Raw genomic sequence first — 57,671 nt, forward strand, 5'->3', positions numbered from 1 at the left:
GTGGTAACAGAAAAAGATCCATATAGTATCTAAACTAATACTATACGGATCTTCAATTCAAGCTCATATCAACCCTTATCAACAGGATTTGACAAAGAGCCACAATTAGGACAAGTTTCCATAATAATCCCTACCCTTTAAGTATTTTGTGTTACATGCTTTAATTATACCATTTATCACAAAAAGACCGCTCTAGCCGAAGCTGAGCGGTCCAATTTAGCAAAAGTTTAAACTTTATGCTGTTTCTGCACTATGTTTTGGTTTTGATTTGCGCCAAAAGTCAAAATTCAACCCTTCGTAGGTAAGTTTTACCAAGGCTGGCAAGGTAATTGGCAAGAGGAACATCAAAATCAACAAACCGATAATAACGGTGGTTGCGACCTCAATCAAGGTTGGAATGCCAGATGGAATCAAGGCAGCAAAGGTACCGCCCAAGATGATAATCGCAGAAATAACCACGGTCCCAATAATTCCCGCAGCATGCAGAATCGTGCTGCTTGGTGAAGCCTGCGGATCAGCCTTTTGCAATTCACGATATCTCGTCATCAAGAAGATACTGTAGTCAACCCCTAAGGCAATGATCATGATAAAGCTGAAGAATGGTACATTCCAAGCTAACTTGTCATGACCCAGCATTGGTTTAACCAGCCATTGGTTAATTGACAGTGAGCTGATGTAGGCAATGAGCAAAGTCAGCATGATGTAAATTGGCTGCAGCAATGATCTGGTTACAAACATCAAGGCAATCCCGATCCCAATAATCATGATGGCTGCCGTTCTGGTAAAGTCACCGCTAGCCGTTTGCCGAGTGTCTTGGATATGTGAGCTTTGACCGCCGGCTGCCACTTGAGCATTGGCCAGTTTGGTACCCTTGAAGCTCTTCTTGGCAATCTGCGTCAAGTTTTGTGCTTGATTAGTTGCCTTATTGCCAGATGGATCTGACTTAAAGACGACCATGATGTAGGCACTCTTCTTGTCTGGACTCAGGTAGGTCTTAATTGACTGCTTAATTTGCTTGTCCTTCAAGGCTGACTTCGGAATGTAGAAGGTCTCAGCAGCGGCTGACTTTTGCAAGCCCTTCAAGTAACTGCCACCCTGCTTTAAACCAGTTGAAGCAGTTCCTAGACCCTTGGTAATCTTCTTGTTGCCGCTAGCAAGCTTGCCAGCTCCAGATGATAACTTGTCTGATCCACTGGTTAGCTGCTTAGCGCCGCTGGTTAATTGGCTTTCACCTGATTGCAGGCTGCCGATTCCTGAATTCAAGCTGCCTAAACCGCTGTACAAGGAGTTAGCACCAGTGTACAGTTGGCCGGCACCAGAAGCACCTTCTTTAGCAGCAGATTGCACTTGTTCCAAACCAGAATCCAGCTTGTTCAAGGCAGTAACGGCTCCTGGCAAGGCCACGTTTGAAGCACTGGCTAATTCTTGAACCGAACTCTTGAGCGTCTTAACTTGACTTAACAAGCCACTCAAAGTGCTTGCCTGACCGCTGATTCCTTTTAGCGAAGTGCCTAAAGACTTGTCGGCATCGCCAGCTGCTTCAATGTTTTGACCGATGCTTTGCAAACTTGAAGTCAAGCTACTAGTCAAGCTTGCAGTTTGACTAGTAACTTTGCTTTCAACTGATGATAAGACTGAATTCAAAGCAGCATCCATCGCTGCAATTTGGGCATCGTTCAGGCCAGCTTTTTTAGCAGCAGCATTATATTCTGCTAACATGGCTGCTTTATCGCTATCGGACAGAGAAGTTGAACCCGCGCTGGACAAGCTGGACTTAAGCGTCTCTAAAGTATTCCCAGCAGCAGATAATTGCGTGCCAATGGTTTGGGCTTGGCTAGCAACATTGCTCAAATTAGTCGTTAATTGACTGACATCAACTGAACTGTTGCTGCCCAAAGCTGAATTCAATTCCTGAATGCCGGAATTGATTTTTGGCAAGGCTGCCTGTAATTGTTGAATTTGGCTTTGACTTGAACTGGATAGTTGCGCTGACAATTGCTGACTCAAGCTGTTTAACCCAGCATAGAGAGTGTAAGTGCCCGCTCTTAAGCTGCCAGCCCCGCTGTAAAGTCGGCTAGAGCCAGAAGCTAGGCGGTCAGTCCCAGAAGCCAATTCTTCCGAGCCGCTTTCCAATTGACTTGAGCCAGAGGATAGCGTTTGCGCCCCGGTCTTCAGACGAACCGCACCGGCAGTAATCTTGTTGGAACCAGCTTCTAGCTTGTCCAAACCGCTTACTACTTGGTTAACGCCGCTATTAACCGTCTTCATTTGGTTATTCACATAAAGTTGATTGATCTTTTCACCATATGGACGAGTTACGCCGGCAGCAAAGTCGACGTTCTGCAGCTTGCTATATTTGCCAATTAATTCATCCAGCAGCTTCATGTAGGTTTCATTATCCATCTTGTGCTTAGACTGGATGTAAATATAGGTTGGTTCGGCCATCCCCTTCGAGAAGTGCTTTTGAATCAGCAGCAAACCTTTTTTAGAAGGAGTAGAATCAGAAATTTCGGCAGCGTCGTCGTAATTTAGCTTATTTTGGTACATCATGGTAAACGGAACTGCGATAACTGCCGTTAAGACCAAGGCTAAAAAGGCATGCTTTAAGCTTCCACGGGCAATGCCATGCCACAATTTGCTTTCCGTTTCACCCGAGAATTCTTTTACCGGCCAGAACATCTTGCGTCCCAAAACTGCCATAAAGAATGGGTTTAAGGTTAATAAGACAATTAACAAGACCGCAACCCCAACGGCAACTCCCGTTGCTGATTGGTAAATTGAGAACTTAGCCAAACCTAAGGCACTAAACCCAATCAAAATTGAGGAGCCGGAATAAAGAATGGTCTTACCGGCGACACGGAGGGCGTTTCGTTCAGCCTCTTTGACGGTCATCCCTTTACCCAAGTTTTCTTTAAACTTGTCATAAAGCAGAATGTTGTAGTCCGTCCCGATCCCAAACAAGACGATAATCATAAAGACTTGCGTAAAGTTAGAGAATGGGAAGTTAGCCGTTTGCACCAGGTTGGTCACAATTGAGAAGGAAACGAGGAATGAAACCCCCACCGTCAATAGCGAGATCAAAGGCACAATTGGTGAACGGAAGACGATTACCAATACGATAAAGATAAAGACTACCGTAATCAATTCGGTCTTCTTTATTCCTTCTTGGATTGAACTGGAGAAGTCGTCGGTTAAGATATCCGCACCCGTGACATAGGTCCGCACGCCACTGGTCTTGGCTGCTTTAGATAGCTGTTTATTAATGTGCTCAATCGTCCCATGGTTCTTGGACACATTTAATTGCACGAGCCAAGTAGTACCATCATCTGACTTTAACAGCTTTTTGGAGGCAGCATTATCATTAGGAGCTTGCATGCTCTTGATGCCATACTTGGACTTATTTGCCTTCAACTCAGCGACGGTGTTGTCAATTGCTTCCTTGTCTGCGGCAGTTAGTTTGCCATGTTCTTTATTAAAAACAATCCCAATTTCATGGGTGTTTTTCTTGGTCTTAGTCCATCTAGCTTCTAGGTGGTTAGCCACTTCAGACTGGACTGAGCTAGGCAAGCTAATTGTTGAGTGTGCCCGCGTTAAGGCTGAAACGTTGGGCAACGCAACAACAGAGATCACCAAGATCACGATCCAAGCCAAAAGCGAGAATACGTGATTCTTTAAGAACTTCTGCACTTTTCTTTTCCTCCCTTATGCTTCCGATAAATCTGGCCGTACCAGGCGCAAGATCATTTGGTGGTAGTCATGCCTTGCTTTTTGAGCATCTTGATCAGTGAAAAAAGCTGATCGGTCTAAAAAGACATATCCTAAAACCGCCCCGATGACAACATGAATCGAGATCGCTTGACCTTGACGCAAATTAAGTTTTTCAGCTAAATCTAGGATACTTTGGATGCCCTGACTGATTTCATCACTGGTTGAATACTCATTCAAGTGGAATAAAATCGCCGACAAAGCATTATCTGCCAACAAAAAATCTCGCGTCAGATCCGCAAATTTTAGCAATGCCTCTTCTCCTGACATTCCTACCAATTCGCCGGTCAATTGCTGGCGCAGCCGTTTTATTTCCCGTGCTGCTACCAAAGACAACATCTCTTTTCGCCCGCGCACGTAGTGGTAGAGCGATTGTGAACGGATATCCAACTTTTTTGCCAAACTTGGCAAAGTCGTGTCTTCTAATCCTTTTTCATTGATGAGTTCAACAGCAGCATCAAGAATCTTATCTAAATCCAGGGTTCGTTTCTTTACCATTTCTTTGCCCCTTTTCTAGTACAGAGGATAATATACCACTACAATTTGAAGAAAACAATCTACAAAATGTAGAAAAATACAGTTTAATGTAAATAAAAGCCTTTTCATACGCTGAAAAGGCTTTTATTTTATATCTATATGTATATAGAATATTAAGTTCTATTGAAAGAGCTTATTGACACTAGCTCCTAGACTGCTTCCAGGGTTGCCATTTTCAGTCCAAAAGCTAACCACATAAGTTTGTTTGCTGCCGCGCACCAGGGCACAGGCAGCTTGACTATCACCCATGGCATAAACCGTCCCCTTCAAATGCTTACGCAAACTAGGTTTGTTTTTAGCCGTCGCCATCGCCGTTAAGACTTGCTGGGCTTGAGTCGTCCCGATCCCTTTGCCATGGTAGAAACTAGCCATGGTATTGGCCAAATCTTGGGCAGTTGACTTGCCGGCGTAGCCACTAGTCAAGACGGTATGCTTGGCTCCAAGCTTTTTGGCAATGCGTTCGACATTCTTTTTGCCCATTTTTCTTAATAGCGCATTAGCTGCTGATTTGCTGCCTTTTAGCATCGCCTGGCGCAAATATTGCACCCCATACATAATCCCGGTCTGTACTAATTTGTCACCCTTGACCTTGTCGCTGGCCGTAATCTTGATGGCGGTCTGAGAACTCAATTTGCCAGTCTTCTCTTGTTCATACAAAGTAGCCAATAAATAGATCTGCACGACCCGACCAACATTGTGACTTATGCTGCTGGTATAGACGTTAGCAAACTTATTGCCGCCACCATTAACTACATAAACTTGGTAGCTTTCATTATCTCCCATGGCCGTCTTAAGTGCTTTGGCATACTTTTGATCGCTTCCACTAGCTACTTTAACCTGGATTTTAGTGCTTTTAGGCGTTTGGGGCTCACTGCTTGAAGATGCTGAGTTCTTGCTGGTTTTACTGGAAGTCGATGGTTTGACTAACTTAGTCGTTTGACCACTAACATTGATGGGTGATGTATCGATTCTTTTTAAATTAGCTGAATAGAGAACAAAAGCAAAAAAAGTCGCTATCGCAGCTCCTAAAAAGATATGGTTTTTCATAGTTGCTACCTACCCTAGAAAAAATGATTCTTTTTCATCAAAAATACTAGCCATACCATCAAGACAACCATCAAGATAATGATGACGACCCAGTCAAGCGAATTATTGGCAATGGGAAGCTTGACGTTCATGCCGTAAAAGCCGGTCAAAATTGTTGGAATGGTCAACACCAAAGACCACACGGTTAAGAACTTCATCGTGTCGTTCAGGTTATTGTTCATCATGTTATTAGAAGTGGTGGACAAGGTTTGGGTCACCTGGCGCGAAATCTGCACCATTTCAGATGACTGGTTGGATTCAATCAGCGCATCATCCAGGCGTTCAGTTGCCGACTTGGAAAACTCTAGTTTAGAATGCTTTAATCCATTAAGCATCATCAAGTCAGTCTGAATAGAACTGGACAAATAAACTAAACTTTTTTCAATGTTGGATAGTTCAGCCAAATCCTTGTTATCAATATCATCTGATAATTTGGTGTCTAAAATATTGCGTTCAACATCTAGCTGCGTAACGGCCCGCTGAAAGTATTGCGAAGCATATAACAAAAAGGACATCACCAAAGTAGTTACATCCTCTGCTTCACTCAGGCGATCCCGCATCTTTTCATCGTTAAACTCATCAAAAACGTAACTAGTTGATTCGGTATGAAAAGTAAAAACGTCGTTGCCGATTACTAAGAAAGTAATTGGGTGAGCCGTAAAGTGCTTGATCGAACTGGTGGGCCAGATGGGGACATCATAAACCAGCAAATGACTGTGAGTATGCTGGTCATAATCGTAGTGGGGACGCTCGTGCCGGTCACTTACATAGGAGATGATGTCTGGCGTAAAGTTGAATTCGTCTTGCAGGCGATTGCTGTCTTCTTCACTTAAATTACTGACATCAAACCACCGGTAACTAGTTTCAACTGGAAAATGCTGTTGTCTGATCAAGTTCCTCTCACCTCAATTTCGTTTGCAAAATACCAAACTATTCAATTTCATACTTAATTATCGTAACATTTTTTAGCCTGCATTTGCGCCTAAAAACGGCGATCTTGCAACTTTCTTTGCTTATTTGCAGCTTGCCTTATTAAGCCAAGAAAAAAAGACCCACAAGTGGGTCTTCTTACTAATAAATTTATTGCTTCCAAGCAGCATCAAATTTAGTCTTGCCATTAGTAATTTGTGTATTTACATTTTGCTTCTTTTGCGCAGCCGTCAAAATGTTTTGCATAATGGTGCTCAATTGTGAGTAAGTTGCGTTAGCATTCTTGGTTACTGGCAAAGTGTACATGTTCTTGGTTGCGTCCTTCAAAATCTTTGGCGTCTTCATATCTGAATTGTCAGTGTAGGCCTTAGAGTTCAAAACGCTAGTGTTTACTGGAACATAACCAGTTGCATTAGCCCAAGTTAATTGGCTCTTCTTTGAAGTCAAGAACTTGATGTACTTGAAGGCAGCAGCTCTTTGCATGCTTGAGGCTTGCTTAAACATGTAAATGTCAGTACCTTGACTCATGGTGTACTTGCCAGGACGGGCAGCTACGCCGTAAGTGAACTTCTTGCCAACGCCTTGCTTAACGAAGCCTTCACCAGCTGAAGTGCCGATAAACATTGCAACCTTTTGGTTAGCAAATGGACCTGAAAGGTAGTTGTCTGAACCAGCAATTCTGAAGTAGCCAGCCTTCATGCCATCAGCGTAGTAGTTGATAACTTTCTTAGAAGTTGCACCACTAAAGTTGATGTTCTTAGTGAAGTTAACGCCTTCGTTCTTCATGCCTAAAACGTAGTAGTTTGATAATGAGTCAAAACCAGCACCAACAACCTTGCCCTTGCTCTTCTTGTAGATCGTTTCAGCGGCAGTCTTAAGTTCGGCCATGGTCTTTGGAACCTTAACTCCGTACTTATCAAGCAAAGTCTTGTTGTAAGTCAAAGTTTCAATTGACTTGTTAAACGGAATACCATATTGGGTTCCCTTGATCTTAGCACCATCAAGCAAAGTTGAGCTGATGCCAGAAGCTGAAGCTGAGCCCCAACCAACATTCTTGTTGTTGATGTATGGCTTCAAGTCAACTAACAGGTTGTTTTCAGCTGCGTTGTAAAGCCAACCTGGGTAGGCTTGGGTAATTGTTGGCAGGTTCTTTGGTGATTGCAAAGTTGAGTTAATCTTTGATTGCAAGTCAGGGTATGAACCTTGGTTTTCCAACTTAACCGTAACCTTTGGATTGGCCTTTTCAAATTCAGCCGTCAACTTCTTCAAAGTGCTTTGTTGCACGCCAGTCATTCCGTGCCAGAAAACAATCGTGGTCTTCTTGGTAATCTTCGATGGAATCTTGGCATCTGAAGATGAACTTGATGAATTTGAGTTAGAGCAGGCCCCTAAAATTAAGGCCGCACCAGCAATAGCGATGGTGGCTAACTTTTTTCCGAACTTCATGTAATTGAGTCCTCCAAAAAATACACAATAAAATAAACACAAACTTTTGATATTTAGCTAAGCGTGATTGTCTGACCGCGTTTAGGTAATATCCGCTCTCCATAGGGGTTCGTTTCCAGCTCCGGATGCAATGTGTGCACCGGACATAAAATTGCTGGTTGAACTCGGGCAATAATTTTGGCCAAATCCGCTTCATCTGCGTGCCCAGAGCAGCGAAGCAGCTTCACTTCAATCCGGCGTGCTTCAACGGCCTCAATAAATGGCCGATAAGCCGGATCAAAGTCGCCTAAAGGTTCGGCATTGGAATGAATGTAGAGCCCACCAGGCAGCAATTGGTCAAAATTGTTATTAACTTCCCACAAATATTGGTGATCATCTGCCAAAAGGCTTTGGTAGTCAACTGCCAAACTCGGATCAAGGTCTGGTTTAGCCGCCTCATCCGGAAGATAGTAGTATGGCAAATCTTTCCCTAAAGCTGCCTTTAGCAAGTGGGCGCGGCCGGCATTTAAGACTACCTTACGCGGAGATTGTTTGATAATCTCCAATAACCGTTCAACATTAGTTGGGTAAGTATTAAAAGTCAGCTGGCGCTTGGGATTTTCCTTTTGCAGGGCAACAATTTGGGCCGTTAAGTCGACCTCTGACTTAGGACCAGTGAATTCTTCACTGCTTTCAGCCTTAGCCTGCTTCTCCTCAGGCCAAGAAACCCCAGTCCCTTCAATAATGAACAAATCGCACCCCTTAACTCGGTCAAGGTAAGCTTCAACCCAGTCAGGATGGTAGCCATGCAGCCGAATATCGCCGGTAAAGGCAATGGTCTTATCAGGGGTTTTAACCACCAATCCTGTAGCACCATAGGCATCATGGTCGCTAGGCCAAACTTCAATTTGCAAATCGCCAACTTGAATCGGCTTTTTATACTCCGCCGCGATTATCGGACGCGTATAGTTCTTGGCCTTACCCGCTGCTGGCAGCAAAAAGTCGCCATTTTCATTCAAAACCGGCAGCAATTTTGCAGTTAAGGGACCAGCATACAACGGAATTTCTGGTGCGAGCAAATTCATTGCCTTGCTGTGGTCCAGATGCAAGTGCGACATGTAAGCCGCCGCATGTTCCCAGCGATCATGATCAATAGCTTCGCCTGTGATCAGCGGATCGTAGAAATTGGGCACATCCCCAATCAGTTCATATTTAATCAGGGTTTTATAGCTTTCATCCGGCAAGGATAATTCTGGACGATAAACTTCGCCCAGATCAAACAAGACATGCGATTTGGCATAAGCCACTTCAATCATTGGCCCGCCAATGGTCGTCAAACCATTATAGAAAGTAACAGTGGTCTTATCCTTTAAGGTCATTTCTTACAACCCCCTGAATAATCTGCTTTCTAAAGATGAAGTACAGAATTAAGATCGGCAAAACAGTTAAAGTAGCTGCGGCCAATTGCAATTCCGTCTCCGCCCCGGCGTCGGAAGCAAACGATGACAATCCGTTGTTAAGCAGCCGCATCGTATCTTCATTGGTTACCAATAATGGCCAGAGGAAGGAATTCCAGCTGGAAATAAAGCTCAGCAAACCGACCGTAAAGAGGCCGCCCTTACTCATTGGAACCAGAATTTTCCAAATATAATTCCAGTCGCTTGCCCCATCAATCATTGAGGCCTTGTAGATGGTCTTAGAAATTGAGCCAAAATATGACTGCAAATAATACATGTAGAAAATTGACGTCAAGAATGGCAAAACCAAACCTAAGTAGGTATTCAATAAGCCCAGTCTAGCAATGGTGTTGTAGTTGGTGAAGATAATTGCTTCGCCAGGAACCATCAAGAGACTTAGCATCACCATTTGCAAAATTTTCTTGCCCTTAAATTCCAAGTTGACCATGGCAAAAGCGCCCAAGAGTGAATTCAAGAGACTCACAATTGTCGTCACGCTGGCAACAATGAAGGTGTTTAAAAAGTAACGAGCAAATGGCGCTTGTTTGAACACTTTAGCATAGTTGCCCCATTGGAAGTGCTTGGGAATTATGGTTGGCGGGATGGCAGTAGTTTCTTGGAAGGACATCAAGCCGCCTAAAATCATATAAATGAAAGGGAAAATCGTGATGATGGCAAAAATGGTCAAAATGATATAGGCAACTAAAGTGCCAACATGCAGTTTTTTCATTTAGTTCTCCCCGATCTTCTTCATTAACTTACGTTGCAGGAAAGTAGTCAGCAGGATTAACAGGAACAAGATAACCGTTGCGGCCATCGCTACTCCAGGCGTACCGACCATTTGGAACTTGTTGTAGATGTAGAACACGGCTACTGAGGCAGAGTTTCCGACCCCGGCTTGACCGTTGAACAAGGCGTAAATTGAGGTATATACCTTGAAAGCGGAAATTACATCCATCGTCAGCAAGAAAGCCAAAGTTGGCACCAATTGCGGCATGGTAATCCGCCAGAATTTTTCGTTGGAGCTGGCACCATACATTTCTGCAATCGTGTAAAAATTAGGATCGATATTCCGCAAAGCCCCCATCAAAATAACAATGTTGAAGGCTAACGAAGTCCAAATTCCGAAAATGATAACGGTAATCATGGACATTGACGGATCATCAAGCCAGTTAGCAGTTGGCAAGTGGAAAAATTTCAAAACAAAGTTTAAAATCCCATAGTCCCCATTGAAGATGTAGCGGAAAACAATTCCGATGGCAATCGTAGAGGTAACGTAGGGCATAAAGAAGGTCGTTTCCCAGAACGACTTATGCTTTACCTTGCTGAAAATCATCCAGGCAAGCATCACTGAGATGGCAAGCCCGATAGGCACGGTCACAACAGCATACAAAATTGTATGACTCATCGATGACCAGAATTCGGGATCGCTGAAAATATATTTATAGTTGCTAAAGCCGGTCCAAGATAAATTAATCAATGAGCCGCTTTGAAAACTCATCACAAAGGCTCTCAGGATCGGCCAAATTAGGAACAAGGTTGACAGGATAACCGTCGGCGCTAAAAAGAGCCAAGCCTTAGTTTGATTCTTCTTCATTAGTAAACACGTGTCCCTTCCTTAGTAAAGAGGAAGATGCGGTCCAGCCGCATACTCAGCTGTACCTGGTCGCCGCGTTGAATAGTAGTTTCCAGGTTAACCAGTGAGCGAGCTTGGATGCCGTCATGATCAAATTTGAGGATCCGTTCACGGCCAATTAATTCCACATCGCTGATTTTGGCCGTAAAATGTCCTTGTTCAGACGGCAAAATATTTTCTGGACGAACCGATAAAGTATATTCGCCAGGAGTTAACTCGCCCTTGATCCGATCTTGGTCTAAGGCAGCAAGGGGAATTTCAAAGTCGCTGCCGCTAATTTTGCCATCGGCAATTTTAACCGCAAAATTGTCAATTACTGGATTGCCAACAAAGTTAGCTACAAAGTAATTATTGGGTTCCAGGTAGAAGTTTTGACCGACGTCATCTTGCTGGATTACCCCATTATTGAAGAGAATAATTTTATCGCCAATCGATAAAGCTTCTTCTTGGTCGTGCGTAACAAATAAAGTCGTAATGCCCACCCGCTTTACCAATGAGCGGATTTCTTCACGAATTTTCAGACGCAGCCGGGCATCAAGGTTACTTAAAGGTTCATCCATCAGCAAAATTTGCGGCTCTTGCACTAAAGCCCGCGCAATCGCCACCCGCTGCTGCTGACCACCAGACAAGTTGCCCGGTTTTTGGTTGGCTAATTCCGTAATTTGCGTGATTTCCATGTACTTCTTGGCAACTTTTTCCGCTTCGGCCTTGCTGCGCTTATTCTTCCCTACCGTGAGCGGGAACATTACGTTTTGCAGCACCGTCATATGCGGATATAGCGCATAATTCTGGAAAACATAGCCGATTTGCCGGTCTTTTGGCGCCACCTTAACGACCGATTTGCCGTTAAAGAGAATGTCGCCGCTGGTTGGATCAAGCAAACCAGCCAGCATGTTCAGCATAGTTGTCTTCCCGCAGCCAGAAGGCCCCAATAAACAAACCAGGTCCCCCTTTTTTACGGAAAAACTCACGTCCTTCAAAGCTTCATGACCGTTGTCATAAACCTTGCGGAGATTCTTTACTTGGACAAATTGTTCATCAATCATAAATATACACACCACAATATATAGTCTCTTGCTAGCAATTTCTTCTTAATTTTAAGCTATTAGAGCATAAATTACAATTATAAATATTCGGCTTTAAGCTACTCACAAGCTAACTGGGTGATTTTATTTCTGCTTTGTATGGATTTTTTGCATATTTTTTCACAAAAGCAAAACTAAAATTCGGCTTTTCAATATCTTGTGTTTTGCCTAACAAAAAAGCGCTCGTAACAGCGCCTTTTTTTACAGATTATTGCCTAAATCAAATTTGAATTGCGAACTTTCCAAAGCTTGCCGGGTCAAATCACTAGTTAACGTTTGTGTTTTCTTGGTAATTGTGGCTGCCGTTTTGGCATTCTCTGCCGTCAAAAACTCGCTTAAGGCAGCTTTTTCTTGGTCACTAGCCGCCGCATCAATCGCATCAATTCGGCCTACTGCATAGCTTTGGCATTGATCGCGATATTCATTAACTTGATTAATAAATTGGTGGTAGCGCGGCTCGATCAGCACTTGGAGGTTTTTATACAGCCAGTAGGCACTGGTCAAATCGACTTCATGATCAGCCTTTTGGTAGTTGGCTGGCGTGTCATTAATATTGGTGTAAAACGGCACATATGGCGAATAAGCATAAAAGCCTAAATTTAACCACTGAATAGCAGCATACTCGGGGGCTACGCCACTTCTAATTTGCAAAATACTTGATTCTTGATTGCGATCCAAAGCGATCGACCGGAACAGCTTGCCCTTTTCCTGATCGCTGGCAAAAGTCCCCATAGGATCAAATTCTGTGCCATTATAGTGACTAGACAAGAAAAATTCGACGTCTTCGATACTAATCTTGCGTTCAGGCTTACGAGTAAAGGGCAGGTTTTGGCTGCGCGGATCTTGGCTAATGCTTGGGTTAAACAACTTCTGCCCATACCAGGTCCGAGGCGTGTTGTAGTAACTGTCAGCTTCGTTTTGCGTCCCAAAGATATTGCGGAAATTAAAACCGTGACTGGCTGGATTCAGGTGATGTTTTTCGACAAACTCCCGAATGGTGCTGGCATACATAAAATTGTCGGGGTCGTCAAAGTCAATTTCTTCAATGACTTGAATATTAGGACAAATTGCGTAGGAATCATCTGGAATTCGAGCTGCCACCCATTGGTGGCCGGCGCCGGTTTCAAAGTACCAAACCTCGTCTTGGTCGGAAAAAGCAATCCCATTCGATTCGCCGGTACCATATTTTTCAATCAGCTGCCCCAGTCGCTTGACGCCTTCCCGCGCTGTCTTGACAAAAGGCAAAACGATGGCCAGCATCGAATCCTCATTTATGCCATTTTCTACCAAGGGATCATGGCCCAAGCAGCGGGCGTTGGTAAATTCAGTTTCAGTCGCTGACATAGCCACGTTGTATTCGTTTATTCCCTGCTCATCCCATGCCCCAGCACTTTGATCGCTGTTGGGCGTGCAAGTGTAGCGGGCACCTTGACCCGACAAATGCATCTTAAAACCGTTATAAGTCGAAACGTAATCTTCGTCGTAGTTTTTGGCTGGACGCACCACAAAAGTCTTTTCATTAATGGCGCCGTGGGCGTCTTCATCCCGGGCAATGATGGTTGAATTGTCCAAACTTGCCTTTTTACCAACTAAAATTGCTGTACAATTATCTTTTTGCATTATTAATTTTCACTTTCACTTACTTTTACACTAGCATCCCGCTTGGCCCGACCATTGGCATAGTTAAAGCTATATCCAGGCTGGACGTTATAAAGATAAACATTGAAATCCAGTTTGCCGTCGGTCGAAACTGCCTGCAGGTTGATTCCGCGTGCCATTAATTCTGACCCGCGAAAAATTGGCGTTGCCTGATAAATTACCTTTTTCCCTTGACGCAGCGCCGTTCTAACCTTGGCTTCAAAAATGGTTTGGATCTTCTGATTAGAATAAGCCGATTGGGTAAACAAATTCTTGGGATTGTTCTGGTCGCCGCTTTGGTTATTCGGGTTATACTGCCCATCTTGGTCAATCCCAGCTGAAACTGAATATGCGATCAAATGTCCCCGATTGTAAATCTGATTGCGCCCATGATTGCTGTGCCAACCAGTCGGTTCAACATATTGACGCACGCGCAGGCTGTCATTGGCGACGTTTCTTTTTTCCAAAAAGGCCGTATTGGAACTACTGGTCCGATTCAGCTTATCCAGATTGGCATAGATGACCTTGTTAACCTTCCAAGCATGTTTGATCAAGGTACTGTGATTGTTATTGACATAAACAAAGGCCTGGCTGCCTGATTTAAAATTCAGCTTGGCCAGCTTTTGATAATCACTCGCTGATAAGCCGCCATATGACTTGGTGGCCGTTTTAGCTGAATTAAGCGTGCTGGAAGCTGAACTAGCAGATTGGTCGCTTTGGCCAATTAAATCAGTAAAATGACTGGTTTGAAAGCTGCTTTGTCCGCCACTAGTGCCAACACCCCAAATTACGGCTATGGCTACTATCAGGATTGACAGGAGGGAATTGGTTTGCCGCTTGCGTCTTCGTCTTCGTGCCATGCTTTCCTCCTTACCTCCGTGCCCAATCATCAAATACTGCTAAGAAGAAGCTTTCCGTCCAGCATTTGATCGGGTTGTGTTCTGCTTGCAGCGATCTAGCCGCTTTAATTGCGGGCAGGTCGCCCTTGAAAAATTCTCGGTCCCCGGCAATAACATAGTCCGTGAGCGGATTAACTTCTTCTCGCAAGTCAGCCCCTAAATTGCTGAGGGCTTGACCTAGTTCGCTGCGTCCACTGGCTAAATCTCCCGCTAAGACAATCCGTTTATGATCAAATTGACTAAAGCGCACCAAATCACGCGAGGTCGGGAGCGGCTGGGACAGGTCGACCGTCTTCAATTGCTGGGTTAGTTCTTCTTCCAGGTTTGCCGGTGCTAATTTTTGCAACTCGTTGTAGACGCGAATCGTATCCATCGAATCTTGCAGCCCGCGGTGTTCTTCAGTTTGCGCAATATTAAGTCGCTGCAGCAAATCGACCAAGCGATTGTGACGCTGACGAGGATAAAGTCCCCGCGCCAAGCGCAGCACATCGATATAATCGTTATCTAAACGCGGTGCCTTAAATTTTTCACAGGCATCATAAACAAAATTCAAATCGAAATTAACATTGTAACCCGCGATCAGATCGGAACCGATAAAATCACGAAATTCAGCTATTGCCTGTTTAACGGGCTTGCCTTCGTCTTCCAAAAGCTGCTGGGTAATCCCGTTAAGCTTGGTGATAAAGGCGGGCACCCGATTATTCCCCGGGTACTTAACCAGCGTAGAATAGGTATCTACTACCTGCCCTTGGCGGACTTTAACCGCACCTAAATCAGTAATTCGATCGCGGTATGGGGCAAGACCGGTAGTTTCAATATCAATCATCGTGTAATCATCATAAAACCCCGGGTGTTCTCGCCCCTTTTGCCGCAACTTGTCTTGTGCTCCAGGAATCTGCAAGATTCCGTGATCAATTGTTATTGCCATTGCTCCTTCTATCCTTTTCTTTGTGCTTCTCTGCTTTTTTGCTCTTTTTTCTGCTTAATTTACCAGTTCGTGAAGCCAGTCCGCATCCCCTTTGACTAAATGCCAATTAGCAAATTGCCGGCTTAAGTGAACCAGCGGATCAGCTAATTGGGGAGTGGTTTCATCTACCCCGAGCTGCACCAACAAGACCTGATCATCTTCGGCACCAGTCAAAAACCACCGAAAGCGCGTGTTGGCATCAGTATCTGGATAAAAATGCTGACTTAAGGGCACATGCAGTTCCATTTCACGGCCGCATTTAGCACATTTGGGAACTGATCCTTGACCGGCCAGGTAAGCTTTGACCGTTGCTAAGTCTGACAATTGCCCATGGTTAATGCCACTTGAACATTGCATGACGGTCCAATCGCCATTTAAGTTAAAAATTCGCTGCTCATTAAAGCCGGCTGCTTCAAAGTAATGCTCAAATGAACTGGTAGCAATAAAATATTCTTTTCCAGCAAGCAGTTTGCGCACATCGCTAAAAGCGGCTGGCTCTTGAAAATTCAAGGTCTTTTGGCCAATCAACTCGCTCCATTTGGCCCACCGTTCAGGCCAAGCAAGTTGCTGGGCTTTTTCTAATTCAGCAAAATCATCCAAGGGCAAAAATTGGTTGCCACAGGCTAAAACGATTTTGTCGGCATCATGCCAAAGTTTATTTGGTAAATTCATAAAATCCTCTCTACCGTGAAAGTGGGGTCTCGTCCCGCTGATTATTCAGCAATAAATGCTGGCGGACAATTTCCACCAAAGTCTTGCTCAACAGTACCATTTGCTCAGTGGTGGCATATTCATATGGGCCATGGAAATTAGCTCCGCCATTAAACAAGTTAGGCGTTGGGATCCCTTTTTCCGTAATAAAGTCACCATCAGTGCCGCCTCTAAAGGGAATGTGGTGAATTGGCAAGCCCAAAGCCTGATAAGCATGGTGAACCAAATTTACCACATAAGGGTGCTGTTTGATAACGTCGCCGGGAGAATGATATTGATCTTCTAGGTCAATGGTTACTCTGCCCGTACCGTACTTTTGGTTAAGCTGACCAACTAAATCCAGCAATAATTGCTTGGAATGATTAAATTCAGCAGTATCAAAACTGCGGACAATCAAGTCGATCGCAGCATGGTCAACATTCCCTTGGTTATTCAAGACCATGATGTAGCCTTGATAATCCTTGCTGTTTTCGGGAGTAAAACCGGCCGGCAAGCCTTGAATAAATTCACTGGCCATCAAAGCCGCGTTAACCATCAAGCCATAAGCTTCTCCCGGATGGACCACTGTGCCCTTGAATTCGACGTGGGCACTAGCAGCATTAAAGGTTTCATAAGCAATATCGCCCGGATTGCCGTTATCAAGCGTGTAGGCAAACTCTACTGGAAAACGAGAGACGTCAAAGCGGGCTGCTCCGCGGCCAATTTCTTCATCAGGTCCAAAGGCCAGCCAAATTTCGCCATGCTTGACGCTCGGATTTTCCTGCAAATATTTAGCCATGCCCAATAAACCAGCAATCCCCGCTTTATCATCGGCTCCTAAAAGCGTATCGCCGCTAGCCGTAATCAGCGTTTGACCAATGACCTTTTTTAATGATGGAAATTCCTTGGCTGATAAAATGCGACCATTTCCTAATACCAAGTCGCGGCCATCATAGTGTTCGTGAACCTGGGGTTGAACGTGCTCACTATTGAAATCAGCCGTATCAACATGGGCTACAAAGCCGATTGGGGAAGCTGCTTGCGCAGTGTTAGCGGGAATGCAGCCAACAACATAAGCATCTTGCTCGCTATATGAAACATCCTGCAAACCTAAGCCCGTTAATTCCTTGGCAATTTTATGCAGCAGAACGGTTTGCCCCGGAGTCGTCGGGACTTCTCCCGTCCCGTCAACCGAACGAGTATTTAACTTGCAATAATCAATAAACTTTTGTTGGATGTAAGTACGATCAAATGGCATCAAATCACGCCTTTCTAATTAATCCATCAGCATGGGTCTATTATAACAAGAAAGCAGCCGCTTTACGCGACTGCTTGTTGCTGAGTAGAAGATTATCTTTATTTTTTGGCTTTTTTATTCAAAATCACGCCATCCTAAGGCATGCCGAGCTGACAAGTTTACCAAGTTCCATTGCTTGTCATAGCTTGGTGAGAAGAAGAAGTCTTGGTCAACTAGGTCTTCCAAAGTCAGCTTTTGTCCGATAGCCAAGCTGAAGACATTAGCAATCCCAGTTACATCATGACTTGAAACGATATTGGCACCAAGCAGTTGATGACTGAATTCATTGTAGGTCAGACTCACCTTAACGATTGGATTGTCTGCTTCAGGAATAAACTTCGGCCGCAAGTGGTCCTCATAGTAGCTGCTCGTGGCCTTAATGCCGGCAAAACCAGCTCCCCGAACAGTTAAACCAGTAGAAACAGCATGCTGGTCAAACAATTCCAGAACTTGGCCACCTACCAGCCCTTTGAAAGGAGCAGACGGTTTGTCTTCAAAAAGATGATCAACCACTGACTTAGCTTCATGCCGCACAGCAGCTGCTGAAGGAATTGGCATTCTGGTATTAGCTGGAATTGAGAATGGCAAAGTAGCATCCCCAATGGCATAAACATCCTTGGCGCTTGTCCGGAAGTTGTTGTCAATTACGATGTGGCCCTTCTTGTCCAAATCCAGCGTACCTTTGAGCCAATCAGTGTTAGGAACAATGCCCACCGTTTCAATAACCAAATCAGCTGCAACATCGCCATTGCTGGTTTTGACCGTGGTTACCTTGCCATCCTGGCCTTCAAAGCCTTGAACCAAGGTATCCATCATCACATGAACGCCGTGCTTCTTCATTTCATCTTCAAAAGTAGGGATAATTTCTGGGTTAAAGAAGTTTTGCATTGGCACCTTGGTCGTATCAATCAAGGTTACATCCTTGCCAGCTAAAGTTAAAGCTTCAACTGCAGCTACTCCGTTGCCGGCACCAATGACTACCACCTTTTTAATTGCAGGGTTCTTAGCGGCCTGATCAATCTTGCCGGCCCAGTCATAGCCCCGCATTAGCAGCAAGTTGTCTAATTCCTTGCCCGGGACATCCAAGCTGACAGCATTAACTCCGACACTTAGGATTAATTTATCATAGCTGACTGTCTCGCGCTTGCCAGCATTTTCCACTTCCAAGGTTTTGGCAGCTGGGTTTAAACGAACGGCAGCCGTGTTGTTAATTACCTTGCCGCCCACTTTTTCCAAATCAGCAGGGGCAAAATTGCGCACGTTGTCGCGACCAGTGGTTTTGCCTTCAAGGAAGAGTTTCATCCCACAGGACATGAAGGAAACAAAGTCGCCTGCTTCATAAACGGTTACATCAACATCTTCATACCGATCCAACAATTCAAGTGCTGCTTCATGACCACCATGCGAGGCACCCACGATTACAACTTTTTTCTTTGCCATAAAAAATCCTCCTAACTGCTATTGCTGAAATCGCGTCCATTATAGAACCCAACTTTGTTAGGAGGCAAAGATTTTGCTCATGGTTAAGTAAGCGATAGATTATGGCTGGTCCAAGTGAATAATTTGATCAAACATGGTTTTTTCTTGTTCAGAAATCTTATGCGCCACTTCCAAAACAGCTATCTTGGGATTTCTTAACAAGGTTTGGTGAATTTCTAAAGATAGCTGCGGATCCAAAGCACTGGTAGCCTCATCCGCCAATAAAATTGGCCGTCCCGTCAAAAGCGCCCGGGCAATTTCCACCCGTTGAATTTGTCCACCTGACAAGGCCGCCCCATTTTCGCCCACCGGCTTTTCCAGACCGCTTTCAGCTACCAAATCATCCAGCCCTGCTAAGTGCACGGCATTTTGCAATGCTTGATCACTGACCTTGCGTCCCAGAGTGATATTGAAACGCAAAGTATCATCAAAAATAAAAGGCTTTTGATTTACATAAGAAAAATAATTATGGGCTGCTTCCCAGTTGCCGCTAACATCTTTATTGGCAATTAAAATTTGACCAGAATCCGGCTTTTTAATTCCTAGCAAAATTCGCAAAAGCGTCGTCTTGCCCCAACCGCTAGGAGCCATTAAGAGCACCTTTTCGCCTGGTTTAACGGTCATATTGACATCCGTAAATAACTTATGGCCAGATTTAGTCGTGTAAGCTAAATGCGTTAACTTTAAGCCAGCGAAGTCATCTGTTGGAGCCTGGTCATTTTTCAATTGATGAGCCAGAGCTGATTTGGTCCGTTTCCACATCGGGTCAGTCGATTTTACCTGGTTGACTTCATTGAAGATTGTAACCACAGGGGTAATAAAGTTCATGGCTAGGTCAACCATCATGACCAAAGTCCCCACTGCTAGTTGTCCCTGCATCATTAAAATTCCCCCAACCGTGCAAGGAATCACAAAACAAAAGACCTCAGCGGCTGAATAAATTAATTCTAGGGCCCAAGCCTGGGTTAGGACCAAGTTACGCAAAGCATTTTCCATATCGGAAGCGGCTTTCATTGCCCGGGAAATAATATTGGTGCGGACATTGTAAAGCTTGGCGATTTGCGCGCCATTCAAAGAATCGGCGACATTTTGAGTATAAATGGCATTTTTATCAGCCCAAATCTTCGACCGTCTAGTAATAATGGTGCTGGTAATTCCTTGCACAATGGCCGGAGCAAGCGTCGCAACTAAGAAAATCAAAGTCATTTTCCAAGAATTATACAAGGCATAACCCAAAGAACCCACAAAACACAGTCCTTGGTAAATCATATCCAGTTGCGCAGTAATACGATTAGTTTCAATCTGTTTTAAATCATTGGTCATCAGCGACAGACCTGATTTAATATCAGGATCGTAATTATCCACTAAAAAGGTTAAATTAGCCCGCTTGAAAGCCAGGTTTACGTCACGAATGATCCCCATTTTCACTGTTTCGTAAACAAAATTGCTAGCCATAAAAAACAGCTGACCTAGACTGGTCAAGGCCGCAAGCTTTACCAAACGCAGATAGTCATGAGAGCCGGAAGAAGCCAAGTTCAACATAATCTTGACCATATAGGCAATAAAAAGAATATCGCAAGCCTTTATCGCCGCTAGCAGGGTAAAAGCCAGGACGCGACTCTTTTTGGCATACTTTAAAGTCATAATTTTCTCCCTCAGCAAAATTATAAAATTATTACTTTCAATTATAGCCGAAAGCAGATCAATCAGACAAATTGACTTTAGTTACAGCTTTTCATGGTAAAATTAAAATTAGATATTTTCTTAATAAAATGAGGAGGAACAGTATGAAAACCGGAAGCAAGATTATTACTTTAGACAACGGTTACCACCTGTGGACAAATACCCAGGGGCAAGGCGATATTCATTTACTGGCATTGCACGGCGGCCCTGGCGGCAATCATGAATATTGGGAAGACACCGCCGAACAATTGAAAAAGCAGGGCTTGGACGTCCAAGTGACCATGTACGATCAGCTGGGATCGCTTTATTCAGATCAACCAGATTATTCTGATCCTGAAATTGCCAAGAAATATTTAACTTACGAATACTTTTTGGATGAAGTCGATGAAGTCCGCGAAAAATTAGGCTTGGACAACTTCTACTTGATCGGCCAAAGCTGGGGCGGTTTGCTGGTGCAAGAATACGCCGTTAAGTATGGTCAACATTTAAAGGGCGCCATTATTTCGTCTATGGTTGATGAAATTGATGACTACGTTGCAGCCGTTAATCGCCGTCGCCAAGAAGTGCTCCCGCAAACGGAAATTGACTTTATGCACAAGTGCGAAGCCAACAATGATTATGATAATGAACGTTATCAAGAAGATGTCCACATTCTGAATATCAATTTTGTGGATCGCAAACAGCCATCTAAGCTTTACCACTTAAAAGATCTTGGTGGCAGTGCCGTTTACCATGCTTTCCAAGGCGATAACGAATTTGTGATTACTGGTAAGCTCAAGGATTGGCACTTCCGTGATCAGCTCCACAAGATCAAGGTACCAACGCTGTTGACTTTTGGTGAAAATGAAACCATGCCAATTGCCACCGCAAAAATTATGCAGAAGGAAATTCCTAATTCCCGCTTAGTAACTACCCCTGATGGTGGTCACCACCACATGGTGGATAACCCAGCCGTTTACTACAAGCATCTGGCAGACTTTATTAAGTCGGTGGAAAACGGGACTTTTAAAGGTGAATAATTTTGAATACAGTTTTATCAGCTAATGGTCTGGTATTAACCGGAATCATTTTAACCGTCCTCGTTGCCATTGAGCACATTGCCATTGCTTGGCTGGAAATGTTTGGTCAACCGGAAAAACAAGCTAAAGCTTTTAGCATGTCATTAGACTTCATCAAGCAGCCAGAAGCCAAGATTAGCATGGCTAACCAAGGAATCTATAATTTTATGTTGGGAGTTTTGCTAATCGCAATCTATGCCACCTTGCTAGCGCATTTTCAAATTATGCTCTTGATGTGGCGACTAGTTTTAGGATTTATTGTGATCGTCGCCGCCTATGGTGGCTTTACCGCCAGCAAAAAGATTTGGTTAGTGCAGCTGCTGCCAGCTGCGATCGCCTTAGTGCTAATTTCGCTTTAGGACAAAAACAAACAACACTTATCCCAATGTGGATAAGTGTTGTTTTTGATTTCTGTTGATTTTGTGGAAAATTACTTTTTTTAAATTAAGCCCGTGACTTGTAGGTTCCTTCAGCAGTGTTGATCACTAATTCGTCGCCTTCATTGATGAAGTCTGGCACTGTGACCACTAAGCCGGTTTCCATCGTGGCTGGCTTGCCGGAGCCCGTTACGGTTGCGCCCTTGATGCCAGGTTGGGTTTCCTTAACAGTCATGTTGACAGTTGCTGGCAATTCGATCCCAATTAATTCGCCCGCATCAGTAAATTCCAAAGTTACGGCAACGTTTGGAATCAAGTATAGCCGGTCGTCGCCTAGTTGATCGGCAGAAATTTCGTATTGTTCATAAGTTTCATTGTCCATGAAGGTGTAAATGTCGCCTTCACTGTAAAGATATTGCGCAGTCTTCTTGGTTACTTCAACTAAGTCAACCTTTTCAGTTGGGCGCATCGTCTTGTGGACAACTGAGCCTGACCGAACATCCCGCAAGTCCATTTGCATAACCGTGTTGCCCTTGCCTGGCTTGTGGTGGTTAGCTGCCAAAACGCGAATCAGCTTGCCGTCTTGGCTAAAAATCATACCTTTTTTCAAATCAATTGCTTGTACCATAAAATTAATAACTCCCTATTTGCACTAATCGTTTGTCAATTTTTCCTCCGCCAGCCATCTGGGGGCAGTGCAAATTTCTGAATCAGCAATAAATAAATCTTACTCATACCATCAGTATACCAAATTAATACCGTCGCAGGTATATGCGATCAATCAAATGGCCCTCGCCCTTATGCAGGATTAAATTAGCTCGTTGTTTGGTTGGCGCAATATATTGACGCAGGTTGACCAGATTTACCATTTGCCACGTTTCTTCGGCTAGTTGATCAGCCTTGTCCCGTGGTCCATTGGCCAGGTTGTAGTAATAGTTGCTGGGGTCAGACTTATTAATATCCATCAGTTTGTCGAAGCGCTGCATGTACCATTTTTCAATTAAATCTTCCTCAGCATCAATATAAATTGAAAAGTCAAAGTAGTCGCTTGTCACCACCTGACCGCTTTCTGGCAGCTGCAAGGTATTGATGCCTTCCATGATTAAAATATCGGGGCGCCGCACATGGCCATACTTGCCAGGGACAATATCATGCAGGCGCTGCGAATAAAGCGGGTAGACAATATCTGGTTTGCACTCGGCAACATCGCTCAAAAAGTCCGTTAGCATCTGCATGTTATAGCTCTCAGGAAAGCCCTTGCGATCAAGCAGCCCGCGCCGTTCCAATTCGCGATTGGGCATGATAAAACCATCGGTGGTCATTAAGTGAACTTTCAAATTCGGATAGGTCCGACTGAGCAGAAGCTGCAAAAGCCGCGCAGTCGTTGACTTCCCCACCGCAACAGAACCTGAAATTCCAATAATAAACGGTGCTGCCTGTGCATCGGTATGCAAAAATTGATTCTTAGCCTGATGCGTCCGCTTTTTTTCTGAATATGCCAGATAGAGGTATGCAATTAAACTGGTATATATTTCCTGCACATCGGTTAAATCAATCACATCGCCAACTGATTTCAAATCAGCTAGTTCGGTTTCACTAATTTCTAAATGATTGCTGGAGACCAATTTGGCCCAGTCGTCACGGTTAAAGCGTGTATAATTTTTCATAAGCAAATAAACATTCTATTTTCTAGAAAGGAGCCTCCTATGGCTTTAATTGTCTTATTTGGCGATTCATTATTCAATAGTTTTCGCAATCGTCAGGATACCGACCTGGTTACCAAGCTATTTCAAGCGGCTCGGCCAAACGATCAAATTCAAAATTTGTCTAAAAGCGGCGCCACCACTGAAGAAGGACTGGACTATGCCCAGCAAATTCCTAAAAATTGCGATTTAGTAGTTTTTGAATATGGGACGAATGATGCCGCAACCGACTGGGGCTTGGCAGCCAAGCGCTATGCCCAAAATTTAGCTAAACTGGTTCAGCCGTATCAAACGCGCGCCGTAGTTGCCGGGCCTTGTCTGCCAGACCGCACCAATCGCGAAATCATGCAATATTACCCTCAGGACCGGCTCGGTCAATTTAATCATCTGGCCCAGCAAACCGCCAACAAGTTTCACTCGCCCTATGTGGACCTCTTAGCCGCTTTTGCAAAAGCTGAGCCTAGTCAAACCTACCAAGCTGATGGGCAGCATTTGACTGATTATGGCAACCAGCTCCTGGTCAAAGCCTTTTTACCGGCAATCAGCCAAATCCTTGACCATTAAGACGTGGCGGATGCCTGCTTCCATAAACTCCGCCCCCTGTGGTTTAAAACCTAGCCGATCGTAAAATGGTTTTGCCTGCAGCTGGGCATGGCAATAGAGCGCTGAAGCGCCTTTTTGCGCCAGGTGCTCTGCTAAGCGTTTGATCATTTTAGACCCTAAGCCTTGCCCGCGCACGGTTTTGGCAACAGCTACTCGGCCAAAGAACCATTTTTCGTCTTCTTGGTAAGCCCGACAGGTGGCAATCGCTGCCGTTTCGTCCTCATTTAATATAATCAACTGAATTGCTGTCAGATCGGTTTGATCCAAATCGCTGACAGTAATTTTTTGTTCTGCTACAAATACTTCTTCTCGCAAACGTGCCGCCAAATAAAATTCGCGGCTGCTTAATTGCGCTAGTGGTTTAATGAGAATTTTCATGATTTTCCTCAAAAGTAGCAGTGTCAGTTGGCAGCAGCGGACTTCGTTGTCCAGTATAGATGACATCTAATTGTGCCATTGCCCGCGAGGTAATCGTATAAACCAGCTGGGTTTCATCAAGGGCGTGATAATTTTGTTGATCCGCTCCCCACATGACTACCGCATCAAATTCCAAGCCTTTTGCTAAATAAGATGGCAGGACCAAATTACCGTCAACTAACCGTTGGTTGGCCGTCTTAATTAAACTAGCGGCTTGCCCTTCTTGCTGCAAATCTGCATAAACTTGTTCAGCCTGAGCTAAATTTTTAGTAATAATCGCCGTGGTGTAGTGCTTTTGCTGGTTGCGCGCCAGTACCTTCGTCAAAGCCTTCAGGGCCGTTTCGGGCTGGTCGCATTGCCACTCTACCGGCTTTTCGCCATCACGGTTAAAAGCTTCAATTTTTTCGCCGGTCCGCAAAATTTGCTTGGTGTAATTGGTAATTTGCTTAGTTGACCGATAAGAGCGCGTTAGCTGCACTACTTCCACCTTATCGTGCGCAAATAAAGTTGAGATTTGCTTAAGCAGGGTGCGACTATCATCCTTGGTAAAAATCGCCTGGTTTAAATCACCGAGCAGAGTAAAGCGCGCATGCGGGAAAGCGGCCTTCAAATAGGCAATCTCCAGCGGCGTATAATCTTGAATTTCATCAATGAAGATATAGCGCATATTGTAGTCCATCTGGCGCCCGGTTACTAAGTCCCATAGATAGAGATACGGAGTAGCATCATCCATTGCAATATATTTTTGCAAAAAGTTGGCCTTGACCCGATCGACTTCGGCCAGCCATTCGTCCTCACTGATTTGCCAATCAGCCAGCTTGGTCATCTTCGGAATTGCTCTTAAAAAGCGCAGATATTGCAGCTGCATGTTCAAAAATTGATTTGAATTAATCCGGCGGTTAACTTCCGCTAATTGCTGCATAACAACTCGTTTGGACAAAAAACGGTATTCATCATCTTCTGACTTAAACTCTTGGTCGGGACGATCATAAAGCGCCGTAAGTTGATCCTTGCTGAGTCCTTCAATATATTCGCGTACCCAGCTCTTTTTGGCCTCACTGTTAACCTTATGATTTAGTCTGGTCACCAATTCTTCACGCGTAGCTTCAATCCGATTAGCCAGTGAATAGTTGCTATTGAAAGAATAGTAAAGCTCCCGTATCTCGTCTTTAGAAAAGTATGGCTTGGTGCTGTGCTTAAACTTAATATCTTTTACCGCTATGCCGCGTTTATTCAGATGGCGCGCATAACGCTCAAGCAGGTTAAAGAAGGCGGTCGAGGTCTTAAATCGGTGCACCGCCGTATCTTTTTGTCCGTGTTCAAATTGATCAAACAGGGTTTCGGTCCGCATGTGCGGCAAGCGCCGAGAAACATACTGCCAATAAGTCAGCTGAACGACATTTTGTTCACCCATTTCGGGCAAGACACTCTTAATGTAGTCGTTAAAAAGCATATTGGGGCTAAACATTAACACATCGCCACTGGTCAAATTGCCGCGATACCGATAGAGCAAATAGGCAATCCGCTGCAAAATTGCCGAAGTCTTGCCACTGCCGGCTGCTCCTTGCACGAACAACAGATCCGCAGAGGTATTACGAATAATTTTATTTTGTTCCTGCTGGATGGTAGTCACGATTGACTTCATCTGGGTACTTGATTTCTCAGACAAAGCCCGCAATAGCATTTGATCGCCAATGGATTCATTGGTATCAAACATATCCACAATCTTACCGTCTTCAATCACAAACTGCCGTTTTTTGGTCATATTGACGGTGACATCGCCATCGGGGGCATGGTAGCTAACCTTCCCCAGTTTGCCGTCATAATATATGGAAGAAATTGGCGCCCGCCAGTCATAAATTAGGAAATGGTCATTCTCATCGGCAAATGATCCCAGCCCAATATAAATCGTTTCGGGCTCGCTGCCGCTTTCGGTAAAATCGACACGCGCAAAATAAGGCCGCGTCTTTAACCGCTCGATCGTGTCAAGCTGCTTAGCTGAATGCTGCCAAGCATGCTCACGTTCACTCAGCATTTGTTGCTGCTGATGAATCGATAGGGCCGTTTCCATCGAAGTCGAATAGCCATCATAATCCAGTTTCACATTATCAAAGAAATGGGAATTGAGGTTTCTGGCCTCCCCTTCGGCCGCAGCAATGGCATGCTTGAGATATTTTTCACGATCTTGGATAAGCTGCAGGATCCAATCTAAGTGTTTTTGTTCTGTTTTTTTATCATCATTTGCGTGCGTCATAATATCACCCTTAAAAAAATCGTATAACCTATTGTATCACGCCTTTAGAGGCTATTTTTAATTAAACGCCTTGTTATTTCTTTGTTCTTTCTTGACGTTCTTTATTTTTGCTTTACCATTTCTTTATACTTTCTTTACCTTTGCAGTCCACCATAGTGACTGTGAGGATAAATAACATGAAAGCTAAAAATATTTTAACAGCGACTCTAGTCTCGTTTGTAGCAGCTGGAGCCTGCTGGTTGTCAACCAATCAATCAAATGTTAAGCAAGGCGCTTACGGCGTCACAACTAATTTAGTGACTGTGGATGGAACTGAAACTGTCACCGGGAGTGCCCACAAATGGGGCAAGGATACAGCTCGGGTGTACGTTTCGATTTCATCGAAATCAAAGTCTAAAAAGAAGCTGAAGCAAGCTACGTATAAGGCTATCAGTCGCTGGAACAGTACTAAGTCGTTCCACTTCTCCAAGACTTCCAAGAAGTCCAAAGCAGATATCGTGGTAACTTTAACCAAGTCCAGAAACAATGCGGCCGGACAAACTACGACTAGCTATGATTTGGATAGTGGCGAGTTGCTAGATGCCAACGTACGTTTAAACACTTACTACTTGCTCAGCAAGCGTTACAAGTACAGCTATACCAGATTAGTCAATACGGCTGAACACGAGTTGGGCCACGCTATCGGGCTTAAGCATAACAGACACGTTTCTGTCATGTACCCAAGCGGTTCCAGATACTGCATCCATAAGATTGACGTCAAGAATACAAATAAACTGTACAAGTAACCTACTAAAAATCAAATATTGCACAAGACCGCTTAGCTAGTTCTAATGAGCCAGCTAAGCGGTTTTTGGTTAGTTTTTTAAAAGGCTTGTGAAAAGTTATTGTTAAGCAAAAGGATTACTTATACGTTTGATGACTACCATTAGTAAAACTTTCTATAACAATTAGTTTGTTTTTCAAACAGATTTTTTGTTAAATCTGTAACTTTATATTTTGACGGTCAAATTAGTTATCATATTCTGTAACCGCTCTTGTACTATTTGATGTCAATAATATTTACTGTTTCTTAATTATTTTAGGTATGGATCTTATATAATTACACTTGTTCTTGAACTTTTCGTCCCAACTTTTGAAGTATTCAGTGCTTCACCAAGTGAGTATTTTATAGTTGTTCATTTTTTCTGTAACAAAGCGATTATTTATCCTTTTATAAAATTCGCTTTAGAAAATATTAACCCTTTTACGGCGGAATATTCACAAACGGCCAGTATACTTTCAGCTAATGCTGGAGGTAAAACATATGTTCAAGTTTATTAAACGACTCATCCTAGTCGCTTTACTAGGCGGAGCTATCTATACCTATAACACAAATCAAACCGTAAAACTATTTGTCCAAGATTCGGTGACTAGTCTAGAAAATAGGACTTCTGCCAAAGTTTCGGCCAGCACCAAAGGTACTAAGACCTGGGCTAAACCAACAGCGAAAGTCTATATCAACATCCATGACAATGTGCAACTCGTGGATGCTGTCAAAGCCGCCATCAAGGCTTGGAATAAAACTGGCGCCTTTAAGTTCGTCATAGTCAAGCGAGCTAGTCAAGCGCAAATTACCATCAATGAAGAAGATAGCAGTACCACCACGGCTGCCGGGCGCACTTGGACCACTTATAATCCCCTGAGCAAAAACCTGATCTCGGCAACAATTGAATTGAACACCTACTATTTACAAAACGAATACTATGGTTATAGTCAAACCAGAATTATCAACACCGTCGAACACGAACTAGGGCACGCTATGGGACTATCACACTCATATGGCGTCTCGGTAATGTACCCGGCAGGTTCTTACTACGGTATTCAGGCTGTCGATGTGCAAGACGTCAAAGATCTTTATGGCGAAAATAATTAGCCTTTATTCAAACGCCTTTTTTCTATAGAATTGTCTTAGCATGATTTATAGAAAAGAGCATAACACGAATGAAAAGAATCTATATCGTCCGTCATGGTCAAACTTACATTAACCGTTACAACAAAATGCAGGGATGGTGCGACACTCCCCTTACTGAAGCTGGAATTGCCGGAGCCCACCAAGCCGGCGAAGCACTGGCGCAAGTTCCCTTTGACATTGCTTTATCTAGCGATACTGGGAGAGCCAGCAATACCTGTGATCTGATCATTAGCCACAATTGCAACAAAGACACCTTGCAGCACTTGGCCAGTCCTTTCTTCCGCGAACAATTTTACGGTTATTTTGAAGGCATGGACTCCGAAATGGCCTGGCGCATGATTGGCGGGCCTCACGGCTATAATGACCGTCACGAATTATTGAAACATGAATCAATTGACACGATCAAAGATTGGATTAAAGAGGCCGACCCCTACCACCAAGCTGAAAATGCTAAAGAATATTGGGCTCGCCTCGACCAAGGCTTTGACATGATTCGGCAAATGGATGGGGCTGAGAATATTCTATTGGTAACTCACGGCTTCACGATTCGCAGTTTAGTTGACCATTATGGCAAGAACTTCGATAAAAGCGCTAGTCCGCGGAATGCTTCAATTACCATCATGGAAATGACTGATCAAGATATGAAAATTACGGCTTTTAATCAAATGAGCCTGAACTAAAAAAATGATCCGCTTCAGCGGATCATTTTTGTTTAGTCAGTTTGATAATCGCGTAGAACCAATTTTTGGTAAAGCTTGATAGTTAGCAAGTAGTAGAGCAGGTACAAGACGGCAAAGATGACAAACGGCAGCCAGATCCCATACCACGGATTTTGGAACATTGATTTAAACATCCCCAACCCGAACAGCACATCAACAGCTCCAACTAAGCCTGGTAAAACAAACAGAATTCCTAGTTCCCAAGCAATCGAGCGCTTAAGCGAACGCGACTGCGCGCCTAGTTTGAACAGCATTTGGTAGCGCGGACGATCATTCGTAGCTTGTGACAGAACTTTGAACATTAATGTTGAAGCTAACATTGCCAGAAAGGCTAAGCCTAAGAAGAAGCCCATGAACTCAAAACTGCCAATAAGGTCAATAATCATCTCATAAGTGCTTACCCCCATCAGAGAGTTAACGGCTTGCACATTTTCAGTTTGAGGCTGCATTTGATCGATCTGCTTTAATTTTTGATAGTCTTTAGCTAAATCAGTGTCACGCACTAATAAGAAAGTCGCAGTCTGCCCCTTTACTCGCTTATAGGCGGCCTCTTTAACCATCTTTTGCTGGCGAACCTGCGAATTGCTTACCGCTCCTAAGATAAGGGTACTATCCCCTTCCATGCGATAAACCTGATCTAGCGGCATTTTAAGGTAGGAGTAAGTCCGTGATTTAGGATGAAATTCTACCGTGTAAAGCCGCTTTTGGGCAAATTCCTTGCGGTTAAAGTAAATTGTGCCCTTTGCATCTAGCTTATAGTGATAAGTGGTTACTTTAGCATGATCAAGCTTGGCTAATTTCTGTTTGATCTTGTCGGTAGGATGAGCAATTACTAACGAGTAGTAGGTACTCTTGGTAGCTGCTTGCTGCTCTGACCGGAAGTTTTGCCCAACCGTCACCGCTCCTAAAGCCAAACCAAACAGAACGGAAGTGATCGTCAAAATTTGGGTGAAATCATTGAGCCGGAATTTTAATTGTCCCAAGGTGAACAAGCGCAAGCCTTTATAGGTAAAGCCATGCTTGTTCATAATCCAGCCAATCAAGGTGCTGAAAAAGGCATTAAACAAGAGCCAGCTGCCGATCAATGTCCCAAAGAAGGCAATGGTAAACTCAACTTTTGCCCCCTCCACCTTAAAGTGCATCATGGTGTAATAAGCCCAAGCCAAGATGACTAAACCGCTAATACCTTCAAGGCTCCGTAAAACTGGGTGTTTGATTAGCTTAACCGGTTTTTGTTTTTCATGCAGCAGATCAATTAATTTTGTCCGCAGCAATTTTTGGACATTCCAAAGCCCGGCTAATAGCGAAACCACGATGAAAAACAGCAACGTATAGCCAATAGCTGCCGGAACCAAGGCATTCAGGTGAGTTAAATCGAGGTGCAATTGTTTAAGCAAGAGTTGGCTGACTACCCCAGTTAAGCCAATTCCTAATCCAATTCCCACCAAAGTCGCAGCTAGGCCGGTGACCAAGGTTTCCATAACTACTAGAATGCTAATTTTTCCCCGTTTAGCGCCAAGTGTTAAAAACATGCCATAGTCATGTTGCCGCATGCTCAGCATAAAACTATTAGCATAGATTAAATAAAAGAAAGTCACAATAGCCAATAAGACGTTTCCGAAGCCAAAGATAAAGGGCAAAAGGCGTGCCCCCATTGAGACGTTAGCCTTATAAAAGCCTGGGTTGGCACTAATCGACATGAACATGTAGAAGATCATGCTGGCAATCACCAAGCCTGAAAATAGCACTGCATAGTCCTTAAAGCGCCGTTGCAGTCCCGTTAATGATAAACGCAGCAGCATTATTCTTCCTCCGTTCCCAAGTGTTCAATCAATTTATGGTAAAAAGCCTTGCGATCAAGTTCGCCCTTGACTAATTCTTCGCCAATCTTTCCATCCTTGATAAACAAAATGCGGTTGGCAAAGCTAGCTGAAAATGGATCGTGGGTAACCATTAAGGTAGTTACGCCATCACGCTCATTCAATAAAGTCATGATGTTCAAAAGCTCCCGAGCACTGTGAGAATCTAGTGCACCAGTTGGCTCATCTGCTAGCAGGATGGCTGGACTATGAACCAAAGCCCGCGCTGCTGCGATCCGTTGCTTTTGCCCACCAGAAACTTCAACCGGATACTTGTCTAAAATTGCTGAAATTTCAAGTTTGGCCGCTATTTCGTCAACCAGCTTATCAATGCGGCTAGCTGAAACGCCCCGTAAAGTTAGCGGCAGAGCAATATTTTGGCGGTTGGTCAAGTTTTCCAGCAAGTTAAAATCCTGGAAAATAAAACCGATTGATTGACTGCGGAAATCGGCCATTTCTTTATTTTTTAAATGGCTAAGATCCTTGCCGCCAATTTCAACTTTGCCACTGGTTGGTCGGTCTAAAGTTGACAGGATATTCAATAAAGTGGTTTTCCCAGAACCAGATGCCCCCATGATTGCTGTAAATTCTCCTTCTTCTACAGCAAAGCTCAGGCCTTTAAGTGCTTGGTACTGCTTTTGCCCCTTTTTCCCGTAAGTTTTGGTTATTTGCTCAACTTTCAGTATTTTCGTCATCTTGGCTCTCCCTTATATCTTAATGTTTTGTTGTACTAGCTGAGTAATACACTAATATGATTTATTAACTTTGTCAATAAAAAAATCGACCCGAAGGTCGATTTTTAGTGTTCTAAAGTCCCTAGTCCCTGCAACAAGTATTCGCCATCTTGCCATTGGTAGATCGCATGCTTGAAAACAAAAATTTCGGTTTTAACCGTTCGCTGCTGATGCTTGCGAACCTTTTCAACCGTAGGCTCTAAGACTTTGACTTTTTTCAATTCTTGGGCGAGTTTTGCAGAAGAACTTGAACTGGCCTTTTCGCTGCTGGTCAGTGACTTGTGCTTTTTCTTGGAGCTTGTCTGGTTGCTGCTGGTTTTGCTTGCCTTTTTTTGATCGACAATTTTCAAAGTGACTTGATAAGTCACATCGCTTAAATTATCCCCAGCTGGCAGCAAATTGGTTACCTCTACATGCGTCTTAACCGATTTGGTCTTGGCAGTAATTAAAGTCTGCAAGGTTTTGACTAAGGCTAAATAATCCTGGCTCTTTTCCCCTTTAATAAATTGGTCGCTGCTAGGATTTTTGAAAGTATAAAACAGCTGTTTGGCAGCTTCATCGGCTTTAATCAGTCCCTTCCAAGACGGGCTTACCACATAGTCGCCCTCGTCATCTTGGTATACTTCATGCTTATTTTCGCCTAAATAATACCCGCCTTCAGAATCATAGTCTTGGGCCCCATCGTCGCTTGAGCTGTCATTAAAGTTAATATACTTGGTGAAATTGCGAACTGGCAGCGATTTAATGGTCTTGCCATGATACTTGCTAGTAACATACAATTCCATACTCTTGGTTATAGGGTAATTGTGGAAGACTTTCACGCCTTCAGCATTCAATTGTCCCGCTGCTTTATCGTTAATATAAATCTTGGCGTTTGGCAAACTGCGCACCTGGAAAGTAGCTGTCTTGATATTCATGTTAATCGTCCGATTGCTCCAGACATTGACAATTGAACTAGCTTGCAGCTTTCGTCCATGACTTTTGGTTTTTACTTCAACATGGTAACGTCCTGGGAAAACCAGGCCCCAGTCAGCGTAATAGGTACTCCCCGAGCCGCTCATCTGCCCCTTGGCATGACCATCAACATAAAGCTGGGCATGCTCTTGGTTGGTTTTTACCTGGGTGCTGTAAACTTGCACGCGCAATTGATATTTAGGAAACAACAAGAACCAACTGCCGCGTCTGACCAGCCGAATCTGTTTGGTGTCGCGACCAGCTTTTAAATTAGCGGACAATTTGTTGGCAGCTAATTTATTGTGCTTAAAATAACTCTGCAGTGGCTTTAAGCTTTTATCGGTTACTTGCATATCAGTCGTGGATGGAACCACATATTGGGCCAAAGAGCTCTGGGGATCTTGAATAGCCTTTACCATCCGATCGATTTGTGCATCTTTTTGATAATACTGTTTTCCCGCAAGATATCCGCCTGCTAGGACAATTAAGCCAATTATTACTAACAGCAGACGCTTAGAAAAATTACGTTTTTTTACTTTCTTTACTTTTTGCTTACTATTTATTTTCTTCATAATACAGCTCAGTTAAAATGTTAAATTTCCTACCTTCTTGATGATACAATAGTAACAAAGAAGAGCTAGTTTGTTCAAAAAATGTGGAAGAAGGTGAACCAATGATTGATAACCAACCTCATAAAACCAAGGCTTACATTGCCGGGGTAAATGTTGCTGATGCCAATTTTTCATACCATATGTCCGAATTGGCCGCCTTGTGTGAAGCTAATAATTTTGAAGTAGTTGGGCAAAACCAGCAAAACCTGGAAAGCATTGTCGCTGCTAGTTATTTTGGCTTAGGCAAAATCAATGAAATCAAACATTTTGCCCAAGGCTTAAAAGCAACCGTCCTCGTCTTAAACGATGAATTGTCACCTGTGCAGATCCGCAACTTGGAAAAAATGACCAAGTTGCGCGTAATTGATCGTACAGAATTAATTTTGGAGATTTTTGCCAGTCGGGCCCAAACGCGGCAGGCTAAGCTGCAAGTTGAACTGGCCCGCTTGCAATACGAATTGCCCCGTCTGCACCCATCTGAAAACAACTTGGACCAGCAACGAGGCGGCGGTTTTACCAACCGTGGGGCTGGTGAAAGCAAGCTGGAAATAAATCGGCGGACCATTGGCAAACAAATTTCCGCCATCAAAAAAGAATTGCGGGCGGTCAGTCGCCAAGAAGCGTTAAAGGCTAGTCGGCGCAACCAAAGCGGACTGCCAAAAGCGGCCTTGATCGGCTACACTAATGCGGGTAAGTCCACTACCTTAAACAGCTTGCTGCAGGTTTTTAATCAGGATCAGGCCCCTAAGAAACAAGTCTTTGCCAAAAATATGTTGTTTGCGACTTTAGATACGTCAGTCAGACATATTGACTTGGGCAAACAAGGCGGATTTATTTTAAGCGATACCGTTGGGTTTATTTCTAAATTGCCCCACAATTTAATTGAATCATTTAAAGCAACTTTACAAGAAGCTAAGGATGCCGACTTGTTGATCAATGTTGTCGACGCCTCAGACCCCAACATGCTGCAAATGATCCGGACCACCCAGCAAGTATTAGCTGAAATTGGCGCGGGCGATATTCCCATGATTACCGCTTATAACAAGGCAGACTTGACTGAACGCAGCTATCCGCAAATTGAAGGCAATGATATTCTTTATTCAGCCGTTGATCCAGAATCGATTAAACTGCTGGCTAAATTTATTACCCAGAAAATTTTTGCAAGTTACCAAGCTTATCGCCTGCTATTACCGCTCAACCACGGCAGCGACCTAGCCTACTTGCATGAGCACGCGCAAATTCTGCAAGAAGACTATACAGCCGACAGCATTAAAGTAGAGGCGCGCATCAGTCAACGCGATCTTGATCGCTTTAAACCGTTTATAGCAAATAAGGCAGGTGAAAAACTATGAAACACAAATGGTTGGTCGTCTTAGCCCTTCCGATCATGTTGCTGGCTGCCAATCCGGTAGCCGCAGCCAAATACAGTTCTTCGGAATTAAAGCAGGTACGCTCTTTTCAAAAAGCCTATAAAAAGCTGAGCAAAAAGACTTATACCAAGAAGAAGCTTTATGTCAAAGCACCTAATTACGCTTCGCCTTTTGGGGCTGGCGTTTTGCCGAGCAGCTACTTAAAGGACTCACTTGCATATGTCAATTACTACCGCAAGCTAGTGGGACTGCCTAGCGAAAAGATGCGCGCCGCTGACAACCGTGACGCCCAAATCGGAGCGGCGGTTTTAGGAGCCTTAAATGCCAAAACTTCTCTCTCCGCTCATGGCTTAATTGGCTATCGGCAACCTGACTATATTGATGACGATACTTGGGAACGAGCTGAAAATTCCACTTTCGGCAATATTAACTTTGTGGAGTCAGTTAGTGGTATTTCGGCAGGCCAGAATGTAACGGATCTGCTTTTAGATCAAAATAATATTTCTGGTGCTGGCGACACCGGTCACCGCGCTCTCATCTTGTCTGCCCGAGCAACTCACATTGGCTTTGGCGCAGCCTATGGTCGCAGCAATGGCAAGTACTATAATGTGGAAAATGCCATGTTCGCTGATGATATCCTGCGCAAGGCAAAAAAGTCCGTAGTGGCTTTCCCAAGCACTAAAGTATTTCCCATCGAGTTATTGGGATCGGATACGCCTTGGTCAGTTTACTTTGCCCACAAGAAAATTACCAAACGTCCTAAAGTCTATCTTTATGATTTAACGGCTAAGAAAAAAGTCAAGGCTAGTCAGGTAAGAATTTACGGGACGGACTATTATGGTGAAGGCTATACTGGAGCGGTAACCTTCTATCCCGGCAAGCTCAAATTAATCAACACCCATAAGTACGAAGTTAATATCAAGGGCGTTTACAAGTACACCTTCCGTCTTTTCCGGCAAAAAGGACACAACTAAACATTAAATGAAAACACGCAAATGGTATGCCATCTGCGTGTTTTTTTATCTTTAAACCAGCCGCTTAATCACGGTAGGATAAATATATGGTGAAAATTGCTTCAACATAACTGCTTGGTCAGTTGCTGAAGCTTCTAAATATTGATTAGCTCCCAAATAAATGGCCGCATGATATGGAGCTGCTGCTGAACCCCAAAAGAGCAAATCACCTGCTTGCTTTTCAGCTAAGGAAACAGCTCGTCCCATTTTTACTTGGTCTTGCAGCTTATTGGGTAAGGCCAAATCCAACGCCTGGTCAAATAAAAACTGCAATAAGCCGGCACTATCAAAACAATCCGGGCCAGCCGCTCCGGTAACATAATTTTTACCGATCTGCTTTTTGCCCAATTCCACTAAAGCCGCAATTTCGGGGGCAGCTTTGCTCTTTTGAGCTTGGGCTAAAGGTAAATCAATGGTATAACGAGCTTTAATCCATTCATTTTTCTCCAGTTCATACCACAGATTACCTGCCTGATCTAAGGCAGTTTTTAGGACATTCCATTGACTGCCATTTTTTGCTCGAAAACCGGCATAGCTGCCACCTTGAAAATGCGTGTAAACCGGCAAACCAACTCCGGTTTGAAAATCAATTTGAATTCTTTTAATTGCGGACCGATTGTCTGGGGCTGATCCTGGATCAACGGCCACACTTGCAATGCCGCCAATCGTCATCCCAGCTGCTGAACTCATCCTCCAAAGCCGTTCTTTCATCTTACAACTTCCTCCCATGTAAAGCTGTCAAAGTTGAATATTTTTAGTTTATCATGGTCAGCACGTTTATTAAATGCATCAAACAAATTATTCGGTCAAAAATAAAAAACGACAGATCAAAACAATCTGCCGTTTTCTTTTATTTTCTTTTAGTTTAAGATCCGCTTAGCAACGGATGGGTAGAAGTAGACGCTTAAAGTTTGTTCAATGACACCTTGTGAAGGAGTTGCAGCATGAACATACTTGCCATTACCAACATAAATACCTACGTGGTATGGAGCTGAAGCAGAACCCCAGAAGAGTAAGTCGCCAGGCTTCAAACTGTTCATTGAAACTGTCCGACCTTGGTTTACTTGAGTGTAAGTAGTCCGCGTAATGTTAATCCCAGCAGCGTGGCTGTAAACGTATTGGGTCAAGCCTGAGCAGTCAAAACTGTTTGGACCAGTTGCGCCCCAAACGTAGCGCTTGCCTAATTGGGCCTTAGCCAAAGATACAACTGCTGCAGCCTTTGAAGTAGCTTGTGCAGTGGTAGTCCGCTTAGCCTTCTTCTTCTTGGTTACTTTTCTAGTATATTTGGCCATGATCCATTGGTTAGTGCCAATTTGGTACCACTTGCGACCCTTCTTGTCGTAGGCAGTTGCCCAAACAGCATAAGTTGCACCGTGAGCAGCCCGAACACCAGTAAACTTCTTGTGTTCGTAGTTAGTCCAGATGTTAATGCCGTAACCAGGTACGTAATGAATCTTTACTTTCTTAACTGCAGCTTGAACTTGTGGATGAAGTTCAGGTTTAACAGTATTAACAGCAGCCATACCGGCAAAAGATAATGCAGCTACCGCAGTAGCTTTAGCTAAATTACGTTTAAACTTCAAAACCAAATTCTCCCTTTTAAGTAGCGATCTTATTTTAATAACTATGTTTTCTTCTCTAACACCGTTAATAATAGTTTCTTTATGTTACATTAGTGTTACATTTCCGATACACCTTAAATAAATTAAAAGCAAAAATAAAAAAACTTCTAAATTTGTCTTTTACGACACCATTTAGAAGCTTTTTTCATAGTTATTGTTAGATTAGATTAAAAGTCGGATTTAGTTCTTTCAAAAGCTTTTGCTTATATCTTATAAAACTCGCTTAGCTAATGAAGGGTAGAAGTATCTGCTCAAGCGTTGCTTTACCACACCTTGTGAAGGGGTAGCAGCGTGAACATATTTGCCCCCACCAACGTAAATGCCAACGTGGTATGGAGCATATTTAGAACCCCAGAAGAGCAAGTCGCCCTTCTTTAAGTGCTTTCTTGAAACAGTTCTGCCCCGGTAGACTTGAGAATAAGTGGTCCGTGTAATATTCTTATGAACAGCTTTCTTATAAACGTATTGGGTCAAACCTGAGCAGTCAAAACTGAAAGGACCAGTGGCACCCCAGACGTAACGTTTGCCAACTTGCTTATTAGCCCATTTAACGATCCGGTTCCGCTTAGTAGTGATTGAAGCAGCTTGAACTTCATGGCTTGAACTTTCGCTAATGGCAATTGAGCCAACAGTAAACAAGAATAAGAATGCTAAAACTTTAACTAAGAATTTTTTCGACTTCACTTTTTATTCTCTCCTAATACAAAATATGTGGTCTGTGTGTTTTTTGAGTTATTGCTTTTCTTCTCAACTTCACGTTTTTTATAGTACTAGATCTCTGTTACAAGACTGTTGCAAAGTCATAACTAACAAGTTAAAGCTCTTAATCATATTTTGTAACAATAGGTTATTTATCTTATAGGTGTAAAAAGCAATAAAAATCCGCTTTGAACTTAATCAAAGCGGATCTTATTTATTTCTATCCTGCAAAATAAGTTGCTTAGTTATTTTTAGTAAATGATGCGTTTTGCAATCGATGGGTAGTAGTAAGTACTAATAGTTTGCTTAACCACGCCTTGTGAAGGAGTTGCAGCATTTACGTACTGATTGTTGCCAATGTAAATAGCTACGTGGTAAGGAGCAGTCTTAGAACCCCAGAAGAGCAAATCTCCCGGCTGCAGACTCTTTAACGAAACAGTTTTACCTTGGTTGACTTGCGTATAAGTAGTACGGGTAATATTGATGCCGGCAGCTTTTTGGTAAACGTACTGGGTTAAGCCAGAGCAGTCAAAACTGTTGGGACCAGTAGCACCCCAGACGTATTTTTTACCGATTTGGGCTTTAGCCAAGGTAACTACGGCTGACAACTTGGAAGAAGCTTGGCTGCTGGTTGAAGTGGTCGACGTTTTCGTGCTGGTCGAAACCTTCTTGGTGTATTTAGCTAAAATCCACTTCTTGCTGCCGATCCGGTACCACTTGCGGCCTTTTTTGTCATAAGCAGTTTGGTAAACCGTCCACTTAGTACCATGTTGTGCCCGCTTCCCGGTCCAATGCGGGTGAGTATAACTATTCCAAATATTGATGCCGTAACCAGCAACGTAATTAATTTTCACCTTAAAGGTAGCTGCCGCAACTGAACTGGTTAAACTTAATTCAGGCTTAACGGTATTAGTTAATGCCACGCCAGATGCAGTTAAGGCAGCAGCAATTGAAACTTGTGCAAAAACTTTATTAATCTTTTTCAAATGTGGTCTCTCCCTATCATTAATCTGTGTGTAAAATGCATGAGTTATTTCTTTTCCTCAACTTGTTAGCTCTATCATACAAAGGTGCTGTTACAGAACTGTTGCAGCAAGTTAACCAAGTGGTTAAGTTATTTAAAGAACTCTTGATAAAAAAATAATAAAAAATACACTTCAGCCTAAGGCTTGAAGTGTATTGTCATAGTCAAAAATCAATCTAAGATTACAGAATCCGCTTAGCAATTGATGGGTAGTAGTAAGTGCTGATAGTTTGCAATACTACACCAGTATCAGGAGTAGCGGCGTTTACGTATTGGTTGTTACCAACATAAATAGCTACGTGGTATGGAGCTGAGGTAGAACCCCAGAACAATAAGTCACCAGGTTGCAGGCTGTTCAATGAAACAGTTCTGCCTTGGTTTACTTGAGTGTAAGTAGTCCGCGTAATATCAATTCCAGCTGCTTGCTTGTAAACGTATTGGGTTAAGCCAGAGCAGTCAAAACTGTTAGGACCAGTTGCACCCCAGACATAGCTCTTACCAACTTGTGCCTTAGCCAAAGCAACTACTGCAGCTGCCTTTGATGAAGCTTGCGTACTTGATGAAGTACTTACAGTTGAAGTAGTAGTGGTAGTGGTAGTCGTCGTTGAACTAGTTGAACTAGTTGAGCTAGTTGATGATGAAGCATTTGCTGATGAATTTGCTGAACTAGCTGAATTAGCTGAGCTGTTGCTGCTTGCACTAGCAGTTGAAGCAGTTGAAGCACTTGCAACCTTGCTGCTTGCGCTAACCGTGTACTTAGCTAAAATCCATTGGTTGGTGCCAACTTCGTACCACTTGCGACCTCTTTGATCATAAGCAGTTTGGTAAACAGTCCAAGTCGTACCGTGTTGTGCCCGAACACCAGTCCAGTGTGGGTGAGTGTAACTGTTCCAAATGTTAATGCCGTAGCCAGGAACATAGTTAATCTTCACCTTAAAGACGCTGCTCTTAGCAGAAGTAGTTGCTTGGTAAGATTTTGGAGTTGAACTCTTAGTAGTACTCTTTTGAATATTGCCAGTGTATTCTGACATAGCGTGAACCGTACTAGTTAAGTTCAAAACATTCTTTGCAGTGCTGGTAATCGCAACTCCTGAAGCCGTGATGGCTGCTGCTGCCGAAACTTTAGCTAATACTTTCGTAACTTTTCTCATGATTTCTCCCTTTTCTCCTATTGATTAATAAGATGTTTCTTCTAAAATAACGCTGGCATGGTCAGTACCAGTCAACGATTCCTATTGTAGCTTGGAAATGTTACGAAGATTTTTCAAAAAAAATACTATCTAATTAAGTAATGTTTCACGTTCGCAGTTAAGCAAACTTTTCATTAGCCTTTAAGCCTGCCACTAAAGCATCAATTGCCTGTTTAGTTTTGTTAAGATCATCATTAATTAAAATCTGAGCAATTGGTCGCAGATCAGCTGGCAATTCATTCAGCTCTGCACCGCTTAGCCGTTCTTTAATTTTAGCCGGATCATCCCCGCGTTCAACCAGGCGCTGAATCAAGGTTTTCTTGGAGGAAGTGGTCACATATAAAAAGCAGCATTGGTCGCCCAATTGATCAATATACGACCGCACTCCATCAATATTGACAATTAACGAGGCCAAGTCATTTTTCTCCCAGGCCCGATTAAGGGCTTCGCGGCTTGACCCATACTGGTAGGAACCATAATGAACATGTTCAAAAAAGTGCAGCTTTTGAAAAGTCTCCTCAGTTTCAAAATAATAACTCTTGTTGGGTACTTCACCCTTGCGAATCGGCCGCGTGGTATGAGTAACGACTCGCGGAATGCCGTATTGATTAGCCAAGTAGTCGCTAATCGTCGTCTTTCCGGCACCACTAGGGCCGGCAATTAAAATCAATTTATGCATACTATCCTCTTCCAAAGTCAGTTTATAACTATCTTACCTTAAATAGCCTTAATAATGAGCCGATTTTGTTTAGAATTTTTTCTGAAAAAAGCCGCCTGATAGCTTGAAAAATTTCCTACAATATATTACTATTTCAACATTGCAACTGATTCTGAGAAGGAAGGAATTTTCGCATGAAAAAATCAGACGTAAAAGTCGGCGCAATTGTTGGAGCCAAGTCTGAAGAAGAACTGAAGGAACCCTTCCAGGGTAAAGTCGAAAAGATCTATGAAAATTCAGCTCTACTGGCCATTACCTCATATGATCCAGTTGATGAAACGGCCATCAGCGACTTGAACAACAAGATTGTGGTTAACTTCAAGAACTTACACAAGGCAAGAGCCAACAAGGGTGCTAAAGCTGCTGAATTAAACGAAATCAAAGTTGAAAAGATCAAGCAGGATGAAGCTAAGGCAAAAGCTGAAGCAGAAAAATCTGCCAAAAAAGATCAAAAAAAGAGCAGTAAGTAGGCCTTACTGCTTTTTTTGATGTAAAAAAGAAAAGTGATTATCTAATGAAGCAAAAAACTCAAACATGGCTCTACTGGTTTATCATGCTGCAGCCATTTCTGGACCTATATTGGTTTTACCATGGCAAACTAGCTAACGCCCTGCCATTTACCTTGCCGACAATCATCCGTATTTTGGCAGTCTTAGTAATCTTGGGCATGTTTTTCAGTCAAAAGCAGAATTGGCAAAAACTAGGACAAAACAAGTGGCTCTTAGCCTATATTGCCCTTTTGCTGATTTATTCCATCATCCACTTGCTCTATGTTCGATCCTTTAAGAGTCTTAACCCAACCAGTTATGGCTACTCAGTTAGTGGCGAAATCTTTTATTTAGTGCGCATGGCCCTGCCCTTAATGGTCATTTATTTTACGACCCAGCTCAATTTTACCCGCACCCAGCTCAAACACCTGGTTCTGGGACTAAGCGGCCTGTTTTCATATACTATCGTTATTTCAAATTTATTTGTTATTTCCCTGCGCAGTTATGAAACGGGGCGGATTTCTGCCAATATTTTTCAGTGGTTTGTCGATCCCAATATTGGATATTCCCACATGGCTTCCAAAGGCTTCTTCAATTTCGCCAACATGGTTTCCGCTGTTTTATTTATGCTCCTGCCCTTGGTTTTGTACTACCTTTTCAGCGATTTTAGCTGGAAAACCATCATGGCAAGTTCAATTCAAGCGCTGGCCATGATCGAAATTGGGACCAAAGTGGCCTTGATTGGACTTATTGGCGGATTGCTGGTTGCGGTTTTAGTATTCCTGTTCCACAAATATTTAGTTAAGGATCAAAAACTGCAAAAATCCGGCAAGGCCCTCCTGACGGCACTAATTATCGAAATTGTTGCCGTAGCAATCATCCCCTTTGGACCCGTGGTGCAGCGCTACAATTACGAAAAACTGCTGGCTAACCAATCTGATGCTAGTTTAACCCAGTTGAATCAAAAATTAGCCCAGGGCAATCAGAAATACCAAAATCAGCCTGAAAAGCTAAAGGCGTTCCAAGCTGATTTTGTAAAAAAATATTATAAACGCTACGCTTTGAATAAAAAGTTTGTCTTTAAGTCTTATCCCTATCAATATGATCCAGCCTTTTGGGTCAGGATCATGAAAGAACCAGGCACGCAGCGCATGCAAAATCGTTACGTGGAAAAGCAGATGCTGAATCAAGCTAGATCCTACAACGATAATCGGCTCGACTACCTACTAGGAATCTCTTACATGCGGGAAACGAATATTTTCAATCTTGAGCGCGATTATCTTTCCCAAGTATATTCCTTAGGAATTATCGGCATGCTCTTATTCGTTGGACCTAGCGTGATTTTGCTCTTATACGCCATTTTCAAGTGGTTTAAACGAAAGAGTTATTTACTAAGCTCACTAATCCTAGCCAGTGGCTTTATGGTCATGGCAGCCTTCTATTCGGGCAATGTAATGGATTTCTTGACTGCTAGCTTCATCCTAGCTACGATCAATGGCATCATGGTTAAATTAGCTCATGATGCTGCATCGGTGCCTGACGACCGCATAACAGCATAAAAAAATACTCCATCATTCGATGGAGTATTTTTTATGTTGCTTTTATTCAGCAGCACCAGCTTGTTCCTTCTTGTAAAGCGTGTTGTCGTAGTGCTTGATAAATGGGTACCAAACAACAAAGGCAACGATCGCACAAACAATTGACAAGACTGCACCAGTCCATGAAGTAGTAGCGATATAACCACTAATACCTACAGGAGTTGGCCAAGGTTGTTGAATAATAATCTTGTGAACCAGCTTCGTTGATACGGCAATGTAGCCTACAATACCACTAGCCAGCGGTGCACAAATAAATGGCACAAGCAAGTTAATGTTATAAACAATTGGCAAACCGAATAGGAGCGGTTCGTTAATGTTGAAGAAGGCAGGCACAATTTCCACCTTACCCAATTCCTTCAATTGAGCACTCTTAGCTCTAGTAGCAATCCAGATAGCTACGCCCAAGGTAGCACCAGAACCACCAATAATAACAAAGGCGTTCATTGGGTCACCAGCAAAGAAGTGACTTGCACCCTTAACGTTATCAGCCATGTTAGCTAAAACAATTGGAGTGTAGAAACTGGACATGATGGTTGCACCATGGATCCCGAACCACCATAAGAAGTGGATCAAGAAGATGATGATCAAGAAGCCCCACCAACTATCAGCAATGTTGTTGATGAAGGAGAATGGGATGTATAGGACGTTGAACAAGTCGGTCCCAAACATGACCATGATTAGGTTCAACAATGCGATTACAATCGCTACCATAAATGCAGGAATCAATGAACTAAATGAGTTTGAAACCCCTGCTGGTACGCTTGCTGGCATCTTAATCCGCCAGTTGTGCTTAATCGTGTAACGATAAATTTGAACCGTAATCCACGCAACTACCAAACCGGTAAAGATCCCAACAGCGCCTAAACGCGAAATCCCGCTAGCTGAAACGGCGTAGCCGCCACCAATAATGCTGTCGGCCTTCAGGCTTTGGACAAATTGAACGCTGCCGCTCTTCCAAACCAATTGCGGAACAGTGATAAACATGCCCATCATGAACATCATCAAACCATTTACTGGTGATAAGTCCAATTTTTCTTCCTGTTGGTAGATCTTAGTATAGCTGTAGGCAAAAGTTCCGGAGAAAACCAGTGCCAAAATTCCCATCGTAGAGTTGTAAACTACTTGGAAAAGGTTGACAAACCGGCCCAGTGTTTCAGCATAAAATTCCTTAAAACCTGGGAAGGTAAAAACTTGTGGTAAAACTGTCAAAATAAGGAAAAATGCCCCAACAATTGAGAAGGCAATTACGCTATAACCCGCATCCATGATCGCACGCACGAACCGGGAACTTGCAAACTTCCCAACTTTAGCAGCAAAAGTATCCTTAAATGATGCCTTATTTTCTGCCATGATGTACTCCTCTTCTAAAGCCTGCCCCTCAGCAGGCCAAATCCAAACTACATATGTATTATAAAACGCTTACATTTGCATGTAAACGCTTTTTGTAACATTTTTTCTTTACTTACGGCTTGTAAGTATGCCTGAATGTTTACTTTTAACCTGATAAATACCATCAAATCGGGCTTTTTGGACATTAAAAAAAAGACAGCTCGCGCTGTCTAAAAAATACTTCTAATATATACTATTTATCCTTAGCTGCACGCACAAAACTGCTGTCTGGGACTCTGATTAAGTAATAAGTCGTGGCCAAACGCCCTGCATGCATTCCGATCCCGTTTTGCCAATTTGCCTTATAGCGCGCCGTATAAATAGCTACATAAGCTTTTTGATATTTCTTATCTTGCTTGCGCAGCTGTTTTTCATTATAAGGAATTCTTTCGGCATCAACCCCAATTGGATTGGATCCGTAGACAATGGCGGCACTGGAGCTCGCAACCGTAATCTTGTGTCCATTTACCAAGACGGTATAAGTTTGTGAGCCAATTCGCCGTTTAGAAGAATTAATTTTGACATAAGTAGACTTCCCAGAAGTGGAAGTTTCAGGGATTAATTGCTTATAAACAACATGTGAACTAATCCGGCTGGTATCTTCCAAATCCGGATTATCTAAAATCGTCACATTAAACATATAGCCAAAGCCCACCACAAACACAGCAACTTCGATCAGGCTAATTAAAAAGGTCTGCAAATCAAAGCGCTTATGTTTTTGGACAATCATTTTAATCCGCATATGGCGAATATGCTGAATGATAAACACCAAATACATAATCACGGCAACCCATAGCAGGATTCCCAGCAAATTCCAAGTAAACATTTCTTTTTCCTATCTACTTCTTACTAGCTCTTTTGGTCGTTTTTTTAGTCGTCTTTTTGGCCGTACTCTTGGTCTTCTTTGCGGCCTTTTTAGCCTTTTCAGCTTCTTTAGCAGCCTTGGCATTATCAAAAATTTCAGTGAATTTTTCTGCCATGCTGTCAGCTAGCTTTGCACTCACCTGCGCAGGATCAGCCAGCACTTCTTCACCGGTTGCTAACTGGTCGATGCGAAAATGAGAAGCATTCACATATTCCGAGCTGGTCTCAAAATATAGGTTAAGATCGTATTCCTGATCTTCCTCTACAAAATTGCTGATTTTCTTGTAGTTAGCATAAGGCAAATTGATAATATTTAATTCCAAGCTAAAAGTAACCGGCCGCATCCCCTCAACAACCAACTGGGTCTGCAGCAAAGAATTGTGGTTTAAAGCCGTGGCTGCCTCTTTGACCATTTTTTCGCTAAGTTCCTTAAGTTTAGCCTTTTTATGGCTAACATCGGCGTACTTGACGGTTTCCATGTCTTGCAAGTAATCAGTTTGTTCAATTTTTTCGGTTAAAGTTTTTAAATCTATTTTCAATCGTATCGTTTCCTATTCCTTGAGTTCGTTCAAGTATTACTGTACTCAAAAACGCCAATAAAAACAATTTATTTCTTGTTTTACCGTAAAAAATAAAATGTAACAAAGTTTTTTTGCCTGACCAGTTTTTTCATGTTAGTTGGTCTAGGCAACTATAAAGATTCACTAACAGTCGCAGTTTTTAAATAACTCTTGTAATAAAATTTCGGGCGTTCCCTCGTCCATCCCTGCCAGAAGCCATTTCTGCCCAGTCTGTAAGCCTTTACAAAGTCGCAACAAAGGTGTAAGTTTAGGGCTGTAAACGTTTGTTAAATGATAACTTGTTCATAATAGAAGGCGAAATTTATGGAAACGATCGAAAGCAAAGACAAAGTATACACTGACTACTTCTACGATGAAGCAGATTTTGACAAGAACCACTTCCGTTACAAGTACTTGCACATTCCAGACGGCATTAAGCGTCAACCGTTGGCCGTACCACCAGTATTGGAACCAGACAAGCAAACCGATACCGACATTTGGTTCACAATTGAATCAAAGGAAGGCGAAAGTCAAATTTTGCCAGGTTCTAAGACCCACACTTGGGGCTACAACGCTGGCTTATTAGGCAAGACGACGGTAGTTAAGCGAGGCATGCGGGTTCATGTTACCTTGAAGAACAGTTTGCCAGAATTAACTACTTACCACTGGCACGGAATGGAAGTTCCTGGACCAATTACCGATGGTGCTTGCCACGCGCCGGTTTACCCAGGCGAAGAAAAGCAGATTGAATTTACGGTTAACCAACCAGCTGCTTTAACTTGGCTGCACGCTCACCCATGTCCAAGTACAGCTGCGCAAGTCTGGTTGGGTTTGGCAATGGGCGTAGTTGTTACTGATGATAACGAAGCTAAATTGCCAATTCCAAAGAGCTACGGCGTTGACGAATTCCCAATCATTTTGCAAGACCGGACTTTCCACGAAGATAACCAATTGGATTACAGTGCTGATTACGATCCAATGGGCGTATATGGCGAAACTCCAATGATTAACGGGGTTGTTCGTCCATACGTAGATGTTACTACCCAAAAGGTGCGCTTGCTCTTCTTAGGCGGTTCAAACCGGCGTGAATGGCGTTTGCACTTTGATGACGATTTGGTAATGACCCAAATTGCTGGTGACGATTCATTCTTGCAACACCCAGTTAAGATGACCAAGCTGTTAGTCGGTCCTGGTGAGAGATTGCAAGTCATCGTTGACTTCAAGGACTACAAAGAAGGCGATGTAGTTGACCTCTACACTGATGACTTCAAGCTGGTTGAATTTAGAATTCACAAGTTTGAAAAGGATGATTCAGTATTGCCAGAAACTTTATTCACACCTGAAGATCCTGAAGTTGACCCGAACCGTCAAGTTCGTTATGTAACCATGGACGACCACAACAAGATGAACGGTAAAGAGTTCTCAATGCAACGGATCGACATGAAGGCTGAAGTTGGCAAGGCCGAATACTGGGACGTTAAGAACACTAACTCCAAAGACCACGGAATGCTGCACCCATTCCATATTCACGGTGCTCACTTCTTAGTAGTATCACGTAATGGTCATGAACCTAACCCAAACGAAATTGGCGTCTACAAGGACACGATTGAAGTTGCCCCACAAGAAACTGTTCGTTTAAAGGTTATCTTCCCAATGACCGGGGTCTTCATGTATCACTGCCACATCATTGAGCACGAAGATGCCGGAATGATGGCCCAAATTCAAATTTACGATCCAAAGGACCCAGACAAGAAATACCCATTAATGGATATGGCAACTTTGACTAAGGCCTTTGCCGAAGAACGTGGCATTAAAGAAAGCGAAGTTTGGATGCCAGGGATGTGTACTGAAGGATATGGTCCTGAAGCTGATACTGGAGCTTCAACCCATGCAAGTACTGGCGCAAGTGCCCATGCTGGCCACTCAATGCATCATATGGAACATATGAGTATGGAGCATGAAGATACTTCAACTGGTGCAAGTCACCGTTAAAAGCTAAATAGCAGAAAAGACCGTCGCATGACGGTCTTTTTTTGTCGTTAATCAATTCGCTGGTATGATTTTTCAATTGCACTGGCGGTCTGCTGCAGTTTATGAATCATTGCTGCTTCGCCCTTAACCCTAATTCGCGTACTAGGACCAGAAAGGCTTAAGCCAGCTACCAGCTTACCCTGGCGATAAATCGGTACTGACATACAAGACAAGCCATATTCATATTCCTCATTATCAAAAGCCAGATGTTCTCGGGCAATTGTCTCCACTTCCTGCTCCAAATCTTGGGGTTCGGTAATTGTTTTAATTGTTCGTGCAACTAAATCATGCTGCAAATAATATTTTTTACGTTCTTCTACGGTCAGGTTGGCTAAGAAGATCTTTCCCATGGCACTGCAGTATAACGGTGCAACCGGTGGCAATTCGGCCTGCAAGTGGAAATTTTCTCCCTTAACCTCGCTCACATAAAGGACTTGACCTTCAAACCAAATCCCGAGGTTAATCGTTTCCTGTACCTCTTTAGCTAAGGCCTCAATATAAGGTTTAGCTAACTGGATAGTCGGATCCCCCAACTTAGCGGCTCCGGCATAACGGTAAAATTTAATCCCTAACCGATAGCTGTCATAGCTATTTTTACTGATCCCATCAATTGCTTCTAGAGTCTGTAAAATGCGATGAACCGTCGTTTTAGGCAATTTGGTCACGTTTACCAATTCACTTAGGGAAAGATATTCTTGGTCAGCTTTCGCTAGAACGTCGAGCACTTTAAAAGTATTAACGATGGTCTTATTTAGTTTGATCTCCTCTGTCATCTCTTTTGCTAATCTCCACATCACAAATTTCGTCAAAAAAGCGGCTGGTAAAAATACCAGTCGCTATTTATAGTACTAAAAGTAAGTAAACCACTTTCAGTATTAAAAAAGAAATACACTAGGATACCCCTACCCTAGTGCAATTCCCGTATCATCTCCAAAGCATTTCCTTCGGCGGTTGTGTGTGAGAATAATAAAAGAAAGCTAGTTGCCTCAGGAAGTGTTTTGTTTTCGTTTCAATAGTATTATAACAGAAACTTTTCGTAGATGACAAGTTTTTTTGTAGCAAAAACCCTATTAAAACGGTACTTCACAAAGTTAATCTAAAGATTGGATAAAGAATTAAATTACTTAAATCTTCGACGGACTATTTTTTACTCGTTTAGTTATTTTGATTTCCAAATTATTTTTATTTATTTTTGGAACGCCGTTCCACTTTTTTATTTGTTAAAAATCCTTTTTATCCTTGTCACTAATAGGGTTGCATGCTCACAAGTTCACACTAGACCAATTATCATTTCAGTTAATGACAGAATAAATTTGACGTATATACTAAATCGAGATTTGTAAATAACAGTTTTTTTGTTATTTTTGCTTTCAAAGTAAAAATTTCACAAATTTTTTTGAGATTTTTTAGTCGATAGAAGCTAACGCACTCAACATATCAACTTGGCGAATAGTGCGGTGCACCACCAAGGCCAACAAAGCGGTGATTACTCCTGGTATTAGGCCTGAAATGACATAGGTCCAAATGCTGATTACCGGATTAAACATCGCATTGGCAGGCGGCAGACTAACAATAATAAAGGTATGCAGCCAATTGCCAAAGAAAAATCCGACAATGATTCCTAATAGCGATAAGATAATGGTTTCACGATATATGTACAGCGTAACCTCATTATCAAAGAAGCCCAGGACTTTAATAGTTGATAATTCGCGCAAACGTTCAGCAACATTAATATTCGTAAGATTGTAAATCACAATTACCGCTAAAATGACTGCCAGCACAATCAAAATCCAAATGACGCTATTAAGCGAACTCATAAAGCTGTTTATCGTCCGTTCGTTGCTAGTATTTTGAATTACCGTTTGACTTGCCCCAGTCTTGATCAACCTTCTGGAATAATTGTTAACGCTAGTGCCCTTTATTTTGATAATTTGCGCATTTGGCTTGTAAGCTTTGCCAAAAACTTTGCGGTAGACTTTGCTGTTCATGAAGACGTAATGCCCCATGTACATGGTGGTAATGCCTGCAACTTTTAATTTACGCACATGCTGGTTGGCATCAAGCAATTTAACGGTACTGCCGACTTTAGCCCCTAAGAGCTGGGCTAATTTTTGGCTTAGAATAACCCCGGAAGCTGACAATTTGACCTTGCTCCCCTGATATTCAAGCTGCAGCATGTCAAACTTATTTTTGTTTGTGGTCAAAACTTGAATCGTTTGTACGGAATTATCCTCGCCCAAACGCTTGGACATCGTCGTGTAGTTGATATTTTGGTAGTTTTGGGTTTGCTTTGAATTTAACACTTTTTGCAGCTTAGCATGCTTGCCACTCGTTTTTTGGATATTTATTACATCATACTTGAGGTATTGGCCATACTGGGCTTTAGCGATCCCGCTGATTGAATCGCGAATACCAAAGCCCATCACTAGTAAGCCGGTGCATCCCGCAACACCAAAAATCGTCATAAGCATCCGTGTCTTGTACCTAAATAAATTGCGCGCCGTTACCTTAGCGTTAAAACTAAGATGCTGCCAAAGCGGAGTAATCCGTTCCAACAAAATTCGACTCCCTGCCTTAGGACTTTTTGGCAATAATAACTGGGCCGGTCGTTCCTGCAAGGTTTGGCGCAAAGCAATTAATGAAGCGCCTGTGGTTGCCAAGATCGCCAACAAGAGCACCGTCAGAAAAATTGGCCAAGAAAAGGCAGTGACAAAATTAGGCATCTGAGTATTAGTCGTATAGGCCTCAAAAATTTGTCGAGGTAAAAAGGTAAAACCAGCAGCTGAGCCAATCAAAACGCCGATAATTGATGAAGAAAGCGAATATAACAGGAACTTAAAAGTAATATCCAGCTTTGAGTAGCCCAAAGCTCGTAAAGTACCAATGTTAATTCGTTCTTCTTCCACAAACCGCGTCATCGTCGTTAAAGCTACTAGCAAAGCAATCGCAAACAAGAAGACCGGGAAAACATTTGCTAAAACGTCAACGCGCTCGGAGTTTGAGCGATAGATCTCATAGCCGGGATTTTCCGTTCGATCACTAACCGTATAGCTAGGATAACCAGCGGCTTTTAAAGCAGCCCGCTTAGCAGCAAGTTTTCGCTCGTTTTGAGCTAATTTTTTGGCAGCTTGCTGATTATCTAACCCTAAAGCTTTAGCTTGGCTGAGCTGCTGTTTGGCCTTGGCAAGCTTAGCTGCTGATCGGGTAAGCTGATTCTTAGCTGTCTGATATTTATGCCGCCGATTTTGCTTTAGCTGCCGGCGCAGCTGTTTCTGCTTGGTAGCCACATAGTTAGTGTATTTATCACTGTAAGGCGACATGTGCGCCGTTTTTTGGTAAGCAATTCGGGCTATTTGGTAAGTTGAACTAGCAAAGGCTGACTTGGTGGCTACTGCATACCCGGCCAATTGACCATTGCCCAAGTTAGTATTGCCGAAGTCATTTTTATCAAGATATTCACTTGAGTTAACATAACCAACCACCCGAAAAGTCTTCTTCCGCAATTTTCCGTGCTGCTTGACGCTAATGGTGCTGCCCAACTTATATTTATCTGCCAATAGTGAGCTGACTGCCAGCTCATTGCTTTTGGTCGGCATGCGCCCCTTGACTAGTTGGTACTTCGACAATTTAGCAGTCTTCGAAAAAATTCGTAAAACCTGCTTGCTAGATTTAATCTCGGCATCTTGATAATAGCCAAATTCAACTGTTTTGACATGGCTCTGCTGGCGGATGGTTTTTTGATCGCGCTGGTCGAGTCCCCAAGTTGAGCTAACTGTCAGATCAGCTAATTTTTCTTGGTTAAAAAAATTAGCCCCCGTGAGGCGCATATCAGGACCTGTAATTTTCAATCCCGTATAGGCAAACGCCCCGACCATCATTAGCAGCATGATCGCAAAATACCGACCCAATGAGTGTTGGATTGCTTGCAAAGCATCCTTGATCAAAATCTTTTTTTGCATGAAATCCTCCTACCAGCTAATTTGGCTAATATCCTGTGGATGATCATGGACTTCGACCTTGGCAACCTGACCGTCGTGAATGTGGAAAACCTTATCGCCAATGGGAGCAAGGGCTGCATTATGAGTAACGATAATGGTCGTTGAATTATATCGGCGACTCATGTCTTGGAGAACTTTTAAAACCTTTTTTCCCGTTTCAAAATCCAGTGCTCCCGTCGGTTCATCGCATAAGAGTAGTTTGGGGTTCTTGGCGATTGCTCGAGAGATTGCCACCCGCTGCTGTTGTCCGCCGGAAAGCTGGGCTGGAAAATTATTCATTCGTTTTTCCAAGCCGACAATTTTTAACGCTTCCTCTGCTGGCATCGCATCGCGCACAATTTGGGAAGCCAACTCCACATTTTCTTTGGCAGTTAAATTAGGAATTAGATTATAAAACTGAAAGACAAAGCCAACGTTTTCGCGGCGATAGGCCGTCAATTCCCTCCGACTAGCTCCTGCTAAATTTTGTCCATCAATTAGGACATCCCCACTGGTAACTGAATCCATTCCCCCTAAAATATTCAGCAAGGTTGATTTTCCTGCTCCTGATTCCCCCAGCAGAATAATCAATTCGCCTTGCGCAATTTTTAAGGAAATGTCCTTGTTCGCATAAATATCGCCACCACCTGAATGGTAAACCTTCGTGGCATTCTTTAATTCAATAAAAGCCATGGCTATTCCTCTCTTCTAATGCTTTAATGGGGCTAGTCTATCATCATAACGAGCAAATCCAATGAACACAATTGGACAATGTGTTGAATTAAGACAAAAAGGCAGCATTCAAACGAATACTACCTTTTCCACACATTTTTACACATAGGTTTAAGTTAGAGAAAGCGCTCTCTAGCTCGACCACACTTAAATTATACACCTATTAATTGAAGAGGCGTTAACAATCTATCAACTTATCAATAAATCAGCATAAGATAACAATTGAATTTATTTTTACCATCGTGTATAGTGACTTTGAAAAATAAAAGGAGGCTTTCCAATGAAAGTTGCGGTAATTGGAGCAAACGGCCAAGTAGCCCGGATTGTTGAAAGATTCTTAATTGCAGACAAAGATATCGATCCAGTCCTTTTCTTACGCAAGAGTGATCGACTGACTGATTTACAAAACGACGCACAAATTATCGAAGGCGATGCCCGTAACGTGAAAGAACTTACAGAGGCAATCAAGGGCTGCGAGCTGGTTTATGCTAACCTAAACGGCAGTGGCCAATCAGGCGTGGCTGCCAAAGCTTTAGTCGATGCCATGCACGCGGCCGGCGTCAAGCGGCTCATCTGGGTTTCGACGATTGGAATTTATAATGAGGTTCCTGGAAAATTTGGTGAATGGAATAATCGCATGCTGAACGATTATCTGCCACTCTACCATGAAGCCAGTGACATCATTGAAAATAGCGATTTGGAATACACAATTGTGCGCCCAAGCTGGATGACCGATAAAAACGAAGTTGATTATGAGAAATTTGCCAAGGGGCAAGAATTTACCGATACCGAGGTCTCGCGCAAATCCGTCGCAGCCTATATCTTCCACATAATTCGCAATCCGCAAGAAGATAAATTTCAATCCATCGGCTTAGGAAAACCCGGTACTGCCGGTGATAAGCCTAGCTGGTATTAACAGAAAAAGCACGCTAAATTTCAAAATTTAGCATGCTTTTTTAGGTTGTACCAAGCGCCATAGAGATTAGCATCATTTTTAAACTTGGCAGCGACGATTGCAGGAGCAGTCATGCCATCGCCAAAGTTGCGCCGAAGCTTTAAATATTTAGCTAACTGATTTTCAATTGTCGCAACTAAACGGGGTTGGGCACTAATTCCGCCACCAATTACGACTCGTTCAAGGTTAAGGATGGCCTGAATATTAACAATCAAATAGGCAACATTGCTGCAGTAGCGATTAAAAATTTGCCGTCCGGCTACAGAGCCTGGCTCTTCAAGTGCGCTAAAAGCAGCCTCGCCATCCTTGATATTAGGGTTGCCACAAGCAATATTGACCTCTTCGATCATTTTGACGGCTGAACAAAGCCGACCCGCATTGCCTAACACGCTGCGATTAGCGTCAAGAATTACCCAGCTAAATTCTCCTGCCTGAAAATTATTGCCCGATAGCAGTTCGCCATTGATGACAATTCCGCCACCGACTCCGGTCCCCAGGGTCATGACGCAGCCGTTATTAATTCCAACTAATTGCCCTCGCCATAGTTCTGCTAACGCAGCAGCTTTACCATCATTGATGGCTCTTACTGGAACCTGAAATTTATCAGCCAAAATGGTAAGATCAAGTCCATCTAAGTATTGCAGGGCTCCGCCATAGTGAATTAGCTGCTTTTCCCCATCAATCGTCCCCGGCGCACAAACCGCAATTCCATCAAATTGCCCTTGATATTGACCGGCAATTTGCTCCAGCAAGGACTTAAAGCTAGCCAAATTATCCGGTGTAGGTCGCTGGGCTTTTTCCAGCAATTCACCGGTAGCTGAAAATAAAGCATATTTTATATTAGTTCCACCGATATCAAACACTAACTGCTTCATTTTATCACCTAAAAATGCAATAAATATCCTAAGAACAAAGAGACTATTTCGGCTCCCACTACCACTTGAAAGTTCTGTAATGCCAGAACGAAGGTTTCGCTTTTAACTGGTTTGGCCAAAAAAGCCTCCGTCTTTTGATGCACAATAGGGATCGTAAGCAAAGTTAACAGTGTTAACCATGGCAATAACCGTAAACATGCCCCCAGCACTAAAGCCGCATAACCAGCATAGGCTAAACAGCGATACAAGTTAGAAGCCTTTTTTCGGCCGAACACGTTTGGCAAGGTATGTCTGCCATTAGCCTTGTCGGCAACTCGATCTGACAGGTTGTCAGCGAGCATCACGTTCGAAGTTAGGAACCAAGATGGGGTGCAGGCTAAAACGACCGTCAAGAAAGTTAGCACATTACCGGAAATTGTAAAATTCCAATTGCCAGCAATATGCAAAGCAAACAGTTTATCCCAATTGCCATTAACAAAGATGAATAAAAAGGGAATGCCCAAGCCTTGGCAAGTACCGCTAAAAAATTCTCCAGTAGGCGTCCGTGATATTGGAAATGGGCCGGAAGTATAATTGGCAAAAACTAAAAAAATTGCTCCACCTAAAAATAAGAGCATCAAATTGGTTCGAAAAACCAGCCAGATTCCTAAAGCCGTCCCAATCGTTACCATTACTCCAATAACGGTAAATGCCTGTTTTACGCTGATCTGTTCGACCGTCATGACACTACGCCGTTTGAAATCTTCATCCTTAGCCATAATATAATCCATGGTGGTATTGACACCGGTGATCATGTTATCGAAGATCATTGAAGCAACGAAGAAAATCAATGAATTTTGCCAATCTATTTTACCTTGAATTAGCAGAATAATTGCAAATGACAAGGGATAGGCAAATAACGATAATACCGAAGTATGAATTTTAACAAAATGCAAATACTGTTTAATTGACATGCACAAATACTCCTCAAAATATAGGTCTTATCATAGCTTAACACTTTATCATTACCTGCAAAATCACTTTTAGCAACATAAAAAAGGCATTGCCACTGGGGCAATGCCTTTTTCTGAGAATATTTGCTTTCGAATGTTTTTTTACTTGTCTTCTTTTGCTTCTTCAGCCATTTGCTTCTCAATATCAGCAATTGAGTAAACAGACTTAGCCTTGTCAACATCGGCCTTAACATCCATATCACGGTAAACTGACATACCAGTACCGGCTGGAATAATCTTACCGATAATAACGTTTTCCTTAAGTCCAAGCAATGGGTCGTTCTTACCACGAATTGAAGCATCAGTAAGAACCCGCGTAGTTTCCTGGAATGAGGCAGCTGACAAGAAACTGTTAGTTTCAAGGGCAGCCTTGGTAATCCCAAGAATGACGCTTTGAGCAGTGGCAGGAATACCACCTGAATTGATAACCTTGGCATTCCGATCACGGAAGTCACTAATATCCATAACTTCACCTGGCAGAATGTCAGTTTCACCTGGATCAAGAACCCGAACCTTTTGCAGCATTTGCCGAGTCAAGACTTCCACGTGCTTGTCGGAGATGTCTACACCCTGCATCCGGTAAGCCTTTTGAACTTCAGCCAAGATGTATTCTTCAGTTGTCAAGGTGTCAGTAACTTGGATTAATTCCTTCGGATCAACAGAACCAAGAGTCAACTTGTCGCCACGGTGAACTACATCACCTTCGCTAACGGCAACTGAAGCAGTGTAAGCAACACTGTAGCTACGAGTATCAATCTTGCCCTTAACCGTAATTTCACGGGTGTGTTCTGCTGGGTTTTCTTGAATTGAATCAACAACCCCATCAACTTCAGAAATGGTTGCTCGACCCTTAGGATTACGAGCTTCAAACAATTCTTGCACACGAGGCAAACCTTGAGTAATGTCTTCGGCACCGGCAACACCACCGTTGTGGAAATTTCTCAAAGTCAACTGCGTACCAGGTTCACCGATTGATTGAGCGGCAACAGTACCAACTGCTTCACCAACTTCAACTTCTTCACCAGTGGCAAGGTTCATGCCGTAACACTTCCGGCAGACACCATGTGAACAGTCACAAGTTAAGATAGAACGAATGTCAACTTCAGTTACGCCGGCATCAACTACCGCGTGAGCCAAGTTTTCATCCATCATCGTATCCTTAGGAACAATGACTTCACCAGTCTTTGGATCCTTAACCGTTTCTGCAGTGAACCGGCCAAGCAAACGGTCAAAGAGTGGTTCAATCATTTCGTCGCCTTCCATGATTGCGTGAACCTTAATACCACGGTCGGTACCACAGTCTTCTTCACGAATAATCACGTCTTGAGCAACATCGACTAACCGCCGAGTCAAGTAACCAGACTGAGCAGTCTTCAAGGCAGTATCAGTCATCCCCTTACGAGCACCGTGAGTGGACATGAACAATTCCAAAACAGTCAGCCCTTCCTTAAAGTTGGAAGTAACTGGGATTTCGAACAAACCACCGTTAGGAGTGGCCATCAAACCACGCATCCCGGCCAACTGGGTAAAGTTGGAAATGTTACCACGGGCACCAGAGTCGGCCATGATCGTAATTGGGTTTCTTGGGTCGTAGATTTGGGCGATTTCATTTTGAACTTCGTCCTTACATGCGTTCCAAATGCTGATTACGCGGTCGTGACGTTCTTGTTCAGTAATCAAACCACGTCTGAATTGCTTAGAAACAACGTCAACCTTCTTGTGGGCAACCTCAACCTTTTCATCCTTGTCGGTAATTTCAG

General features: G+C 43.1%; 50 protein-coding genes (1 of these 50 running past the window's edge). 12 read left to right on the forward strand and 38 right to left on the reverse strand.

The genetic code is table 11. The annotated features are described in order from the left end of the window. Positions 1-234: 234 nt before the first annotated feature. From KI210_RS03240 to KI210_RS03315, 16 genes are all read right to left on the reverse strand, one after another. Complete coding sequence (locus tag KI210_RS03240) at positions 235-3,687, reverse strand: MMPL/RND family transporter (protein ID WP_212780464.1); 3,453 nt, start codon at positions 3,685-3,687, stop codon at positions 235-237. A 15-nt stretch (positions 3,688-3,702) separates the two neighbouring features. Next, the gene (locus tag KI210_RS03245; RefSeq protein WP_212780465.1) at positions 3,703-4,263 is read right to left on the reverse strand and encodes a TetR/AcrR family transcriptional regulator; all 561 of its coding nucleotides are present in this window, start codon (positions 4,261-4,263) and stop codon (positions 3,703-3,705) included. Between the two features lie 159 nt (positions 4,264-4,422). Further along, positions 4,423-5,349: a serine hydrolase gene (locus tag KI210_RS03250; RefSeq protein ID WP_212780466.1), complete on the reverse strand. Its 927-nt coding sequence runs from the start codon at positions 5,347-5,349 to the stop codon at positions 4,423-4,425. Between the two features lie 14 nt (positions 5,350-5,363). Beyond that, positions 5,364-6,281, reverse strand: a complete 918-nt coding sequence (locus KI210_RS03255; protein ID WP_212780467.1) for a magnesium transporter CorA family protein — start codon at positions 6,279-6,281, stop codon at positions 5,364-5,366. A 187-nt stretch (positions 6,282-6,468) separates the two neighbouring features. Then, entirely contained in the window at positions 6,469-7,764 is a 1,296-nt protein-coding gene (locus KI210_RS03260; RefSeq protein WP_212780468.1) for an extracellular solute-binding protein, read from the reverse strand. A 53-nt stretch (positions 7,765-7,817) separates the two neighbouring features. Continuing rightward, on the reverse strand, positions 7,818-9,122 hold the full coding sequence (locus KI210_RS03265; protein ID WP_212780469.1) for an MBL fold metallo-hydrolase: 1,305 nt from the start codon (positions 9,120-9,122) through the stop codon (positions 7,818-7,820). Further along, a complete protein-coding gene (locus tag KI210_RS03270) occupies positions 9,106-9,930 on the reverse strand; it encodes a carbohydrate ABC transporter permease (RefSeq protein ID WP_212780470.1) in 825 nt (274 codons plus the stop codon). The genes KI210_RS03265 and KI210_RS03270 overlap by 17 nt, the downstream gene beginning before the upstream one ends. Continuing rightward, positions 9,931-10,797 carry a carbohydrate ABC transporter permease gene (locus tag KI210_RS03275; protein WP_212780471.1) on the reverse strand — a complete coding sequence of 289 codons (867 nt, stop codon included), beginning with the start codon at positions 10,795-10,797 and terminating at the stop codon, positions 9,931-9,933. Then, a complete protein-coding gene (locus KI210_RS03280; RefSeq protein ID WP_212780472.1) occupies positions 10,797-11,882 on the reverse strand; it encodes an ABC transporter ATP-binding protein in 1,086 nt (361 codons plus the stop codon). The genes KI210_RS03275 and KI210_RS03280 overlap by 1 nt, the downstream gene beginning before the upstream one ends. 240 nt (positions 11,883-12,122) lie before the next feature. Next, complete coding sequence (locus tag KI210_RS03285; RefSeq protein ID WP_212780473.1) at positions 12,123-13,541, reverse strand: C69 family dipeptidase; 1,419 nt, start codon at positions 13,539-13,541, stop codon at positions 12,123-12,125. A 2-nt stretch (positions 13,542-13,543) separates the two neighbouring features. Then, entirely contained in the window at positions 13,544-14,419 is an 876-nt protein-coding gene (locus KI210_RS03290; protein WP_212780474.1) for a DNA/RNA non-specific endonuclease, read from the reverse strand. Positions 14,420-14,429: 10 nt separating this feature from the next. Beyond that, the gene (locus KI210_RS03295) at positions 14,430-15,386 is read right to left on the reverse strand and encodes an exonuclease domain-containing protein (protein ID WP_212780475.1); all 957 of its coding nucleotides are present in this window, start codon (positions 15,384-15,386) and stop codon (positions 14,430-14,432) included. Between the two features lie 54 nt (positions 15,387-15,440). Continuing rightward, positions 15,441-16,097 carry an SIR2 family NAD-dependent protein deacylase gene (locus KI210_RS03300; protein ID WP_212780476.1) on the reverse strand — a complete coding sequence of 219 codons (657 nt, stop codon included), beginning with the start codon at positions 16,095-16,097 and terminating at the stop codon, positions 15,441-15,443. A gap of 10 nt (positions 16,098-16,107) precedes the next feature. Further along, positions 16,108-17,373 carry a peptidase T gene (gene pepT / locus KI210_RS03305; protein WP_212780477.1) on the reverse strand — a complete coding sequence of 422 codons (1,266 nt, stop codon included), beginning with the start codon at positions 17,371-17,373 and terminating at the stop codon, positions 16,108-16,110. Between the two features lie 114 nt (positions 17,374-17,487). Beyond that, positions 17,488-18,852 (reverse strand): NAD(P)/FAD-dependent oxidoreductase, encoded by a 1,365-nt coding sequence (locus tag KI210_RS03310; protein WP_212780478.1) that lies wholly within the window; start codon positions 18,850-18,852, stop codon positions 17,488-17,490. 99 nt (positions 18,853-18,951) lie between these two features. Further along, positions 18,952-20,535, reverse strand: coding sequence for an ATP-binding cassette domain-containing protein (locus KI210_RS03315; RefSeq protein WP_212780479.1), 1,584 nt, complete (start codon positions 20,533-20,535; stop codon positions 18,952-18,954). Between the two features lie 143 nt (positions 20,536-20,678). On the opposite strand from KI210_RS03315, the gene KI210_RS03320 reads away from it, so the two are divergent. Together KI210_RS03320 and KI210_RS03325 are read left to right on the forward strand one after the other, a co-directional pair. Continuing rightward, entirely contained in the window at positions 20,679-21,593 is a 915-nt protein-coding gene (locus KI210_RS03320) for a proline-specific peptidase family protein (RefSeq protein WP_212780480.1), read from the forward strand. Between the two features lie 2 nt (positions 21,594-21,595). Continuing rightward, positions 21,596-21,991, forward strand: a complete 396-nt coding sequence (locus tag KI210_RS03325) for a DUF1304 domain-containing protein (RefSeq protein ID WP_371870178.1) — start codon at positions 21,596-21,598, stop codon at positions 21,989-21,991. 85 nt (positions 21,992-22,076) lie between these two features. Here KI210_RS03325 and efp read toward each other — a convergent pair whose 3' ends face one another. Both efp and coaA read right to left on the reverse strand, forming a co-directional pair. Continuing rightward, positions 22,077-22,637, reverse strand: coding sequence for an elongation factor P (gene efp, locus KI210_RS03330; RefSeq protein WP_212780481.1), 561 nt, complete (start codon positions 22,635-22,637; stop codon positions 22,077-22,079). 124 nt (positions 22,638-22,761) lie between these two features. Then, positions 22,762-23,676, reverse strand: coding sequence for a type I pantothenate kinase (gene coaA, locus KI210_RS03335; RefSeq protein ID WP_212780482.1), 915 nt, complete (start codon positions 23,674-23,676; stop codon positions 22,762-22,764). A gap of 39 nt (positions 23,677-23,715) precedes the next feature. On the opposite strand from coaA, the gene KI210_RS03340 reads away from it, so the two are divergent. Then, on the forward strand, positions 23,716-24,276 hold the full coding sequence (locus KI210_RS03340) for an SGNH/GDSL hydrolase family protein (RefSeq protein WP_212780483.1): 561 nt from the start codon (positions 23,716-23,718) through the stop codon (positions 24,274-24,276). Here the strand turns inward: KI210_RS03340 and KI210_RS03345 are convergent. Further along, positions 24,244-24,693 (reverse strand): GNAT family N-acetyltransferase, encoded by a 450-nt coding sequence (locus tag KI210_RS03345; protein WP_212780484.1) that lies wholly within the window; start codon positions 24,691-24,693, stop codon positions 24,244-24,246. The genes KI210_RS03340 and KI210_RS03345 overlap by 33 nt on opposite strands. Then, a complete protein-coding gene (helD, locus tag KI210_RS03350; protein ID WP_212780485.1) occupies positions 24,677-26,986 on the reverse strand; it encodes an RNA polymerase recycling motor HelD in 2,310 nt (769 codons plus the stop codon). Before helD ends, KI210_RS03345 begins: the two co-directional genes overlap by 17 nt. A 176-nt stretch (positions 26,987-27,162) precedes the next feature. Between helD and KI210_RS03355 the strand changes: the two genes are divergently transcribed. The 3 genes from KI210_RS03355 to KI210_RS03365 all read left to right on the forward strand — a co-directional run bounded on the left by KI210_RS03355 (position 27,163) and on the right by KI210_RS03365 (position 29,617). After that, a complete protein-coding gene (locus tag KI210_RS03355) occupies positions 27,163-27,771 on the forward strand; it encodes a M57 family metalloprotease (RefSeq protein ID WP_212780486.1) in 609 nt (202 codons plus the stop codon). Between the two features lie 518 nt (positions 27,772-28,289). After that, positions 28,290-28,898, forward strand: coding sequence for a M57 family metalloprotease (locus tag KI210_RS03360; RefSeq protein WP_246487312.1), 609 nt, complete (start codon positions 28,290-28,292; stop codon positions 28,896-28,898). A 68-nt stretch (positions 28,899-28,966) separates the two neighbouring features. Continuing rightward, positions 28,967-29,617, forward strand: coding sequence for a histidine phosphatase family protein (locus tag KI210_RS03365; RefSeq protein WP_212780488.1), 651 nt, complete (start codon positions 28,967-28,969; stop codon positions 29,615-29,617). A gap of 32 nt (positions 29,618-29,649) precedes the next feature. Here KI210_RS03365 and KI210_RS03370 read toward each other — a convergent pair whose 3' ends face one another. The 3 genes from KI210_RS03370 to KI210_RS03380 form a co-directional block, all read right to left on the reverse strand. Further along, a complete protein-coding gene (locus KI210_RS03370; RefSeq protein WP_212780489.1) occupies positions 29,650-31,458 on the reverse strand; it encodes an FtsX-like permease family protein in 1,809 nt (602 codons plus the stop codon). Next, positions 31,458-32,210, reverse strand: coding sequence for an ABC transporter ATP-binding protein (locus tag KI210_RS03375; RefSeq protein ID WP_212780490.1), 753 nt, complete (start codon positions 32,208-32,210; stop codon positions 31,458-31,460). Before KI210_RS03375 ends, KI210_RS03370 begins: the two co-directional genes overlap by 1 nt. 104 nt (positions 32,211-32,314) lie before the next feature. Further along, on the reverse strand, positions 32,315-33,775 hold the full coding sequence (locus tag KI210_RS03380; RefSeq protein WP_212780491.1) for a TcaA 3rd/4th domain-containing protein: 1,461 nt from the start codon (positions 33,773-33,775) through the stop codon (positions 32,315-32,317). A gap of 101 nt (positions 33,776-33,876) precedes the next feature. Here KI210_RS03380 and hflX point away from each other — a divergent pair, with 101 nt between their 5' ends. Together hflX and KI210_RS03390 are read left to right on the forward strand one after the other, a co-directional pair. After that, the gene (gene hflX / locus KI210_RS03385; RefSeq protein WP_212780492.1) at positions 33,877-35,166 is read left to right on the forward strand and encodes a GTPase HflX; all 1,290 of its coding nucleotides are present in this window, start codon (positions 33,877-33,879) and stop codon (positions 35,164-35,166) included. Continuing rightward, positions 35,163-36,158: a CAP domain-containing protein gene (locus KI210_RS03390; protein WP_212780493.1), complete on the forward strand. Its 996-nt coding sequence runs from the start codon at positions 35,163-35,165 to the stop codon at positions 36,156-36,158. Before hflX ends, KI210_RS03390 begins: the two co-directional genes overlap by 4 nt. Positions 36,159-36,209: 51 nt before the next feature. On the opposite strand, the gene KI210_RS03395 is transcribed toward KI210_RS03390, so the two are convergent. The 6 genes from KI210_RS03395 to KI210_RS03420 form a co-directional block, all read right to left on the reverse strand. Beyond that, a complete protein-coding gene (locus KI210_RS03395) occupies positions 36,210-36,908 on the reverse strand; it encodes a C40 family peptidase (RefSeq protein ID WP_212780494.1) in 699 nt (232 codons plus the stop codon). Between the two features lie 149 nt (positions 36,909-37,057). Beyond that, positions 37,058-37,780, reverse strand: coding sequence for a C40 family peptidase (locus KI210_RS03400; protein ID WP_371870179.1), 723 nt, complete (start codon positions 37,778-37,780; stop codon positions 37,058-37,060). Positions 37,781-38,029: 249 nt separating this feature from the next. Further along, entirely contained in the window at positions 38,030-38,503 is a 474-nt protein-coding gene (locus KI210_RS03405; RefSeq protein ID WP_212780495.1) for a C40 family peptidase, read from the reverse strand. Positions 38,504-38,769: 266 nt separating this feature from the next. After that, positions 38,770-39,504: a C40 family peptidase gene (locus tag KI210_RS03410; protein WP_246487313.1), complete on the reverse strand. Its 735-nt coding sequence runs from the start codon at positions 39,502-39,504 to the stop codon at positions 38,770-38,772. Positions 39,505-39,724: 220 nt separating this feature from the next. Next, entirely contained in the window at positions 39,725-40,693 is a 969-nt protein-coding gene (locus tag KI210_RS03415) for a C40 family peptidase (RefSeq protein WP_246487314.1), read from the reverse strand. Between the two features lie 157 nt (positions 40,694-40,850). Next, positions 40,851-41,411, reverse strand: a complete 561-nt coding sequence (locus KI210_RS03420) for a guanylate kinase (RefSeq protein ID WP_212780496.1) — start codon at positions 41,409-41,411, stop codon at positions 40,851-40,853. A gap of 173 nt (positions 41,412-41,584) precedes the next feature. On the opposite strand from KI210_RS03420, the gene KI210_RS03425 reads away from it, so the two are divergent. Together KI210_RS03425 and KI210_RS03430 are read left to right on the forward strand one after the other, a co-directional pair. After that, complete coding sequence (locus KI210_RS03425) at positions 41,585-41,920, forward strand: DUF2187 family protein (protein ID WP_212780497.1); 336 nt, start codon at positions 41,585-41,587, stop codon at positions 41,918-41,920. A gap of 44 nt (positions 41,921-41,964) precedes the next feature. Next, on the forward strand, positions 41,965-43,497 hold the full coding sequence (locus tag KI210_RS03430; RefSeq protein WP_212780498.1) for an O-antigen ligase family protein: 1,533 nt from the start codon (positions 41,965-41,967) through the stop codon (positions 43,495-43,497). 42 nt (positions 43,498-43,539) lie between these two features. On the opposite strand, the gene celB is transcribed toward KI210_RS03430, so the two are convergent. The 3 genes from celB to KI210_RS03445 all read right to left on the reverse strand — a co-directional run bounded on the left by celB (position 43,540) and on the right by KI210_RS03445 (position 46,328). Next, a complete protein-coding gene (gene celB, locus KI210_RS03435) occupies positions 43,540-44,886 on the reverse strand; it encodes a PTS cellobiose transporter subunit IIC (protein WP_212780499.1) in 1,347 nt (448 codons plus the stop codon). Between the two features lie 232 nt (positions 44,887-45,118). Then, positions 45,119-45,751, reverse strand: a complete 633-nt coding sequence (locus KI210_RS03440) for an LVIS_2131 family protein (RefSeq protein ID WP_212780500.1) — start codon at positions 45,749-45,751, stop codon at positions 45,119-45,121. 13 nt (positions 45,752-45,764) lie between these two features. Then, positions 45,765-46,328, reverse strand: coding sequence for a hypothetical protein (locus KI210_RS03445; RefSeq protein WP_212780501.1), 564 nt, complete (start codon positions 46,326-46,328; stop codon positions 45,765-45,767). Between the two features lie 345 nt (positions 46,329-46,673). On the opposite strand from KI210_RS03445, the gene KI210_RS03450 reads away from it, so the two are divergent. Continuing rightward, positions 46,674-48,341, forward strand: coding sequence for a multicopper oxidase family protein (locus tag KI210_RS03450; protein WP_212780502.1), 1,668 nt, complete (start codon positions 46,674-46,676; stop codon positions 48,339-48,341). A 47-nt stretch (positions 48,342-48,388) separates the two neighbouring features. On the opposite strand, the gene KI210_RS03455 is transcribed toward KI210_RS03450, so the two are convergent. The 3 genes from KI210_RS03455 to KI210_RS03465 all read right to left on the reverse strand — a co-directional run bounded on the left by KI210_RS03455 (position 48,389) and on the right by KI210_RS03465 (position 53,050). Then, complete coding sequence (locus tag KI210_RS03455) at positions 48,389-49,153, reverse strand: IclR family transcriptional regulator (protein ID WP_212780503.1); 765 nt, start codon at positions 49,151-49,153, stop codon at positions 48,389-48,391. 633 nt (positions 49,154-49,786) lie between these two features. Then, positions 49,787-52,339, reverse strand: a complete 2,553-nt coding sequence (locus KI210_RS03460; RefSeq protein ID WP_212780504.1) for an FtsX-like permease family protein — start codon at positions 52,337-52,339, stop codon at positions 49,787-49,789. A 9-nt stretch (positions 52,340-52,348) separates the two neighbouring features. Continuing rightward, entirely contained in the window at positions 52,349-53,050 is a 702-nt protein-coding gene (locus tag KI210_RS03465; protein ID WP_212780505.1) for an ABC transporter ATP-binding protein, read from the reverse strand. Positions 53,051-53,369: 319 nt separating this feature from the next. On the opposite strand from KI210_RS03465, the gene KI210_RS03470 reads away from it, so the two are divergent. Continuing rightward, on the forward strand, positions 53,370-54,005 hold the full coding sequence (locus KI210_RS03470) for an NAD(P)H-binding protein (RefSeq protein WP_212780506.1): 636 nt from the start codon (positions 53,370-53,372) through the stop codon (positions 54,003-54,005). Positions 54,006-54,025: 20 nt separating this feature from the next. Here the strand turns inward: KI210_RS03470 and KI210_RS03475 are convergent, their stop codons facing one another. The 3 genes from KI210_RS03475 to rpoC all read right to left on the reverse strand — a co-directional run. After that, positions 54,026-54,919 carry an ROK family protein gene (locus KI210_RS03475; RefSeq protein ID WP_212780507.1) on the reverse strand — a complete coding sequence of 298 codons (894 nt, stop codon included), beginning with the start codon at positions 54,917-54,919 and terminating at the stop codon, positions 54,026-54,028. A gap of 8 nt (positions 54,920-54,927) precedes the next feature. After that, positions 54,928-55,872 carry a UbiA family prenyltransferase gene (locus tag KI210_RS03480; RefSeq protein ID WP_212780508.1) on the reverse strand — a complete coding sequence of 315 codons (945 nt, stop codon included), beginning with the start codon at positions 55,870-55,872 and terminating at the stop codon, positions 54,928-54,930. A gap of 141 nt (positions 55,873-56,013) precedes the next feature. Then, positions 56,014-57,671 carry the end of a DNA-directed RNA polymerase subunit beta' gene (rpoC, locus tag KI210_RS03485; RefSeq protein ID WP_212780509.1) on the reverse strand. The gene runs 1,999 nt beyond the window's last position, so only the last 1,658 of its 3,657 coding nucleotides appear in the window; its start codon lies beyond the right edge, outside the window; the stop codon is at positions 56,014-56,016.

The organism is Lactobacillus corticis (genome assembly GCF_018327645.1).
GTDB lineage: Bacteria > Bacillota > Bacilli > Lactobacillales > Lactobacillaceae > Lactobacillus > Lactobacillus corticis.

Bases quoted from the DNA above. Each gene is read 5' to 3' on its own strand.
- KI210_RS03245 (WP_212780465.1), bottom strand. From the start codon at position 4,263: ATGGTAAAGAAACGAACCCTGGATTTAGATAAGATTCTTGATGCTGCT.
- KI210_RS03250 (WP_212780466.1), bottom strand. From the start codon at position 5,349: ATGAAAAACCATATCTTTTTAGGAGCTGCGATAGCGACTTTTTTTGCT.
- KI210_RS03260 (WP_212780468.1), bottom strand. From the start codon at position 7,764: ATGAAGTTCGGAAAAAAGTTAGCCACCATCGCTATTGCTGGTGCGGCC.
- KI210_RS03265 (WP_212780469.1), bottom strand. From the start codon at position 9,122: ATGACCTTAAAGGATAAGACCACTGTTACTTTCTATAATGGTTTGACG.
- KI210_RS03270 (WP_212780470.1), bottom strand. From the start codon at position 9,930: ATGAAAAAACTGCATGTTGGCACTTTAGTTGCCTATATCATTTTGACC.
- KI210_RS03275 (WP_212780471.1), bottom strand. From the start codon at position 10,797: ATGAAGAAGAATCAAACTAAGGCTTGGCTCTTTTTAGCGCCGACGGTT.
- KI210_RS03280 (WP_212780472.1), bottom strand. From the start codon at position 11,882: ATGATTGATGAACAATTTGTCCAAGTAAAGAATCTCCGCAAGGTTTAT.
- KI210_RS03285 (WP_212780473.1), bottom strand. From the start codon at position 13,541: ATGCAAAAAGATAATTGTACAGCAATTTTAGTTGGTAAAAAGGCAAGT.
- KI210_RS03290 (WP_212780474.1), bottom strand. From the start codon at position 14,419: ATGGCACGAAGACGAAGACGCAAGCGGCAAACCAATTCCCTCCTGTCA.
- KI210_RS03295 (WP_212780475.1), bottom strand. From the start codon at position 15,386: ATGGCAATAACAATTGATCACGGAATCTTGCAGATTCCTGGAGCACAA.
- KI210_RS03300 (WP_212780476.1), bottom strand. From the start codon at position 16,097: ATGAATTTACCAAATAAACTTTGGCATGATGCCGACAAAATCGTTTTA.
- pepT (WP_212780477.1), bottom strand. From the start codon at position 17,373: ATGCCATTTGATCGTACTTACATCCAACAAAAGTTTATTGATTATTGC.
- KI210_RS03310 (WP_212780478.1), bottom strand. From the start codon at position 18,852: ATGGCAAAGAAAAAAGTTGTAATCGTGGGTGCCTCGCATGGTGGTCAT.
- KI210_RS03315 (WP_212780479.1), bottom strand. From the start codon at position 20,535: ATGACTTTAAAGTATGCCAAAAAGAGTCGCGTCCTGGCTTTTACCCTG.
- KI210_RS03320 (WP_212780480.1), top strand. From the start codon at position 20,679: ATGAAAACCGGAAGCAAGATTATTACTTTAGACAACGGTTACCACCTG.
- efp (WP_212780481.1), bottom strand. From the start codon at position 22,637: ATGGTACAAGCAATTGATTTGAAAAAAGGTATGATTTTTAGCCAAGAC.
- coaA (WP_212780482.1), bottom strand. From the start codon at position 23,676: ATGAAAAATTATACACGCTTTAACCGTGACGACTGGGCCAAATTGGTC.
- KI210_RS03340 (WP_212780483.1), top strand. From the start codon at position 23,716: ATGGCTTTAATTGTCTTATTTGGCGATTCATTATTCAATAGTTTTCGC.
- KI210_RS03345 (WP_212780484.1), bottom strand. From the start codon at position 24,693: ATGAAAATTCTCATTAAACCACTAGCGCAATTAAGCAGCCGCGAATTT.
- helD (WP_212780485.1), bottom strand. From the start codon at position 26,986: ATGACGCACGCAAATGATGATAAAAAAACAGAACAAAAACACTTAGAT.
- KI210_RS03355 (WP_212780486.1), top strand. From the start codon at position 27,163: ATGAAAGCTAAAAATATTTTAACAGCGACTCTAGTCTCGTTTGTAGCA.
- KI210_RS03360 (WP_246487312.1), top strand. From the start codon at position 28,290: ATGTTCAAGTTTATTAAACGACTCATCCTAGTCGCTTTACTAGGCGGA.
- KI210_RS03365 (WP_212780488.1), top strand. From the start codon at position 28,967: ATGAAAAGAATCTATATCGTCCGTCATGGTCAAACTTACATTAACCGT.
- KI210_RS03370 (WP_212780489.1), bottom strand. From the start codon at position 31,458: ATGCTGCTGCGTTTATCATTAACGGGACTGCAACGGCGCTTTAAGGAC.
- KI210_RS03375 (WP_212780490.1), bottom strand. From the start codon at position 32,210: ATGACGAAAATACTGAAAGTTGAGCAAATAACCAAAACTTACGGGAAA.
- KI210_RS03380 (WP_212780491.1), bottom strand. From the start codon at position 33,775: ATGAAGAAAATAAATAGTAAGCAAAAAGTAAAGAAAGTAAAAAAACGT.
- hflX (WP_212780492.1), top strand. From the start codon at position 33,877: ATGATTGATAACCAACCTCATAAAACCAAGGCTTACATTGCCGGGGTA.
- KI210_RS03390 (WP_212780493.1), top strand. From the start codon at position 35,163: ATGAAACACAAATGGTTGGTCGTCTTAGCCCTTCCGATCATGTTGCTG.
- KI210_RS03395 (WP_212780494.1), bottom strand. From the start codon at position 36,908: ATGAAAGAACGGCTTTGGAGGATGAGTTCAGCAGCTGGGATGACGATT.
- KI210_RS03415 (WP_246487314.1), bottom strand. From the start codon at position 40,693: ATGAGAAAAGTTACGAAAGTATTAGCTAAAGTTTCGGCAGCAGCAGCC.
- KI210_RS03420 (WP_212780496.1), bottom strand. From the start codon at position 41,411: ATGCATAAATTGATTTTAATTGCCGGCCCTAGTGGTGCCGGAAAGACG.
- KI210_RS03425 (WP_212780497.1), top strand. From the start codon at position 41,585: ATGAAAAAATCAGACGTAAAAGTCGGCGCAATTGTTGGAGCCAAGTCT.
- KI210_RS03430 (WP_212780498.1), top strand. From the start codon at position 41,965: ATGAAGCAAAAAACTCAAACATGGCTCTACTGGTTTATCATGCTGCAG.
- celB (WP_212780499.1), bottom strand. From the start codon at position 44,886: ATGGCAGAAAATAAGGCATCATTTAAGGATACTTTTGCTGCTAAAGTT.
- KI210_RS03440 (WP_212780500.1), bottom strand. From the start codon at position 45,751: ATGTTTACTTGGAATTTGCTGGGAATCCTGCTATGGGTTGCCGTGATT.
- KI210_RS03450 (WP_212780502.1), top strand. From the start codon at position 46,674: ATGGAAACGATCGAAAGCAAAGACAAAGTATACACTGACTACTTCTAC.
- KI210_RS03455 (WP_212780503.1), bottom strand. From the start codon at position 49,153: ATGACAGAGGAGATCAAACTAAATAAGACCATCGTTAATACTTTTAAA.
- KI210_RS03460 (WP_212780504.1), bottom strand. From the start codon at position 52,339: ATGCAAAAAAAGATTTTGATCAAGGATGCTTTGCAAGCAATCCAACAC.
- KI210_RS03465 (WP_212780505.1), bottom strand. From the start codon at position 53,050: ATGGCTTTTATTGAATTAAAGAATGCCACGAAGGTTTACCATTCAGGT.
- KI210_RS03470 (WP_212780506.1), top strand. From the start codon at position 53,370: ATGAAAGTTGCGGTAATTGGAGCAAACGGCCAAGTAGCCCGGATTGTT.
- KI210_RS03475 (WP_212780507.1), bottom strand. From the start codon at position 54,919: ATGAAGCAGTTAGTGTTTGATATCGGTGGAACTAATATAAAATATGCT.
- KI210_RS03480 (WP_212780508.1), bottom strand. From the start codon at position 55,872: ATGTCAATTAAACAGTATTTGCATTTTGTTAAAATTCATACTTCGGTA.